Below are 57,005 nucleotides of genomic sequence, written 5' to 3' on the forward strand. Positions count from 1 at the left end.
GGTCTGTCTCCTTTAAGTGTCATTTTCTTCCATTTTTCCTGCACAGCTGGATCAGGATTATCAAAGCCTGCATCTATGGCTATCTGCATTTCTCTTCGTACTTCTTCTGGTGTTGTGTTGTACTTTTCTGCAATCTTCTCATAAATAGTTTTCTCTCTCATTCATTTTCCTCCAATATAAAAAGAATTACATCTTGTTCTATGGAACTAATTTAGCATATTTCTATCGTCATGAAAAGACACTTTTCAACTTAAAGCTGGATAAAGGGGCAAAAAAAGAAGAGCTACTTGCTCTTCCCAGTTTTGTCATATTATTCTTCCAATAATGTATGGATTACTTTGATAATTTTTTTCTGCTCTTTGATCGGAAGTTTTTCTATTTTCTCTGCCAGCTCATTGGTAACACCTGTAACTGAATGTGCCACAACATCAATCAAAAGAGTATCTGCAGAAACATCTAATGCATTTGCAATTGCAACAAAGGTATCCAATTTTGTAACTTTCAAGCCTCTCTCTATTACACTCACATGCGTCGGACTTAAATGTACTAATGCAGCCAGTTCCTCTTGCGTGAGATTTTTTGCTTCTCGTGCTGATTTGATTCGCTGTCCTACTGCTTTCAAATCCATCGTAACACCTCCTCCAGAACGAATAATCGTTCTGAATTTAGTATACTTGTGAATATCTTAAATATACAGAATCGCAAAACCAAGTTCTAATTCTATAGAACTATATTTCAAGATTTTCTTTGCATATTCGTAAAAAAGCGTTATGATAGAATCAGTTAAATCAAAGGAGGTATCAAATCATGAAATCGCATAAATACTGGTCCCTCGGAGCACTTTTCTGTATGTTGGGATGCATTTATTCTGGAATCAGAAAATCTATGACTGCACATAAATATTTTGCCTATTCTTCATTGCTTTGTATGGGCATGTCCATTTATTCCGGTCACAAACTGGTTTCTCCAAAGAAGAAAAAAATCACTGAATCAAATAATAGTGAGAATAGTTAAACAAAATCTCCTTATCATCATCACACTAACTGGCGGTCTTTCAGACCAGTTCGCTTTCCCCATGATTTTGATGGGAAGCAATTACTTACTACAACTTGCAGAAGCGGATATCCAAAAGGCATTGTGGGAGCTGCCTTTGCTGACCGGAATCCATCTTCTTATGTAAAACCTACAGGAATATAAAGGGAAAGTGACTATCCCTGCCGGTTAATAATCCAAATAATATCGTCTATACCAATCTCTCCTTATGCTGTTTTTCTCTCCATAAACCATTTATCCACTTCATAAAACAAATGGCTTTCCTGTCCCTGTATCATACAGGTATACATCATTCCTACACCGCCTGCCTTTCTGCTGGCACATCGCTCAATTTTCAAAATTCTGTCAATGTTATATTTTCTTCCATCTTCCCAGGTGAAAAATATAGGAACCAGTTTTCCGTCTTTCCGAAACTCTGCCACTACATCTACATACACTTTATTCATACCGACACCTCACTATAAGATCTCTATTGCTCTTGGCGATGCCGGAATCCTTCGGATATATCCGTTTTGTTCCAACTGCTTAATTCTGGAAAAAGCAGATGACGTTGATCTTACTCCGATCAGTTTTCCAAATTCCCGAACTGTCGGCGGATATCCATGCTCCTTCGTATAATTCAAAATGCACTGATAGCTTTCTTCCTGTTTTCTGGTTAATGTCTGTTTCAAATTTATCCCTCCCATTATCCATGAAAATAACTGTGTGGATGAACTGTATGTGTACCAGCGTCCAAGTGGGATAAGACTTTATCCTGATACATAACTGCTCTCTGTATACTGAAATAACCAAACCGTCGTCTGATCTCATCTACAGTGCGATCCATCTTTTCCAATTTTTCCTGTTTCTCTTGATTACCAAAAAGTTCCAACTGGACGGGAATATCATCCAACACAAGATCTACTGCTCGAATACCAAGGCTTCTGATTGGATGCTCCCATTTATAATAATCCTTAAACAATTGAAATGCTGCTGTAACAATCTCATCTGTTATATTTGTTGGATGATGTAATTGTTTCTGCCTCGAAAAACGAAACAAGCCATTGTCTCGGACCGTAATTTCTATCGTTTTGCATTTAAAACCATGTTTTCTTAATCTTGCTGCAACGCTTTCTGCCAGTGCCATCTGAATGATCCAGACATCCAGATCATCTTCTAAATCTCTTGGAGTTGTGGTACTATTACCAATTGACTTCACCGGAGCTGTATACCCATCTTTGCAAACTGGATCATCGTCCCAGCCATTTGCAAATGACCATAACACAATTCCCATCTTTCCAAAATGGCTTTCTAACATTGCTTCATCACTTTCTGCAAGTTCCCCAATGGTTCGAATCCCCAGCTTCTGAAGTTTCTTCCGAGTCTGTCTTCCAACATAAAGCAGATCCGATGCAGGAAGCTGCCAAATCATACTTTTATAATTCTCCCGGTTAAACTCTGTAATCGCATCTGGCTTTTTGTAATCTGAACCAAGTTTCGCATAAATCTTATTCCAGGAAATTCCAATACTTACCGTTACACCCAGTTCGTATTTAATCCGATGGCTGATTTCTCTTGCAATCGTTATTCCGCTTCCTTTCAGATTTCTACTGTCTGATACATCCAGCCAGGCTTCATCAATCCCATATGGCTCGATCTTGTCCGTATACTCCGAATAGATTTCTCTTGCCATCTGTGAAAATCTCAAATACAAGTCCATCCGTGGTGGCACAAAAATGATTTCCGGACAAATCTGTTTTGCCTGCCATAATGCCATTCCGGTCTTTACACCTTTTCGCTTTGCAATATAATTTGCTGTCAGCACAATTCCATGTCTGGCTTCCGGATCACCGCCAACTGCAAGAGGCATTCCGGCAAATTCCGGGTGATGCAGCATTTCCACACTTGCATAAAATGAATTCATGTCGCTATGAAGAATTGTCCTGTCTCCCATTAACTCCACCACCTTCTCTCTGTTTGGTTTATTGTCTTATCAATTTCTGTATGCTTAGTATATATCTCCGTATTGGAGATAGTCAAGCGACATCTTGGTCGTATTATCTCCTTTTCGGAGATTTTTCTTGATTTTTGATTTTATTCGGGTTATAATGCATATAGAAAAATCAAAAAGAAATGAGGCGAACATATGCGTGCTTTCGGAGAAGTATTAGTAGAAAACAGAAAAAGGAAAGGCTACTCCCAGGCGGATCTGGTGGACTTACTTGCTCAGGAAGGAATTGAAGTTACTACGAAAGCAGTCTCCAAATGGGAGAATCTAACAAGAGAACCCTCCTTACACACAATCCTGACAGTTTGTCAGATTTTAGATATTGAAGATATATACGAAGAATTTTTAGGTGAAAATCCATTTGATCATGTCATGGAAAATTTGAATGAAGACGGCAAAGCTAAGATTATTGAATTTGCCAATCTTCTGCGGGCGTCCAGAAAGTATCTTCCGCATAGAGCCGATATCATTCCATTTGAAAATTATCAGCCGATTGCAGTAGAGCCAGCTTCTGCCGGTACTGGAAATTATATTGAAGACAGTGTAAAAGAAAGTTACAATGTCGGTCATCTCGCACCTGAAAAGACGGATTTTGGAATCCGTATATCTGGTGACAGTATGGAACCAATGTATCATACCGGAGATGTTGCATGGGTTCATAAACAAGACAGTATCTCCAACGGTGAAATCGGTATCTTCTATCTCAATGGCAATACCTATATCAAAGAGCTACATGACGGTCCGGATGGAGTTTATCTGGTTTCATTGAATGAAAAGTATCATCCAATCCAGATTTATGAATCTGATTCTTTTAAAATCTTTGGGAAAGTAATCGGAAAATGCAAAGGAGCAGAAATCCCTGGTTTTCATTAAAGATCAACTGCAGACTTCTAGCCTGCTCTTGCTGAAAATAATAAAGGAAGTGATAAAATGGCAATTAACAACACACTTAAAGATATCCGTGAAGAACGAAATCTCGTTCAGGCAGATCTTGCAAAAGCTGTCGGTTCTTGCAGTGATACCATCGGACGCATTGAGCGTGGTGAGCGAAATGCCTCTCTCGAAATTGCAATCCGTCTGGCACATTATCTGAAAATGCCAGTAGAAGAGATTTTTCAAATTGAAGACTGAACCGCAAATATCAGAAAACCGAGGACTGTTCCCCGGTTTTTCTTTTTCGCTAAACTATTTAGAGTCCTTTTACAAACTCAACTGCATTTTTTATATCTTTTCCATCTGGATGTCCTTTTGCTATACCACCCACCAGTTTAAATGGGCCAAATGTGTCATAGCCCTTGCATCCGAATTTTCCGATTGCTGTAGAATGCTTCTTGCCCAAAATCTGCTCTATGGATTTATAATTCGCACTTCCACCATAAGTACAGATCAGAAATACCCCTTTGTCGTCCGGTAGATTCTTCTCTGCAAATCCCAATATCGACTGATGAAATTTTGAAAAATAGATTCCTGATGCAAACCCAATCGTATCATAACTGCTCAGATCTGCATCTGGCTGTTTTACAGCATCAATCAAATCAACCTGACACTCTTCTGCAATGCTCTTTACTAATTTCTCTGTGTTTCCATGATGCACAGATGAATATACGATTACCTTTCTCATCATTCTTCCTTTCCTCTATTCCCATCAATCATATCATAGCTCATATCCAAAAAATCTAATGTCTTTGCTTCACTTACTGAACCATCCAGTAAAATTGTGATCCAGTGCTGTTTGTTCATATGGTATCCTGGCAAAAATCCAAAGGTCTGAATAATCATACTTGTCATTTCCGGATCACATTTTACATCCATAATATCGACAAATTCATTTCCTTCTAATCCTAGTTTGCATTTTTCAACGCTCATGACCACAGCATACCATTTTCCATTCTTATGTCGCAACACAGCATTATCTGGTGATTGTGCCCATAAATACTCCGGCATCGTACCATACTGTTTCTTCACATATTCAAAAATTTCTTCTTTCTTCACAATCTATTCAACTCCTGATTCTCCTGATATCCTGCCCATAATCATACCATATTTTCACTTCCCGTGCTACCTGCCAAATTCTTTTGCATTTTCCCGGTTCTCCTGACTTTAACTAATAGAGGGGTAAAACAGCAAGGACAGGAAGTGAGGATACACTTCCGGGAAATCCCAATTTAGGGTACCCTGCCCTAAATTGAAAAACGTTGAAAGCAACGATACTACTGTCCTCTCAGAAAGGAGAACCCACCAATGGCTGAAAGAAAGAGAAACAAAGAAATCCATTTTTATGTCACCGAAGAAGAAAGGAAGCTTATACGCAGGAAGATGATAGAATCAAAAACCAAAAACATGGGAGCTTATCTGCGTAAGATGGCAATCGACGGTTACATCGTCAACACCGATACCACCCCACTGAAGAAACAGTATGAGGAAATGCACAAGATTGGTGTAAATATCAACCAGATTGCAAAAAAGGTAAATACCACCGGAGATCTATATCCAGAAGAAATGCAAGAATTGAAAGAGATGGTGAAAGAATTATGGCGTATCTTAAAATCTTCCCCATTAAGGTAACTGACAAGAAAGCTCTGGACTATATTACAAATCCAGATAAGACAGATGAAAAACTGTTAGTTTCCAGTTTTGGCTGTTCCCCGGAAACTGCAGATCTTGAATTTTCTATGACAAGAGAAATGGCAAAAAAGAATGGAATGGATAAAGGCGATAACCTGGCATTTCATCTGATCCAATCATTTAAACCTGGAGAAGTTGATGCCGAAAATGCCCATCGCTTAGGTCAACAATTTGCTGACGAAGTGCTGAAAGGAAAATATGAGTACGTGATCAGCACACACGTTGACAAAAATCATATTCACAATCATATCATCTTCAACGCTGCAAGCTTTGTTGATCATCACAAGTATGTTTCCAATAAGCGGAGCTACCATAAACTCTGCAGAATCAGTAATCGTATCTGCCATGAAAATGGACTTGCCACCAGCATGCCAACCGGAGAAAAAGGTAAAAGCTATAAAGAGAACATGGAATATCATCGTGGCACCAGTTGGAAAGCCAAGCTACGTGTCGCAGTTGATAAATCAATCTGGACTTCCATCAACTATGAGGAATTTCTGCAAAAGATGCAGTTAGCCGGATATGAAGTCCGGCAGGGAAAGCACCTGTCCTTCCGTGCACCGGAGCAGAAGAACTTCACTTATATGAAATCTCTCGGAAGCTATTATTCCGAAGAAAATGTTCGCATCCGTCTGGCTAAAAATCGTAACAAAGTAAAAACTCCAAGGCATCTGTCCAGAGAAGCTCGCCTGTATATCAATATTTCCACCTATGTAACAACAGGAAATCGTGAAGGATTTGAACGATGGGCAAAACTCAATAACCTGAAAGAAGCGGCTCGTACCTTCAACTATCTTTCTGAAAATAACCTGCTGAATTATGAAGATTTCCAGCAGCATGTTTCTGACATTGAAGCTTCTGTTAAAGCTGCCGATCAAAGAATAGCACAAATCAACAGTGAGCTGAGCACGCAGAAAGTCATTCAGAAACACTGCGATTCTTACCGGCTTTGTCGTAAAGTAATTGAAGATTGTAAATCTGCTAAAAATCCAAAAGCATACCGCACCAAACATCAGGCAGAATACCAGCTCCACGATTCACTAAAAAAAAAGCTTCAGGATCTCGGCGTTACCAAAATCCCAAGCTCTAATAAAGTCCAAAAGCTGATTGAAAATCTTGAATCTGAACAGGCTACTACTGTCCGGGAAAAGCAAGAATTACAGAAAAAACAAAAGACACTGGATATCATTCAGCAGAATTTCACTGCACTGCTCGATGCTCCTGAAATCAATTCAGACTTACTTCCGGCAAAACGGAAACCTGTTTCTGTCACAAGAGATAAATAAGATTGCACTGACAACTCAATTATTGTCTTCTAAATCTTCCTAGCTTCAGGACAATGGCAGCATTAAAAATGGGGAAGTATCGGCATCTACCATTAACCAACCAGTATATCAACCAGCTGGCAGTCCAGTTTAAAACATCCACAAACCCTGATATGCACCGTTATGAAAGACCTCACGTCAATGAATCTGGTGCGGAGATTCCAGTGTGGGACCTTATTTAAAAACTGACGATGGTAAGAAACACCAGGTATATATCATTACGCTGATTGATGATGCCAGCCGCCTCATTGTCGGCATTGATGTCTTTTTTCACGGTAACTTTGTAAATCTTATGTCGGTCATTAAGTCTGCCGTTGCAAAATACGGCCGCCCACAACTTTTTAACTTTGATAATGGCAGAAGCTATAAAAACAAGCAGATGGAACTGCTTGCAGCCCGGATCGGTTCTGTCATCCATTATGATCAGCCATACTCCCCGACACAGAAGGCAAAAATTGAGCGCTGGTTCCGCACCATGAAAGATCAGTGGATGGCAGGGCTTGATATCAGATAGTTTCATTCACTGGATGAACTCAGAGGAAATCTGGTTTGGCATTATAAACCGACGTCTTCTTAAAAGAAAAAGCTATCGCTCTATAGAGGAACTAAAAGCGGGTATCCTGCGCTTTGTAGAGCAATATAACGTTATGGCAAAGCCTTTTAAGTGGACTTATAAAGGTGTGCCTTTGACAGTTTGATATTACTTAATTATTAATGCAACCATGTACTAGTTAATCCAATTTCTAGCTATGAATAATGTTCTTATTTATTCTATCCATCTTAATTTATATTACTAAAAATTTCAGTATAATTAAATATGGTGACTACGCCTGCAGTACTGTAGCCGCTAGAAATTCAACTCATTCCAAGAAATTTTTTATAACCTCAAATGTAGCATCTTCAGCAATTTCTTTTCCATTAATTTTTTTTCTTGTCGGATAATGCCCTGCATCATTTTTCAACCAGAACAGTACTTTTCTATTGATTATTTTGCTTCTATTCGAATACAATGACTGCTTTAACGTTACCATATCATCTCTTTCATTTTGCATAACAAGAATCTCACCTTGAAAATGGTTAATTCCGTCCACCCCCGTGTATTTTGCTATTTCCCCATATTTTACAATTCCCATTATGTATATCCACACTTGAACCAAATAAGATAGTCCTTTTATTGTCTTTTGTAAGCATGAACTGACATATGAACTGGGATGATTAAATCCAGATATAATAATCGACTTACTTACACCTAAATTATCAAAATTTAGCAGCGCAGCCACCGCATATGCGCCTGTACTATGACCAACCAACTCAATTTCCATATTGAGATTCATACTCTCTACATATTTTATTGCACTTTGAGCATCTAGCAAAAATTGTGAAAATCCGCCTATTTTCTTTCCCTGGCTCATACCACAGCCAGTCATGTCATAAGCAAAAACTGAATACTTTCTTTTTACGAATTCTTCTATTTCTATTTCATAATCTTTATATGTTACTCCATATCCATGAACTAATACTATTATTTTTTCAGATAATTTATTATCTTTAGCATTCCAAAAGATATAGCCTTTAAGCTTATTTTTACCAGACACAAATTCAACTTCTTTTTGATGAATCCAATCTGGGATTACCATCTTTGGTCCTTTTTGTTCAATTCTTTTTCCAAATTGAATTTCTATTCCCACGCACGCTATTACAAAACTAATAAATACTAAAAATCCAAAAACACCTATAACAATATAGGAAATCTTCATAATTAAAACTCTTCCTCCATCGCTGTGACGGCGCAAAAAACACTGATAATGTTTCATTCTGTTACATTTAATTTAACAAGAACCCTATTCTTTTGCTAATTACACTTTAGAATCAATTGCGCCGTCAATTTACACTAAATTCTTTTCCACATATCTCTATTCTGCATTTATATTGAACAACAAATTAAATTCTTATTCCCGCACACACATAGCTTTAAGATACATTTTTTTGTTCAGCATCCCACATAGCTGCATACTTCCCGTTCTTTTTTAACAATTCTTTGTGTGTACCAGCTTCGGTAATCCGGCCATCGGAAACCACCAAAATTTGATCTGCATTTTTTACGATGGACAGGGTATGTGCAACCATTACCACTGTTTTTTTCTCTTTCAGCAGATTTGCAATCGCCTGCTTTACTGCCAGCTCGTTCTCAATGTCCAGGGAGGCCGTTGCCTCATCAAGCAGCAGGATTGGGCTGTTTTTCAAAATGGCGCGTGCTATGGAAAGGCGCTGACGTTCACCGCCAGACAGGAGATTACCATTTTCCCCAATCGGCATATCATAACCTTTCTCCATCTTGCGGATAAAGCCGTCACAGTTAGCCTCCCGGCAGGCCACTTCAATTTCTGCGTCCGTAGCATCCGGGCGGGCATAGCGGATATTCTCCCGCACCGTATCATCAAACAGGAACACATCCTGATCCACCATAGAAATCTGGTCTAATACCCGTTCCGCAGCTACATGATTGATCGGTCTGCCCCCTATGGAAATCGTGCCGCCAGATACTTCATAGTATTTTGCAATCAGGTTCAGGATGGTAGACTTGCCGGAGCCGGAATCCCCCACAATGGCGGTCAGCTTCTGATCCGGCACAGTAAAGGAAGCCTGTTTTAACACCGGTTCCCCGGGAACATAAGAAAAGTCCACATGGTCAAATACAATCTCATGGGAGGCTGCCTGTAACGGCTCCATGCTGCCGGTTTCTTCCGGTTCCTTCATCACAGCCATGATTTTATTTTTCGAGATCATCAGATTCTTATAGCTGGTGAGGTCTACAAAAATGGAATTTGCCAGCTTTGCACAGAATAAAGGCAGCATACAAATCAAAAGATAGGACACGGTATCTAAAGTTCCAGCTGCCCAGGGGCCATAGGCCGTCCAGATCACAACCGGACAGGACAGCCAGCTCAAAATACCAAATCCCGCACCAATCGGGAGAACCTTTGCTTCATACACAAAGCTGATCCTGCTAAACTCCTGCATGGCATGGATCACCGTTTTGTTTTTCAGACCGCCAACGCCATAGGCCCGGAAAGTCTGGATACCGGATACATACTCCACAATGCTGCTGACATTCTCCGCACAAATATCGTTCTTCTCTTTTCCATATTTCGCTACCTGCCGGAAGGAAAGCCATAATCCTGGAAACAAAAGCAAGTCAGCAGTCAGTAGAATCAATCCGGCAGGAAAGTAAATCGTCATCACAAAAACGATCAGCATCAGCGACAAGGCAAAATTCTTTGCAATGTCCCCAATCTTATGCGTCAGAATTTTTTCATAATTATTTACATCACTGGTAATTGTATTGATATAATCGCCAGTCTGCCCCCTCGTAAACCGGGAGATCGGGATACGTTTGAGATGGTCGCCCATAAACAGGCGGATATTTTTACTGACTCTGGCACCGCCGATCTGTGCTTTGGTATAGCCATAGCTGTATATCAAAATGCGGAACAGGAAGATGACAGCGATAACAGCTGTCAGTACCAGCACACGGTTCATATCAAACTGACCGTCCCATAAAAACCGCATGACGGAATACAGCAGCATAAACAGGCTTCCAGAGAGCAATCCTTCCAGAACAGTCCCGGCAACACCAATATAAAACTCCCGGTTCTTCTTCCATACGTTATTCGGATTCATTCTGCCCGCCTCCTTCCAGTTGATAAGTAATTCCCCTCGCTGTTTCGTAGTCCTCCCATGCTTTTTGATAGTAAGCGTTCTCTTTCCGTACTTCCTCATGGGTGCCGACATTGGTAATTGTATGGTTCTCTACCACAGCCACACGGTCGCACATTTTCAGGGCGCTCAGCCTGTGTGCTACCACAATGACCGTCCTGCCTTTACAGAGGTTCTGGATGGCCTTATCAATTTCCATCTGATTTTCCGGGTCAGAAGCGCTTGTCGCTTCGTCCAGGATCAGAATGGGGGCATTTTTCAGGATTGCCCTTGCAATGGCGATCCGCTGTTTTTCTCCACCAGAGAAACGGGAGCCGAAACTGCCTACCTTTGTGTCATAACCATCTGGCAGTGACATGATGAAGTCATCAATCTGCGCCTCCCTGGCGGCAGCTCGTACTTTCTCCAGACTGGCGTCCGAGCCCATACGGATATTTTCCAGGACACTGTCACGGGTAAGAAATGTCTTTTGGAATACAATGGCAATATTCTTCAGGATGGTATCGTAGTTCAGTTCATTCACGTTGACCCCGCCGATCAGCACCTCCCCCTCCTGCACATCATAAAACCGGGAGATCAGTTCGATTACGGTACTCTTACCCGCACCGGACTGTCCCACAAGTGCCATGCGTTCCCCATCTTTGATTGTGAGGTTGACTCCCTGCAATACATCCGTTTTTCCATCATAGGAAAAACGTACATTTTTAAGTTCAATCTCATGGTTTTTCGGGAAGTCCTTTCCGCCTTCATAAACAGGAACATCCAATATTTCTTTTGTTTTGGTAATGGCACCCAGGACATTCGCAAAGTTTGTCCCCAATTCCTGCAAAGGCCGGATCTCTGTCAGATACATGGAGCCGACATAGACGAACAGCAAAAAAGCGCTGGCCGCCAGGGAGCCCTTCAGGAAGAACATTCCGCCCAGGGGAACCATTAGCAGCATCCCACATTCGATCAGAACCACAAAGGTTGCGTAAGGAGGTCCCATTCTCCGGGATGTTTCATTCCACATGGCATTCTCTTCCTGAATTGCACCTGAAAATTTCTGGAACGACTTGCTCCCCATGTTGTACGCTTTAATCAGCTTCATGCCGCTGATATATTCGATCATCACAGAATTGAGCGTTGTAATGGATCGGTTCGCCCGGTCCATCAGGTCATCTGTATTTCGGAACATAACCCCCATTACCACAACAGCCAGAATCAACGGCACCAGGGAAACCAGTGCCAATGGGATATTTACTGTCATCAAATAGATAAAAATAGCTACCGGCCCTACCATATAGCACACAAGGTCTGGAAGGTTATGAGCCAGGAACAACTCTAATTTTTCAATGTCTTCATTCAGTACTGTTTTGATATCCCCGATCCGCCTCTCATTCATCGTACCAAGAGGAACTTTTGCCAGATGCTCCGCTACCATGCAGCGCACCTTGAACAAAGCGCCGTAAGCACCTTTATGGGCAGCCACACCGGAACACCCAAATAAAACAAAACGCAGGACCACAGAAACGGCAATCATCATAATCGTCTGGACGACAAACTCGTTTGTGCAGTTATGCTGGAAAACGGCATCCATCACACGGTAAATCCCGATATACGGTACAATGATGCATAGGCCGCTTGCCATAGCTAGCAGAATTGCCAGTAGCAGCCAGATTTTCTGCTCACCGGCCCATTGAAGTAGCAATGCAATCCTGTTTTTCTTTTTCTGTTTCATCACTTCACATCTCCTTTCCCCCTGAAACAGAGAACAGTTCCCGGATCTTTGGGAGGAAATCCATCACAACAGGGATGTCATCCGGCATTTCCCCTTCATCAAAATGCAAGACACGTGAGCAGGTACGGCAGACAAATTCAAAATCATGGGTGACAATAAAAATGATTTTTCCCTGTTCGGATAACCGTTTGATCAATCCCGCCACCTGCGCCATGCTGTCAAAGTCCAGTCCGCTGGTGGGCTCGTCGAACACCAGCAAATCTTTTCCACAGATCATGCTGACTGCCACAGCCACCCGCTGCTTCTGTCCACCGGAAAGCGTGTTGGGATGGCGTTCCCGGTAGGTTGTAAGCCCCAGTTCCGCCATGGTTGTTTCTACTAAATCCTGATCCGGGTTTCGAATTCCGAAGGAACATTCTGCCTCCACACTTTCTGCAAACAATTCATAGTTCACATCCTGCATCACCATATAAGAGCGTTTCAGCCTCAACTTGTGTTCTAGCGGCTGACCATTCCAAAGGAACTCACCTTCACAGTCTTTATGAAGCCCGCACAGAGCGCGGGAAAACGTGGTTTTTCCGGCTCCATTATGACCGACAACCCCAATGACTTCTCCCCTTGCGACAGAAAGAGCAATTTGGTGTAGAATCGTCCTCTTTTTATAACGCAGCGTAATATCACGGATTGCTAATGTAGGAGGAAGAACCGTAGGATGGATGGCTGGAGGAAGAACCCTTGTCAGGTCAACTGCCCGCAGCCCCATGTGTTCCCGTTCGGTTTCCGTCAGCCGGAGAAATTCCTCTGACGTAAAAATCCTTGCTATTTCCCCATCTTCCAGATAAACAATGCGGTCTGCCAGCTCCATCAGATAATAGAGCCTGTGTTCCGCAATCAAAATGGTTTTGCCCTGGCTCTTTATCAGCCGCAGATGTTCTTTCAATTCCTGGATGGAAGCCATGTCTAGATTTGAGGATGGTTCGTCCAGCAGATAGATTTCCGGGTTCATTGCATAGACCGACGCAAACGCGATTTTCTGTTTTTCTCCGCCCGACAGTTCAAAAATATTTCGGTTTCGTAGCTTTTCAATATGCAAATCTTTTGTTGTCTGTTCTACCCGTTCCTCCAGTTCCCTTACCGGCCTGGCCTCATTTTCAATTCCAAAGGCAATCTCACTGTCCGTATCCACATTGAAAAACTGTGTCCGGGGATTTTGAAACACAGACCCCACCTTTGCAGCGATCTGATACATGGGCAGGTCACTGATTTCCTGTTCGTCCACTAGCACGCGCCCCTGAAGTTCTCCCTGGTAAAATTGTGGGATCAAGCCATTTACCAGCCTTGTGACCGTTGTTTTTCCGCACCCGCTGCGGCCACAGAACAAGACACATTCCCCGTCTGCAATTTTCAGGCTGATTCCATGCAGACTGTCATGCTCCTGTCCCTCATAAGAAAATGATACATTTTTAAACTCAATCACCCGATCACACCTCCCCGCTTACATAATTCAAAAATAAAGAAAGCAACCGCAAATAACATCGCCGTCCAATCTGCAATCCCGCATTTTATCTGGACAAGACAGGTCCGGGGATTGGGATTCTCGATCCCGCGGGTAACAGAAGCGATAGAAAGCTCGTCCGCTGCCTTGGAGGCCATCATCATCAGCGGAACATAGATACACTCTACTGTCATTCCCGGATGGGAAAGGAATCCGCCCAGGGAGGGCGATACGTCCCGCATACGCATGGCGTCCTTGATAAAATGCCAGTCCTCCTGGACGGTTGGAATATAGCGCAGCATGACCGCAAATGTGATGACAAATTTTTTCGGGGCATGGATTCGGTTCATGGCGGATAAAAATTCGCTGACCTTTGTTGTAAACAAGACTATCCCTGCCAGCATCCCGCAGGCGTAAACCTTGTGAAATAGCCCAAGGAACGCAACAAACATGGTCCGCAGCGTCCCCGTCATAGCCGCCATAATCCAGACTGTCAGTGCACAGACTAATGCATAAAAGCATACCCCTTTTACGGCATATTTCCACTTTCCACAAAGCACTCCTAATACGGCAATCAGCAGGACAAGCGCAAACTGATAGGTAAGAGAAGGCGCGAACATGGAACTCAGTACACACATCAAAATAAGAAAGAGCTTGGCCCGCGGGTCAAGCCAAAGCCCTTTCTGGACGGTGTTACCCATCATGCTGTAATACCCGCTTTTTCGAACTGCTTCTTCAACATTTTGCAGCCCACAAATGCACTGATAGAAGCTGTTACAAGGAGAGTGGCAAACATGGCGATAAAGATTCCCGCATTTGCGGTCGTCTGCATGGTATCGATATAGCTTTGCTCGGTTCCATTTCCCAACATGGTCTGCGCCCACCCCTGGGGATCAGCGAAGAAAACAAGGTACGACCCTGTTCCGCCCAGAGAGAAAAGGATATAGGACAGACTGTTGATCTTCTTGCTCTTGTACTGCTTTGTACCGGCAACAAAATCAGCTACGACAGCCATAATGAGATAGCCCAACGCAAACGCCCAGTGCATACCAGTGACAAACCAGATGATGGCCATGATAACGCCCATGATCGTGACGCTCCAGCGTTTATGTACTTTTGCGATCATCAGCAGATAAATTGGTCCGGCAAGCAAAGCACTCCCGGCAGGCATGAAAAAAGTCAGCACCGGGTTGGTAGCAAAAAAGACGCCTCCTACCATGATGAATACGAACAGAAGCGCAGTAAAAATTCCCGTTGTTACTAAGTCCTTGACAGACAATCCTGCCTTTGCATTTACTTGATTACTCATATTTTTTCCTCCTGCTTTCAAGAACGGTTGACCTACCGTCTGAAATCTGTTATATTATGATTAGATGCTACTAACCACGGTCTATATCATACTAACTTTATGGGCGGGCTGCAATACATTACAGGCACATTCGTCTTTTCGTTGCAAAGCTCCGTCCAATCGTTGCAAAGGAGGCCGTCATTTGAACAATAACATTATTGCGGATTACTATGAGCCGCTTTTAACAGATAACCATTTTATCCCGGTAGATAGCAATAACCACTTCAATTCTGCCGGACAATGCTGGCAGTTATCGCCTGAATTTGGAGAAGGCTTTTACTGGGTCTATGCGAAGAAAGACCTGTACGACATTAAAATCCATGATTTTTATTTCCATGAGGATTTCTTCATGGAATTTCATTTGCCGGAAGCTCTGAGTATTACTCAGTATGAATCCATCTCTGGCGAAGAATTAAATCCCTACCGGCGGATGTCTGCCGAATGTATCAAAGCCTTTATTGGCGGCTATAAGCCATACAAGGCAATCATCCATAAAAAAATCCCCATCCGGTCTATTGGTATCGAAGTCATGCCTGCATACTATGAGGGTTATTTGCAAAAACAATATCCGGGGGACTATATCAGCCCACTTGCAGCTTTCCGGCAGGTTGATCAGACCACAGACTTCCCGGCTATGGCAAAGCTGCTCCATGAGGTAAAGGTCTACCGTGGGGATGGGATTGCCGCAGGACTATTTTATGAAGCGAAAGTGGCCGAGGCCGTATCCCTTGTGGTGGAAGAACAGAAAAAAATTCTCTCCCGCAAGGAGAAACATCTATCCGACCAGGATATAGCACAATTGGAAAATGTGACTGCTTATCTCAATGACCACTATGCGTTTGATATCCCATTGGATCGGCTTGCAAAAATCGCCTGTATGGGAACCACCAAGCTGAAAACATCTTTTAAGCAGTTGCAGGGCTGCACAATCACAGAGTATATTCAACAGCGCCGCATGAGCCAGGCAGAGCATTTGCTGATTGATACGGATTTCACGATAGGACAGATTGCGGAAATGATTGGCTACTCTACTTCTAGCCGGTTTGCGGAATTGTTTCGTAAGAGTACGGGACTCCTGCCCATTGAGTATCGAAAAATGTCTCATCGATAACAGTACAGATATAATTTCATTTCCATCTCATAACCATTGTATTATCTCTGTCGTTATGCACCATAATAATGAAGTCCCCTCAAATCCGTTTAACACTTTTGAGGGGACTTCTTGATTCATAAATATCATTACATCTGAATTATTTATTTTACAATCTCCGATATTTTAATAGGTTTGGTCGTGTATGCATGTATAATATTAGCAGATCCTATACTGTTTCCCAAATCTTTCCATGCCTGACAAACAGATATCAAAAATTGGGCATTGCTGTCCATTTTTTTTCCAAGATAGAAGTCTCTATAAAAATCTTCCAAAAATAGTTTTATACTATCAGGCCATGTATCACTGAACATTTCCCTAAAACATTTTCCTTCGTCATTGTGCATTTCTTCATATACTGGGAGATCTAAATATTCATCGTCTGCTTCTAAATGAAACCCACCATCTGCAGCAATATATTTTCGTATACGTGGTTCCCACATAATATCACTATTCGTTCCAATCATAGTTAAATTTCCACATTCCGTGTATAACGATATTTTATGAAATAAAAGTACGCTGTTTTCCGGATCACTTGGATCCATTTGATTTTGAACATTTATACAGATTGGTATATTATATATCGAACCATATATTATACAAAATGGGGAATTCTTGTACGTTTCTTCTACTCTCTCAAATTTCCATGGTCTTACCCCGCCTATCGCTCTTCCCAAAATATCTATAAGCGGGAAAAGCACATGCACACTACATTCCGCATTAATATATTGCACGTCGTTTTTTTCCCTCAATTTTCCTGCAAGAAAAATAAATTGTTTTACATTGGAAAGTTGCGGATAAAAAGTATTTAGTCTATACATGCAGCAGTTCTTCTGAGCAATCTTAATACACATTATGTAATCATCTATATCAATTGGATGTTCCTGTATCACATTTATACCTTTCTCAAGTAATGAATGCACTATTGTGCTTCCTTCTCCATTTACTACAGTTGATTTTATCACAACGCAGACTACATCCACATTTTCTTTCGTAATCTCATCAATATCTGTATATAGAATTACTCCATATTTTTTTGTCCATTGTTTCGACCATTCGCTTCCTCTCGATAGAATCCCTACAAGTTTATATTTACATTTTATTTTATCTATTGCTCTAATATAGAATTGTCCGAATCCAACCCCACAAACAATTATCCGAAGCATTGTCATTCCTGCCAGCAAGCCAGATACTACTTTTCTAAAATTACCTTTTTTCTTCATGTTAAGGTCCTCTCTTTCATAATATTTGTATTAAAACAGACAGTCCTTAGACTGCCTGCCATACACTACTTATCGTTGTGGAAAAATAAGATTGAACTGTACATTTCCCTCTCCGGAATCGACCATCTCCACAGTTGCTTCATACTGTCTCCCTGTTTTTCTTGATACCAGATCCTTATAATGGATTTTTCCTTTAGACAGAAATTTTTTTGCTGTCGTCTTATCCATCTTTTTCCCTTGGCTTGCAAGGAATTTATCATTCTTCCATAAGGTAAAAGCACAGTTCCGGTCAGAACAGTAAAAGTTTACTTTCCCTTCCCTGACATCTGCTCCACAGCGGGGACATTTGCCAATGACTTCTCCTTTTGCCTTTCCCTGAAACTGATTTTTCTTCTCTTCTGAAATCCCCTGATACCTGGCAACCAGTTCCTGCATCAGCTCTGTAATCCCATTTAGGAATTCATCTGCTGTCTCTGTATTCTGGGCAATATGATTCAATGCCATTTCCCACTCTGCGGTCATCTTCGGAGATTTAATCTCATCCGGCAGAACCGTAATCAGCACATTTCCATCATCTGACGGCACCAGATTTTTCTTTTCCCTTTTCACAAAGCCAGACTGAATCAGTTTTTCAATGATTGCTGCCCTTGTTGCAGGAGTACCAAGTCCTTTCTTTTCTGTATCTTCGGTCAGCTCTTCATTCCCTGCACGTTCCATCGCAGAAAGCAGGGTATCTTCTGTGTACTGTTTCGGTGGCTGTGTGAAATGCTCCGATACAAAAGAATCACAGGGACCATAATGCTTGCCTGCCCAGATATCCAACTCCGGCTCTTCTTTCTCAATCTTTACGCCAAAGAACTGTTTCAATTTATTTTCGATTGCCTTGAATCCTTCCTGCTTTGTTTTCTTTGCCGTGAGATAAAACGTATGATAATTACAGGTAATCTGGCATTTATGGCTTTCATAAATATAAGGATCTGCGGTTGCTGTCAGTACCCTGGCACTGATCAGATACAAAATCTTGCAGTTTCGTTCTTTCAGTTTACCTATATCTGCCTTTGCTACTTCCATGGTCGGGATAATTGCATGGTGATCAGATACTTTCTTTGAATTTAATACCTTACTCACGTCTGGGTGATATTCCAGCCCTTCGGCATAGGGCATTTTCCCAAGCAACATCTGAATCAGAGTTTCTGTGCTTTCTCCCATCTCATCTGTCAGATACTGGCTGTCTGTTCTCGGATAAGTAACAAGCTTCTGCTCATACATCTCCTGCACGGCATCCAGCGTCTGCTGTGCGGTATAACCAAACATTCGATTGGCTTCCCTCTGTAAGGTTGTCAGATCATAGAGCTTCGGTGGACGAACTGTTTTCTCTTTCACATCATCCTTTTCCACTTCGCACATACGCTCCAGGCAGTCCGCAGCCACTTTATCTGCATCTTCTTTTTTCTGAAAATGCTCTGTTACCGCATCCATATCGTCAAACTTGATATGAGCCATATAATATTTTTCTTTGGTAAATTCCTTGATCTTCTGATTTCGATCCACGATCATGGCAAGTGTTGGTGTCTGCACTCTTCCAACTTTCAGATTCTGGTTATACAGAACGGAAAAAAGACGGCTCGCATTGATTCCCACCAACCAGTCTGCCTTTGCCCTGCAAAGTGCTGACTGGTAGAGACTGTCATAACACGAACCGTCTTTTAATGACGCAAATCCATCTTTAATTGCCTGTTCTTCCATAGATGAGATCCAGAGCCGCTTCATCGGCTTTTTGCATCCTGCCTGCTCATACACCAAACGAAAGATTAACTCACCTTCACGTCCTGCATCAGTAGCACAGATCACCTCATCTACTTGGGAATCTCTCATCAGTTTCTTTAAGATTCCAAACTGCTTCTTTGTACCCTCCAAAATCTTGTGTTTCCAACATTCCGGCACAATCGGCAGATCTTCATATCTCCATTTTTTATATTTTTCATCGTATTCCGATGCATCGCATAATCCCACCAGATGTCCTACGCACCAGGAAACGATATAACCGTTTCCCTCCACGTAGCCATCTTTTCTTGTTCTGGCTCCAAGCACGGAAGCCAGTGCCATCGCAACCGATGGCTTTTCTGCAATCACTAATTTCATTTACTCCTGCTCCTCTTCTTCATCTTCCAGCACATTATCGTCAAAATCTTCATCTCTCAGGATTTCCGGTTCTGTACTTTCTTCCTGCTCATCCGCATCATCTACTTCCCGTTTTTCTGACTCTGAATCTTCGGATTCATCTTCATCCTCTTCCATCTCATCCTCGTCATCATATTCATGCTTTGGTTTATAGACTTTGAAGTAATATCCTCCTGTCGCAGCTCCGACTGCAACCAGTGCAATCAAAAGATACGTTCCAAATGGACTTTTATCTTCAGGCATCTGAATATCATCCTCTACCTTATCTTTCTCGGCTGACTCTGTCTTTTCCGGCTTTTCTTCCTCAGCCTGTTTCTCTGGTTCTGCATAAACAGTATCTACTTCCGGAAGTGTCACGGAATCAGAAAGTGTGAAGTTCATCAGATCTTTCTCGCTGACTTCTGTAAGGAAATACACATTATCCTGAGATTTTGAATTGTCGATGATCAGATAAAAAATCTTACCACTCTTAGTTGAAATGGTATAAAACTCTTTTGTGCCTTCCGTAGCTGTTTTGGTAACAGAATCTGCTGTCTCGCCTTCTTTATTAAGCTGTTCCTCAATACCTGTTACTGTCCGATCATCCACGGTTCCTTTTGCATCTGTCGGCTCAGAAGCCTGTGCATCCTGTGGAAGTGGTGAAGTCGTTGTTTTCTCAGTCCCAGTTGCATCTGCACTGGTCGTAGTTGCCATTGCACCATTGCTGTCACTGGAAGTTTTCTGTTTCTCTGCCTGCTTCTTTGCCCATTCATAATAAGGATTCTGCAGTACATACTTTTCCGAAGTATTTCCGGCACCGTCTGTTACCGTAATCTCAATCTGTTTTGTAGTAAAATCTTTCTGTGTCAATTGCACTCTCAGCATTCCATCCTTCAAGTCTGTATAAGTGGTGCCATTGACTGTTACTGCAGTAATCCCGGATACTGTATCATTCCCCTGAATCGTCAGCACACCATCTGTCAGGGAAGCAGAGAGTGTCGGCTTTTCCGTGTCATAACACTTAATAGAGCGATTCTGCTCATAGACCTTCCCCTCACCATCTGTCACACGCACGTACACTGTCTGGTTTCCAGTAATCGTGATACTTCCGCTTCCAGTTACATCCTGCCAGCTTCCATCTTTTCCTGCTTTTGCTTCAATTTTTGCTATCGAGAAACCTTCCGGCATATGGCTGGCATCTACCGTAACAGCAATGATTGTTTCTCCCTGTTTCCAGCCATCCGGTTTCTCAATCGTGATTGCAGGTGTGGTATTCTCAGCTGCATAAGCAGTCTGTGTCTGGAGCAAAGGTGTTGTCAGGCAAAGAAATGTCGTTGCTGCAAGCAATCCTTTTTTCACGCTATTTTTAGATTTCTTCTGTTTCATCTTCTCTAAATTCATCATCAGACCTTGTTTCCTCCTTCTGTATTTCTACCCTGCCGGGCAGTTCATTTTTCATTCTCTTTTTGAAAGCTTCCAGCTCTGGAATGCTCATATCCATCGCACGGATAATTTTTACAATTTCCAGATTTTCCGCTTCTGTTTTTGCAATCTCCGCAGCCTTGAATCGCTTTAAGTCTGCTTCATATCTGGCTTTGGATGCTTCCATTTTTTCCTTGGCTTTCTCATAATCTGCCGTTGCTTTTTCAAGACTTTTCATCTCTTCTCCTTTCCGGACGGCTGTTACACCGCCCTTTTCTTTACCATCGCCCGAATCCATAAAAATGGCTCTGCCAGTATGGAGAGTTGATGGACGTATACTGAACCGGATGCCCACAATGGATCATCTGACCATTGCCCACATAGATTCCGATATGCGTTACTGGTTCTCCTGCATCGTAGGTTCCTGTAAAGAAGATCAGATCTCCCGGCTGTGCATCTGACTGTGATACAGGTGTACAAATGTTGTACAATCCCTGTGCTGTCAACCTTCCGGTGTTTCTAACCCCAGAATGAACCAGGCAGTAACTTACAAATCCAGAACAGTCAAATCCACTAGGAGAGTATCCGCCCCATACATACGGTGTCCCAAGATATCTCGCTGCTTCATTTAACAAACGCTGTGCTGCCTCACTGGTATATTCATTGCTACCAAAGCCTGCCCCTTCTCCTGTTTCCAAATAAAAGATCGGATTTAACCGCTCTCCATTTTTCAGAAGTTCAATGTGAAGATGGCTTCCTGTAGAATTTCCAGTATTTCCTACAAGACCTATCTCATCACCTTTCGTGACGGATGCTCCTGCAGATACACTCCGGCTGCTTAAGTGTGCATACCGCAGTTCATAACCTTTACTGTCCTTGATTACAACATAATTGCCATAGCTGTCGTTATAAGCAGAAGTTGTAACTGTTCCGGTCAGCCCTGCCATTACTTTTGTCCCTTCCGGTGCTCCGATATCCATACCATTATGAAGCTGATTTGCTCCTGATAGTGGATGAATCCTGTATCCATAATAGCTGGTCACACTGGAATACCAGTTAAAATCAACCGGTGTCGTAAACATCTGTAAATTACCTTTCGTATCGTTATAGGCACTGAACAGTTCTTTCTGGAAGAATCCAAGCCTTTCCTGACAGATAGACATCAGGTTTCCACTGGTCAATGTTACATTCAGCGTGTCCACATCTCTGGTTCTGGTCACTTCTACTTCATTGCTTCCGTTATCATCTGCAAGATAACATTCCCATGTCTGATGTCCATGTGCAGATGCTGCCGCATGACTGTCATAATAGACATCAAATTGTACACCGTATCTTGCGAAAGCTCCGGTATCTTCTACCGTATATTCGACACCATTCATTACCACTTTTGTTCCCATTGGAACAAACGGATTGGAAGCATCTACTGCTAAGGTATGATTGGCAGTTGGATATGCTCCACTGGCAGTCGGTCCTCCGCTCCAAATACCACAACAGATTGGACAGTTACAATATCCACTGGTAACAACCTGTCCCAAAGATTCTCCAACTCTTACTGTTGCTGTCTCCGTTACAGTCTCATTGACTGCTTCAGTAGTCAGATGATATTGCTCTGCAAACAAGGCATCCAGCTCCGGCTTGACCTGTTCAAAGGTAAATTCTTCATACTTTGCTGACAGATAACTGATCAGGATAAAGGGATCATGCTCAATAGGTCCGATGTTATATCGGTATTCCTCATGTCCCGGTTCTTCAGATTCCATGTTGTTGATCCGCTCCTGCAGATTAGCTTCCAGCTGTGTGTAATACAGTTCCGCTTCCCGGATTGCCTGATCCGATGACAGATAACTGGTTCCGGTATAAGTGATCACATTTTGTAAAAACACTGCAGAGCAAGACGTGACATTCGTTATAAGCAGAAACATCAATCCGATCAGAACTGCTACACTGATATACACCTTCCGGTTTTCTTTAAAGAAGTTGGTGACCTTACCGCCAATCTTCTTAATATAATCAATCGTACCTTTTGCAGCTGTTCCTACTGTCTGTTCACTTCGCTTCGCTTTGGCATAATCCCGTTTGATCTGTTGCTTCTGAATCTGTTTTTTCAGTTTCTTCTGCTCCTGACGGCCTGCAGCCTGTGTCTGTTTCTCTTCCTGTCTTTCAAGTCTGCTTCTTTTTCTTGATGCCCTCTGTTTCCTGCGTCTGGCACTTCTCTGTTCCAGCCGGTAAACACCTTCGCCGCTTTCTTCTAACTTATGGGCACCTTCTACCGCCGCATTATCGTCTTCATTTTTGCTGATCTCACGGTGCAATGCTGCGGAAGTTGCACTTCCTGCTTTCTTGACAACAGAAGCTTTTTCTGTTTTCACAGATTCCCCTTCACCAAACTTCAAACGGGATTTTTTCTTTCCAGAAGATTCTCCTTCATTTGCCTGATAGACCTGTGCTTTCTTGGAATGCTGCTTTGCTTCCTTTTTCTTTTTTGCTTCCTCATAAGAAAACTTTTTGGCTTTTTCCTTCTGTTTTTGATGGCGGAAATTGACTCCATCCGTATCCATCTGGTTCAATTTCTCCATATCTTTGTCATTTTTCACAGAAGCACCAGTTTCCTCATAAGCAAATTTCAAACGCTGTTTTTGTTTTGGCTTTTTGCTGCCGCCGGTCTGATTTCTCCGGCTGTCTCCTCTGTTTTCTGATAGATCAGCACGTTTTTCTTTCAGTCTCCCTGACTGTCCGGCTTCAGATTTTTCTGCAAGTCTGGATTCTTTTCCGACTTCAGCACGAATCCTTTTCCGGTTTTGCTGCTTTCTATTTTGTCCAAAATCCTCACTTTGCTTCTCTGTCCGTATCAGTTCCGGTGCATCTCTGGATTTTTGCACAGAGGGACGAATATTTTTCCCACTCCGTTCAGACTGGCGGTGAGACTTATCCACAAGGTTTTCTTCTTTTTCCCCCTGTTTTATTCCCATCTGTACATCACTGGCACGGTTACTGACACAAACAGAAGATTTATCTGTCAGGTTTTCTTCCACCAGACCATCCTTGGTCATCTTTTGGACTTTTTTATCCCTGACTTTCATTCTCTGTTCTGCCAATGCTTACTCCTCCTTTTTTGGATACCCTTTCCCTGCCTGTAATAAACAGAGAAAAGCGATGCCAAATACAGCACCGCCACTAAAAGTTAATACATATGAAATTGCTCGTAACATTGTTTTCTCCTTTGATTTAACCTGCTTCGGAAGTCTCCTCTAAGCGGGTTGTCATGATTTTATAGAGAGAATTCTTCGGAAATCTGTCTACGAACGGGATAATGACATTTCCATAGAACAGAAGTCCTTCCCCCTCATTACTGTTGGTTACATAGGACAGCTGGGTTGGTGAGATATTCAGCTGTTTTGCAAGAATCTGCCTGTCTCCGGAAGCCTGGTTGAGCATATAAATGAAGTCTGAGTTTTCAAAAATGTTCTCAATTTCCCTGGAAGACAGCAAATCCTTAATATTCTGGGTGATGCCAGTTGGAATACCACCCCATTTACGGAATCGCTTCCATATCTCCACACTATAAGCTGCGGTCTGCTCTTCCTTCAAAAGAAATCTCGATAGGTCAGACGCTTTCACGCCTTTCGCCCCGAGCCACACCGTGCAAGCAACTTTCATTGCACACAGCGTTCCATGGGATAAGTCTTTATTGCTAATACAGTTACTTCAAAGTCTGGTTAATTGTTATAAGGTTAATTGCTTCCAATCCTGCTTTAGCTCTCCATTTGTTGAGCTTTGCAACCTTGGCAGGTGCCCTACAATCGAATAAATCGATGAGGGACTTGATGATTTTCACGTCATTAGAATAGATAAGGCTCTTAATATCTTTGTGTACGATTCTGAGGTTTGCATAATCATCCGTACCACCTTGGCTTGGTGGATTAAGATATATGCATTCCACATCTTCAAACGCAAGAGACACCTTTGAGAGTTCACACTTACCCTTTGATGCCACAAATCTTGATAGGCGGTTGTCACAGAATTCGATACTATGATTCGTGTCGTTATCTCTACTCAACTTCAACAGCGTTTCTCCATATTCAGATTTAGCAAGCATGCGGTGAATACGTTCACGTCCCTGTGGGGTGTAACGATTGGTGTCCACTCGGTAGAACATTGGATTTTGCGTCCTACAGTATGCTACAGGAACGACAATCATACCATTGATATATCTAACCTGTTTGGACTCCCCATATCTCTGATAGAAATATTCGTCCATCGCACCTTTCAATGTCGGCGGTTTTTCCTTGGAGAGGTCAGCCCGACTATTCAGTCTCGTCTTCATGGTTATGTCAATCGACGGGAACAGTCTGTGAACATCTGAATTTATCATAGTAGCCATGTTATAGTACTGATGCATACCAATGACTGCTTGGTTGTATCTGATGAGGTCATCGTGCTGTGATTGTTCACTCTCATGAGATTTACAGGCCTGCGCCATGGCATTTTTCAGCTTCACTCGTTGAGAATTGATGGCTTTGTCAGTCATATGAGACTTGATAGACCATTTCTTTCCCTTCTTGTAAAGTTTAAATTTTATGCCTAAAAAGTCGCTATAGCCTTTGGTAAGATTCGTAATTCGTGACTTATCTGGAGATGTTTCCAGCTTTAGTCTGTCCATTAGCCATTGCTCGACCGCATGCTTTAGCTTGGAAGCATCAGAATACGACCTGCAAAATATCTTAAAATCATCCGCATATCTCACTATGTGGCACTCTTTCAATCGGGACTGTCGCAACTTCTTGTACAGATTCCCTTTATTCGGGGTACCATTTTTATTCATATAAATATCGCTTTTCAGAGGATGCTTTGCAGGCATTTCCTCCCATTGACTGGCTATCCACCAATCAAGCTCATTCAGCACAATATTTGCCAGTAAGGGACTAAGTACACCGCCCTGAGGCGTGCCTTTGTCGGGTACCGTTCTAACCCCATTTTCTTCAATTGGAGCTTTTAGCATTTTTCCAATTAAGGAAATCAGCCTTTTATCACGTATTCCCATCGTCCATATCTGTTTTAGTAGCTTTCCATGGTCGACATTATCAAAAAATCCCTTGATATCTACATCAACTACATAGTGGAATCCGTCCACCTGCGCCAGTTTGTAACACACGGCAACGGCATTCTTAGTGCTACGATTCGGTCTGAAACCATAACTGTGCCGATAAAACTTGGCTTCGCATATAGGCTCCATGACCTGCAACACGCTTTGTTGTACAATCCTATCTAATACCGTAGGAATTCCTAATGGTCGCATTTTCCCATTTGGCTTTGGGATATATACCCTTCTCACCGCTTTAGGCTGGTAGTTAAGAATTTTGTCCCTAACACATTGAACCAATGCTTCCTCTGACATCTCAGCTAAGTCCTTAAAGGTCTTACCGTCGACACCAGGTGTGCTGCTTCCTTTGTTTGATTTGAGATTACGGTATGCCATTTTGATATTGGCATCTGAACCGATAATACTTATCAGATTCGTGAAAATCTTTTCGCTCGCACTATCCGCATATAATGCGTCCTGTACTTCGACCATGCCGTAGTACTCAGCATATCGGATAGCACTTTTCTTTAACAATTCCTTTCTTTGCATAGTCAACATCACCTCACTCTCGCAAGACTTGTTTCTCTTAGTCATACTCGAACCTATGAATGTTAACTGCATTACTTTATTACACTTGTTTTGTCGACTGGCAGACTGACCAGTCGTCCCACTAGAGGCTGTTGCTCCACTCCCATTACAGAAGCTTCATCGCTCGTGCCTCCGCTCTCACAACGATAAGCCCCTTTTGCCGGAGATAGGACAGGGCTTCGCTGACTGCCTTTAAGTCCTGTGAAGTTCCCCGGTTCTGTCCAGCCCTTGTCCAGTCCTTCCGTTCTTCCTTTCGTATCTCCATATACTTCATCAGCAGATTGGGAAGAAGTGTCGCTTCCTCCGCCGCCTTTTGTGCAAGCAGCTCCTTCCGTTTTTCTCCCAGCTCGGTAATCCAGCCTTTGAGGTTTTGGATAAGCTGCCGGATGGACTTCATCAGGCGGTTGGCGGCTCTGATTTCCCGGTTCAGGTTGCCGATATTCGTCTGGATACCTCGCTTTTCCATCTGCCGGACAGCAGTCCCCTCATGGACAGTGGGGACTATATCAAGCCCCTGTCTGGCATAGGAACGCAAGTCCACACGCTCCGGGCGGTCATTGGCGTCCAGATAGCGGTTCTGGATAACCTCCCATTCATGCCGCCAGATTTCACAATACTTCTGGTCGTTCCAGTCCACCGTATCCTCCTTGTGGCTTTTCCACCTGCCGGACGGCAGCTTTATCCGTTCCCCATTCTCGTCAAGGTCATAAACCTTGCGGCTCTTGGGAAGCCATTTTCCATGTTCATCCATTGCCCGCATGGTCAGCAGGACATGGGCGTGGGGATTGTGTCCCGGCGGATGGGGGTCATGGATGGCAAAATCAGCAATCATGCCTTTGGAAACAAACTGCTGTTCACAAAACTCCCGTACAAGGACAGCGTACTGGTCGGGCGGTATCTCTCTGGGAATGGTAAGCACCCACCGCCTTGCAAGCTGGGAGTTCCATTGCTTTTCCACCGCTTCGGCGGCATTCCATAAAGTATTGCGGTCTGCATATTCCTGTGGAGCATTTGCCGGGAGCAGGATTTCATTGTGGACGATACCACGCTTTTCCGGGTAGTGCTTTACTTGCTGGTCGTATTCACAGAACAGCTTTTCGCCGCTTTGGTAAGCAGCGGCGGCAACCGCAGACTGCCGCTGGCTGCGCTGAACAATCGTGATTTCGTTGTGTGGACAAGGCATTTCGTGTCCCTCCTTTCGCTAATTGGTGGATGGGGTGGCGTTTTACCACCTCATTTTGGGCAGAAAAAAAGCAGGAGACCTTTTTCAGATTTCCTGCTCGGTGTGCCACTGTGTGAGCGGCGGGTATTTAGTTGTAAAAGTTCGGGACAAGTTGACCCGATGTAAAGCTAACAAACTGGAATTGCACCAAAACAATCTAAGACAACAACGCTGCCCTACTTGCGATTTTTTCTTGTACTGCGGAAACAGTTTCTTGAATGGAATAAGTGGTCGTATCTATAACATTCGATTCATATATTCCCAGATTGCAAAATTGCTCCCACATGGTTTCTACCAATTCGATATTTGTCTTTCGGTCTAACTTTGAGCGTTCAACAGCTCGCTTCAAGGTTTCTTCCTTACTTGCCCTTAAAATAATATAATGCACCTCATAATGTTCCCGAACAAGACTTTGCCACGGCTTTAAAAACCACGGTCCGATAATACCGTCAACAATTACATCATATCCACCACGAGCATATCGCTTCGCAGCTTCTAAAAACGCTTCAATGACAATCAAATTTTGCTCATTTGATTCTGGCAAATGCGGTGGTATTGCCCCTTTACTCAAATAATGATAAAAGTCATCTGTGTGCATATGCACAGACTTTTCCAAATCTGATTCTTTTGCAACAGCAGATGCCGTTGTAGTTTTTCCTGTCCCCGGCGCACCTGTGATTACAATAATTCTACCTTGATTCATCTATATTTTACCTCCACAAATTCCGATTGAGATTTCACCTGTTTTAAGAAATTTAATAACTGTTATATTTTATTATTAAATTCTTCGCAACCCCTTGAAAACACTGGATTTGTCGCAGGTGAGCTTTCCCTTATTATTTCCCTTGTGTTATATCGTCCCATCAGTGTTTATGCACTCTGATAAGGGCAAATACAAGGGCAAGAAAAATCTATAAGACAGTATAACACAAAATAAAAGTGACATGGTGAACTGATTGAAATGCTTCTTAATTTTTGCTACTACTGATTGATTAAATGATAAGGAGATGGGATACGATGAGAACAATATTTGCAGAATACAATCCACAGTGCAACAGCATTGATGTATATACTAATACGGGCTATATACTCCGTATTGATTGTTGGGAAGCAGAAAAAAATTTAAGAACCACACCTGGATCTGATTGTGCTTTGACATCGCTTGCAATCGATGAGCCATTAGAATATGCAAGGTTATATCTTGATGGGAATTTACAGATGTGGGTAGATGCTGAAGATTCATTAGAGTTATGATTATTCCAATCAAAATCTACTAGAATTTATTAAAAATTAGCTTCATAATTTTAAAAGGACAGCCCTATTGCTATGAGGCTGTCCTTAAAAATACAATAGATAAACCTAGATTATTCTTGCTACTATCTGATTGTTAAATTTTCTGTATTCCATATTGCAAATCTCCCTTTTCGCAATATTTTATTAGTATGAATGCCAGAATCGCTGAAAAAACACGTGCCAATACCGTACTCCACCATATCATAATCTGTCCACCAAATAAAGGTGGTAAAACAAGCATAAATATCAGCATCAATACTGGTTCAATGAATGTAAGAATGTATGACAATCCACTTTTTTCAGTAGCATAAAATCCAGCTGTCGCTATTCTGGTAATCGCAACAAATGGTAATGACACTAAAAATATAGGTACAATTTTAGAAATCTCAATACTTACTTCATAAGAAGCTCCGAAAACCCCTCCAATATTTGCTCTGTTTACATACATGATAATTCCACCACAAACAGCAAGAATTATTGCAAAAATGTATGCCATTCTCTGAACTCCTCTCAGGCTTTCTTGATCCTTCTCACCATAAAAACGGCTCATTAAAGGTTGACTTCCATCACCTACGCCCTGCAATATGAGATATATGATACAGATAATATAGGATACACATGCATAAGTTGCAATAGCTTTTTCTCCCCCATAAGAAGCGGAGAATCGGTTTATAAACACCAATGAAATATTAGGAGTCAATGCTAGCCCAAATGGTGCAAGACCTACTCTGAATATAGCGCCACACATTTCTTTTACATTTTTTAAGGATACATACACATAAAACTTTTTATTATATAATGCGTATATGATTGCAATTGCTGCAGTCACACCCTGTCCGGCTATTGTAGCTGTGGCTGCACCTTTCATGCCCATTTCATATATCCATACAAAGATAAAATCCAGAACAATATTGGTTATGAATCCACCAACCATCGCAAACATTGACCAGAAAGAGTTTCCATAATTTCTAATGAATGGCATCATTCCAGTTCCAAGAATCTGCAATATTGCTCCAAGTGCTATAATTTTGATATAATCTGTCGCATTTGTTAATATAATTCCATCTGCTCCAAGCAATCCTAAAATTTTAGACGAAAAGGAGTAAATAATTATGGTACTGATAACACTTACTATTACAAGAAGCCACCAGCTTGTAGCAATAAATTCTTCTGCCCGTTTTCCTTTCTTTTCTGCTGCATTAATTGAGTAATAAACAGCTCCTCCCATACCAATTCCTGTTCCAAGAGCCTGAATCAAAGCCACAATCGGATATGCAATATTAATAGCCGAAAGTCCAGCATCTCCTATGGTATTGCCTACAAAATATCCATCCACTATCGCATATATTCCTGATAATGCAAATGCTATAATAGATGGAATAACATATTTAAAAAATAATGATTTATGATTCATTTTTCTTACAATCTCCTTCCTTGAAAAGTCTGATAAACAGCTCTGTATTATCATTAAGACTTTCTATATTCTCTAATCCCATTTTTTCGATTACATATATTTCTTTTGAGTGCAGTTTTTCTATGATATCTTTCGTATATTCCATTCCTGATTCTGTGAGGCATATCAGCTTATTTCTCTTGTCTGAATCATCAGATACCATATTGATGTATCCTTTTTTCTGAAAATCTTTTAGTATCGTATTTACCGTTTGCTTAGGTATATTCCATTTTTCACTTATCATTTTCTGCGTGCATCTTCCATTACTTTCATAAAATGAATACAAAGCAAAAACTCCATTTGAAGACAGTCCCTGATCCTTTGACCATTCCTCATACATTGCTGTACATTCTTTCCATAAAGCATAATATCGTTGCAACTGTATTATCATATTATTATCTTTTCTCATCTTTTTCCTCCTTAAATTAGTACGAATCCGGACTTTTGTATTATAGTCCGAGTTCGTACTAATTGTCAAGATTTATTTATATACTTTTTCTTTATATAAACAATCAATAGTCCCTTACTAAGGACAGGAAGATTATGAAATTTCCCTGTCCTCTTTTAATAATATCCTCGTTCTTCCATCCAGTCTTTCACATAACATCTGATTCCAATATAAATAATATGCGACAGTAATAGCAATACAATAAGATTTATCGGATTAGCGTTTTTAATCCATTCTCCAAAGTAAATTACAACAGCTGTACTCGTTATCGCTACCACGATACTGATGATATCCCAACAATATTTCCGGTAGATTTTTCCTACCTGATAACCAATCCCGATTATCAGCCACCCGGTTATTACGAATAAAATTGCCATGACAGTACCGGCAATCAGCCAGTACACAATCCCGGAAAGAATACTGTTAGGTATTCCACTGCTTAACTGTCCGAAAGAGTCTGCACCTGTCACAAACTCCCGAAATAAACTTCCCATTCCTTTTCCTAACGCACCGAAAAAGACGATACAGTCGTTAAGGAAAACCGGCGAAAGAATCGCAGTAAACAGTGTTGTTGTTATGCTGTACCATGCCAGTAGAAACAAGATACTTTCATAACCAATCGTCATATTTTTATATTTCTTTTCTAACTGGCTTTTACGGCTATCGCATTTTTCTTTTGCTTTCCGGTAAGCAGTACGGTCACATTTTTCACATTTCTCATAAGGCACTTTTTTCTCAACAGCTACCTCTACCGTCTTTTGGTGTGTCTGTGCATAAAGTTTTTCCTGCTCTGCTTTTTCATACTTAAATTTCCATGCCACGGCTTCTGCGTCGGCTCTTTTCCTGCTGTCTGTCTCGCTGGTCAATCGTTCCTCTGTTTGCCTTAATCTTGTCCGCAATGCTTCGATATTCTCGGCTCTGTTTTCGCTGTTCAATTTCTCGTTCAAGGTCAGCGATTCGCTTAGCTGCCTGTTTAGTTCCTGGATTGTCTGGTCTTTCTGATCCAGTTCGTCCTGCATCTGTTCGGTCATCAGCAGAAGTTCTTCCACCTGCCCGACGTTCTCTAAGTTTCTGCATTCGCTCATCGATCTCCCTCGCTTTCTCTATCTGCTGTTTAAGGTCAGCAATTCGCTGTTCTGTTTCTGCAATAAGCTGTTCTCGTTGTTCAGCTTCTGCGTTAATTCCTGCCATTGCTGATTCTCGTTTTCCAACTGTTCGATTCTGGTTTTCTGTTGCTCGATCTGTGAGAGCAGTTCTTCTGTATCTGGCAAAAGATTTAGCAGCCTGGATAATTCGCTGTTTAAGCTTTTTAAACTCTGGTTCTGCTCCTGAAAAGACAGGAGCTGCCTGTCCCGTTCCTGCAATTCCTGTACCATCTCTGCCATAAGATTCTGCTGTTCCTCGATCTGGTTTATCATTGTCTCCATCATGGGAATGACTTCCCGGCTTTCTTCTAATGTCACGCAATCGCTCCTTCCATTGTGTTAATGCACTGGATACTTTTCCAAAAGAAATCTGTATTTTATCCAGCAGTGCATTTTGTCTTTTTATGATCTGGTTTTCCTCTACTTTCCATGAAGTAGAGGATGTCTGTCCGTTTTGAAATTTCTCGTCAATTTTTCTGGCATCTGCGCCCTCATGGATCGTCGGTATCTCTAATTTTCCCTGCCTTGCATAAGAACGATGGTCAATGTGATTTTCCGTTTTCAAATGTGCATTACAGACGTTTGCCCATTCGCTCCGCCATAGCTCACAATTTTTCGGATTGTTCCACCCGGTAGCATCGGTTAATACACGTTTCCACTGTTTGCGGTTCCTTGTCCCGACTTTCTGGACTCCATTTTCATCAAGTACGGGGATTCGGATTCCATGACGGTCAGGGTTCTTTTTATCCTGCCACCAGTCCGGATGGGATTCATCCACCACAATATTTCCATTTTCATCTCTGACAAACTCCCAATCCTTGATTTCTTTGTTACCCCATGAGTGGTCTGAATTGAATGGTCGCAACGTCACCAATAAATGCACATGGGGATTACCATCTCCTTTATCGTGGATACTCCAATCCGCACACATTCCCTTATCTACAAAGGTCTTTTGAATATATTCAGTTGTATAATCAATCTGTTCCTGTCGGCTCCATTCTTTCGGAAGTGAGAACTCAAATGACCTGCCGAGTTGTGCATCTGAACTTTTTTCTATCCTCAAGACTTCATTCCATAAACGCTGCTTCTGAAAAGTAAGTTTGAATTTTTCCAGTGCAGCATTTTGGTTATCTGCCCTTTTATATCGGACAGATTTCTGGAACCGTCTGATATTTTCAGCAGGTACATTCTGCCATTCCTGTGGTGCATTTTCACACATCAGCAGGCTGGTATAAACGACTTCTTTTTTTGAAGTATAGTAGCTGATCCTGCCTGTTTCTTCATTTTTCATCACATCGCCATTGAGATAAGCAGACGCCGATATGATGGATTTTCCTTTGCTGCGTCCAACAATCTTTACTGTATAATGAAAAATCGCCATGCTCCGTTTCCCCCATTCTGCCGTATCCGGCTTTGATTTCCGGCAGGTAACGTTTTTCCTAAAAGAAAATGGTATCTGCCGGAGCACCCTCTGCGTAAGAGTGCCCTGTGCATAACAGCCTGCATGGAATGTGCCCCTCTGGCGAAGAGTGCCTCCTGCGGCATGAGCAGGTCTGGCTGAAAGCCCCGCCGACGGAACGAGCCCGGCAAGCGTAAGCGCAGACCGGTTGCCACCTGTGGCAAACTTATACGGACGACCTCTGGTTGTCCATAAGTGCGCCCTTCATAAAAAAGCAATGAAGGGAATGGAAACTCCACTCCCTCCGGCATTACACTTCCTCCGTATTTGCAACTGGCTCTTTCTGCATTGCCTTTGAGAAGAATTTCCCATTTGCTTCCTGCCTTTTTAAGAAGCCGATCAGCTTTGGGATATCATCTTCCTCAATCGCAGAACCCAGTACCGATTCCACTGCACCGCCAATCTGGCAGAGCCTGTGTGTCCGTTTTTTGGTTTCCACATCTTTCTGACGTTTCTTCAGTTCCCGTTTCTGTGCTGCATACTGTTTTGCTTTCTCAAGGCTTTCCTGTTCTTTCTTTTCCAACTGGAGCATACGCTCCTCATAACTCTTTGTTGATCTTGCCATAAATATCATCGTCCTTTCTTTTTTTCCAAACATAAGTTTCCTGTTGTCTGTCAGACGAAGTACATGGTATAATCTGCTTGCGTGTAGGTATATCATGACTCCGGTCTGATAGAACCTTTGGCGGTTTCTTCGGGAACCGCTTTTTTAAGTTGAACCGTTTCTTGTGACTGCTTTCACATTTCCCTTATCCCTCAAGTCCCTGCCCTCGTTGGCTTCCATAAAAAGTTCCAGCATATCCGTTTTGATCAGGACTTTTCTCCCAACCTTCAATACCGGAAGTTTCTTCCACTCTACCAACTTTCGCAGGGTGTTCCTGCCAATTCCCGTATAATCAGCAGCTTCCTCAATAGATAAGGCAATCTTTCTTTGCGTCATATGACCACCTCCTTTCGAATTGCATTATGCAATTTCATTTGTGCTGTCAGTATAGCGTGTTTATATTGCTTTGTCAAGCATTATGAAATTTTTCTGCTTTTCTTAAAATTGCATATTGCAATATATTTTGTTGCGTGGTATAGTAATGACATACCGAAAAAGGAGGCACATCAGCATGAAAGATAAAGAACTACGCAAGCTGATTGGCAGCAGGGCAAAACAGCGCCGTCTGGAATTAAATCTGACACAGCCTTATGTCGCAGAGAAGATGGGAGTTACCGCTTCCACAATCCTGCGTTATGAGAATGGTTCGATTGACAATACCAAAAAGATGGTACTGGAAGGTCTTTCGGAAGCACTTCATGTATCGATTGAATGGCTCAAAGGGGAAACCGATGAATATGAAACTGATATTACGGATAAGAAAGAATTGCAGATTCGTGATGCGATGGGCGACATTCTCAAACAGTTTCCTCTTGACCTCAATAAAACAGAAGACGCTTTTTCTAAAGACTTACTGCTGTTAATGTTAAAGCAATATGAACTGTTTCTGGATTCGTTTCAGTTCGCCTGTAAAAATTACAAAGGCAGTACCAAAGATGCGGACATTGCCAAAGTAATGGGATTTGAATCGAAAGATGAATATAATGAGATTATGTTTCTCAGGGAGATCACACATACTGTCAACGCATTTAATGATATGGCAGATGTTGTAAGGCTCTATTCAAAGAAACCGGAAGCGGCAGAACAAAGGCTTGCAAATCTTTTATCCGAAGTTATGTATGACGATTCTGAATCGGTATAGTAAGATAATCGGAGTTATGATACAATGAGCGCAAGCGAGTCAAGCTGTTTACAGATTTGACGAGCGGCGAATTGGCTTATGGACTTGTCCATAAGATGCCTACACGCAAGAAGCATTTCAGCAGTTCCGATTGTCTGATATCGAAAGGAGACATACGATTATGGCAAAAGGATCTGTTAGAAAAAAAGGAAAAAAATGGTACTATCGTTTCTATGTAGAAGATGCAAGCGGTAAAATGGTTCAGAAAGAATACGCCGGAACCGAAAGTAAAAGTGAGACGGAAAAGCTTCTCCGCAAGGCACTGGAAGACTACGAAGATAAGAAGTTTGTTGCAAAGGCAGATAATCTTACCGTAGGGGAACTTCTGGATATGTGGGCAGAAGAAGAACTGAAAACTGGGACACTCAGCAACGGTACAGTGGAAAATTATCTTGGTGCAATCCGATGTATCAAAAAACACCCGATTGCAGACCGCAAACTGAAAACAGTTACTGCCGAACATTTACAGGCATTTCTTGATCTGCTTACATTCGGTGGTGAGTTTCCAGACGGGAAAGTAAAAAAGGGATACAGCAAAGATTATATCCATTCTTTTTCCGCAGTGTTACAGCAGTCATTCCGTTTTGCAGTATTTCCAAAACAGTTAATCAGTTTCAATCCGATGCAGTATATTAAGCTGAAAAAGCAGGCAGAGGAAGTTGACCTCTTTTCCGATGATGAAGTGGAAGAAGGTACACAGCCGATTTCACATGAGGATTATGAACGGCTTATCCAATATCTGGAAAAGAAAAATCCACCTGCTATTCTTCCGATTCAAATTGCGTATTATGCCGGGCTCCGTATCGGGGAAACCTGTGGTCTTACATGGCAGGACATTAACCTTGAGGAACAATGCCTGACCATAAAACGCAGTATCCGCTACGACGGCATGAAACACAAAAATATTATCGGACCAACGAAACGGAAAAAAGTAAGGATTGTTGATTTTGGAGATACGCTGACTGAAATACTGAAAGCTGCCAGAAAAGAACAGCTCAAAAACCGGATGCAGTATGGCGAATTATATCACCGCAATTACTACAAAGAAGTGCATGTGAAAAACAGGGTATATTATGAATACTATCATCTTGACGGAACACAGGAAGTCCCGACAGATTACAAAGAAATCTCCTTTGTCTGCCTGCGACCAGATGGCTCTTTGGAACTGCCGAGTACACTCAGCATTGTATGCAGATCAGTGGCAAAGAAGCTGGAAGGATTTGAAGATTTCCATTTTCACCAGTTGCGTCACACTTATACCAGCAATCTGCTTTCCAATGGAGCTGCACCGAAAGATGTACAGGAACTGTTAGGACACTCTGATGTCAGTACCACAATGAATATTTACGCTCACTCAACAAGAAAAGCAAAACGGGATTCCGCAAGACTTCTTGATAAAGTAGCGAGCAATGCTTAACTAAAAATTTCCCTTATTTCCCTTGCGGATTCCGCATAAGGGCAAAAATAAGGGAAAATACATATCATTTCACTATTTAATGGGCTGAAAAGCCTGTAAAATAAGGAAAGTTCAGGAAATCTCTCCACAAATTACGATTTTCTTAATTCTACAAACTGGAATTTGAGTCTCTGTAAAGCTGGAATTAACCCATACAATTATTTTAATTTAGAGGTTCTTACGCAATTATCCGTATTTTGTAATTTTTCAATACTGGAATGCCAGTGTAAATCAGCATTCTCCATTTTTATTAAAGCGAAAAACGTAAAATTGCGGAAGAACCAATTTAGATATTCACAATTTTACTTGCCACAGTATCTCGAAAAACACTGTCATGTTCTACCAGGAGCATGGTCGGGGCAAACTCCGTTATGAGTTGTTCAATCTGCATACGTGAGTACACATCAATAAAGTTGAGCGGTTCATCCCATACATACAAGTGTGCCTTTTCACAAAGGCTTTTCGCAATTAGGACTTTCTTCTTTTGCCCGCCAGAAAAGTCTTTAATATCCTTTTCAAACTGTACACGCTCAAAGTCCATTTTCCTAAGAATTGCCTTGAACAAACTTTCATCAAGGTTGTTTTCTTCTGCAAACTCGGAAAGGGTTCCACATAAATACGATGTATCCTGTGGCACATAAGAAATTACAAGCCCAGAGCCAAGTGTTACTGTACCCGTATAATCTATGGACTGCCCGACTACCAACTTTAACAGGCTACTTTTGCCACTGCCGTTCTTTCCATCAAGCACAATGCGTTCTCCCTGTCTTATTTCAAACGAAACGGGTTCACAAACTGAAATGCCATCATAATAAACTACTACATTCGATAATGATGCAAGCAAATCTGTATGGTAATTAAGCGGTTGTATCTTGAGGGCTTCTGCGGTTTCCATATTTTTCAGCAATGCTGATTTTTGTTCGATTGTCTGTTGTTGTCTCGCTTCTATAGATTTTGAACGCTTCATCATTTTGGCGGCTTTATGACCGACATAACCTTTATCTGCTGCCCCAATTTTGGAAGCTTCTACACGTTCAGACCATACTGCAGCGCGTTTTGCCGACTGCTGTAATCGTCTGATGTCCTTTTGCAAACGTTCGTTCTGAGCCAGTTCAAATTCTTGCTGTCGCTCAAAATTTGACATCCATGATGAAAAGTTTCCTCTTTGCACTTCGATATTCGCTCGGTTAATCGATAGAATATAGTCAACACAATCGTCAAGAAAGCGACGATCGTGAGAAACTAAGATGAATCCCTTTTTCTTTTTCAGATATGCCGCCACACTTTTTCTCGCTTTGGCATCCAAATGGTTGGTAGGTTCATCAATCAGTAGGAAATGCCCTTCATTAAGAAAAAGAGCGGCAATCAAAACCTTTGTCTGCTCTCCGTTGGAAAGTGTTTCAAAAGGTCGCCAAAGCACATCGACATCAACATCAAGATAAGAAAGTTCTCGCATAAGTTCCCATTCTTCCGCAAGTGGGCAAATCTCCTGCAATATATCCTCTGTAATACGATTCTTATCTGAAACGGGATAAGGAAAATAATCAAACTGTACGGATGATAGGATTTTTCCACTATACTCATATTTCCCAAGCAGAAGATTCAGAAAGGTTGTTTTACCTCGTCCGTTTCTGCCCACAAAACCAAGCTTCCAATCGGTATCAACCTGGAAACTGACATTTTCAAAAACATTATCATAACTTGTCGGATATGAAAACGTAAGGTTTTCAATTTTAATCATTGACATAAATATTATCCTCCTTTGCATGTCATACGATACAAAGTCGGTTCGGTGAATGTTTACTACGTATAGATTTCACCAAAAGGAACCGACACTATACGGAGTGAATCATGTGTAACTATCTGTTCTGCACTATTCATAAAGCACCTCCAAAACAAAATAAGAGCCACAAGAAAGTTTATCCTTGCAGCTCGTCATAGCATAAAATAACACCACTAAGCAAAAGTGGCAACAGCACTATATTGAGTAAGATAGACATATAACTTTCTTGCAATAGACACAATAATGCCAAAGTATAGCACTACCGCATATTTTGATTTTATTTGCAAGAAAAGTTAATCATCTTCCCACCTCTTTCTAAATTTCAAAATATTATACCATAAATCGCAGGCAAATACAAGTGGTTATAAAAATTTAACAAATCGCTTATAATACAATCATATAACTTTACGCATTCCTTACTGACCGTAAAATTCCGATTTATTGCTGACTTTATTATACTTTATTGCCTATCGAAAAGATAGCATATTTTATGAAACTTGTCGGCTGGGAACAGCTTGCAACGCAAGGTGTCCCCAGATGACAAGTCCACAAAAGGGTAGCTGGCGGTAGCCAGCGCAGGGGAAGCGTAGCGTCCCCTGTATGATTTGGAGCAGACCATGACTGCGAAAAATCACAGCCCTCCGGCAAGGAGCCTTCGGAGAACGCAATGCACCAACCTTTGGGTGGTGTATAATTGCGCCCTTAGTAAACTAAGGGGTTTCCGGCTTCTCACGTTCCAGCAGTTTCTTCAATAGTTCCTGCGTGTCCTGCCTGTGAAAAATGAGTGTCAACAACAGCATGACATCATCATCTGTCAGGCGTTCCGGCTCTTGCAGAAAACTTTCCAGCATACCGCCACGAGTACAGAGCCGGTGTGTCCGTTCTTTTCGGGTAAGCTGCTTTAGCTGGTGCTGCAATGCCTTTTCATCATTGATGGCTTTCCGCAGTTTCTTTTCACTCTTTTCCAACTCTCGGTTGAGCTTTTCCAGCTTTGAGGTATCAGGCAAGGGCAGCGTCCTCCTTTCCCGGTATCAGCACATAAATCCTGTTTGGTTCTCCAACGCCCTGACGCACTCGCATGATCAGTCCGGCGGTTTCCAGTTCATTCAGAGAACGCTTGACCGTCATGGGGCTGCGGGACAGGACTGCGGCAATGGCTGTGACAGGGAAGCAGATAAACAGGATTCCGTTCTCGTCCTCCTGTCCGTTGGATAGCATAGCGTCCAACATCCGGCAGTACATGACCTTTGCGGTGCTGCTGACTGGAAATCCTGTCAACGCTCTGGGAAAGGGCATACAGGGCGGCAACGGTGTGCCTATCGTCATAAATTCAAAATTCATTCGGTGTGTTCCTCCTTTTTCTTTGCTCTTTTGGATAAATAACGGGGGCAGTCAACCACAACCGCCCGGAAGCTCTGCTTGCACCCATGCTTGCATTTCCGGCATAATTCGTTGTAAGTGACACGCCCCCGGTCATTGAGGTAAAAAGAAAGCTCATGCTTCCTCTTTTTGCTCATTCTCGGCATATTGCGTTTCCTCCCGTTTTAGTGTATAGTTTCGGGGCGATTTTCGGCAAAATTACGGTCATAGAGCCGTCTAAAATCTCCAGAAGTATCAGCAATAGGGTAGACTATCCCCCTATCAGATTGTCGTGTTTCGGTATCATTTCGGTATCAGTTCGCCAGTTCTCCCCGGTGTCGTTCCTCCCCTGAATCTCACAGCGGCGTATTGCTCCCTTTGGTACGCTCGTTTCGGTCAGGGTTCCTCCATATCCCTGCCAAAAGTCATGGCGCTACATCGCCGGGGAAGCATATCCCACACAGGCTGGTCATTCGATTGGAATAATCCATCGATGAACTACCTGTATCATAGAACATTTTTGTGCCCTGTGCCGTATGTCCACAAAGTAGGAATTAAGGGTAAAAATCAGAAATTTCCACGATTGCGGAAAGTATGATATAATCCAGTTAAGCGGCAGTAATGAAACCGCCGGAAAGGAGCGTGCGCCCATGAAAGGAGCGACAAGCATACAGGAACGCCTTTGGGAACTCCGCAAGGACAAAGGCTTAAATCTGGAAGAATTATCAGAGCTGACGGGCATTTCCAAATCAGCTCTTGGCAGTTATGAAAAAGAGGATTATAAGGAAATCAATCATGGCAACCTTATCACGCTGGCAGACTTCTATGGGGTTTCCGTTGATTATCTGCTGTGCCGGACAGAGAACCGGGAGCAGATCAACACGCCACTAACAGAGCTGCATTTGAATGATGAGATGGTGGCACTTCTGAAAGGCGGTCGGATTAACAACCGTCTGCTCTGTGAGCTTGCCACTCATAAGGACTTTATCAAGTTTCTTGCGGACATTGAGATTTATGTAGATGGGATTGCCACCATGCAGATTCAAAACCTCAACGCCCTTGTCGATACTGTCCGGCATGAAATCATTGAACGGTATCGCCCCGGCGAAGACGACCCGCATTTGAAAGTGCTGCAAGCCGCCCATATCAGCGATGATGAATATTTCAGCCACATGGTTCTTGATGACCTCAATCTCATTATCCGGGATATTCGGGAAGCCCACAAAAAGGACAGCGAGAGTGCGCCCCAGACCACCGTTGCCGATGAATTGAAAGAAAATTTGGAAGCGGTTGAAAATTTCAAGGGCAGTCGGGATGAAAAGCTGGTTGTCCTTTACTGCAAGCAGCTCGGCATCAACTATAAAAATCTGTCAGACGAAGAATTTCGCTGGCTCATTCGGATTCTACAAAAATCAAAGAAAACAGGAACTCCTATCAGTCAAAGGAAAAAACGGTAAAGAAAAACCGCTGTTGCATGGTTGTGTTTGCTTCCATGTAGCAGCGGTTGGTGCTATACTTATTCAGTTAAAATTTCAAAGCGATAAAGTGGAATTTATCTTAGAAATTACAGCAATGTTATTTTGATAAACTTTCAAGAATTGAAATATCATGCTTATCTTTATCTCTTAATTCATAACCTGAATGGAAAACTCTTTGGCCTTTTAAGGATATACAAGGAATTGTTTTTCCTTCAAAAAAAGCACTACCAAAGTAATCTTTTTCAAACTCATACCAGCCACCCTCTAAATCAGCTTGTTTTGAAGTTCCGTCCTCACTTAAAACGAACGGGTGAATGTCTAAGTAACCAAGTTCATCACTATATAACTCTATTCTAACCGGTTTCCAGTCTGTATCAATTTTATAGCCCAGATTCAAAAGCACATTTAACAATTTTTCCGTATGTTGAGCATCAAAATTTATATCTATATCTCTATGAATTCTTGTTTGTTTACCAGCTAAAATATCTACACCCCATCCGCCATCCAACCAGTATGTAATTCCAGTATTTTCGAATAATTCTATTACTTTCATTAAATCTTCTTTTGTTGTTATTTCTTTTCTACCCATACAAAGTCTCCTTTACAACTTCTAATTTGTAATAATCATTCTACCATACCGTTATGAATAAATCATCTCATGTAAAACAATTTCTTCTGCCCGGTTGTGAATGTTATTGCAACGCTGCACCCATTCCATTTGACGGGTACGCTTCAATTCCTCGGTCACGCCCTCGGCAGCTTTCATCTGCTCCATGATGGTGTCTAACCGTTTCTGTGCCTGTTCGTTCAGGTCTGCAAGATATGTCCACAATTCCCCGGTCAGGGTCAATGTGTGTAATCTGGCTGGGCAGACTTCTCTTAAATATTCCCGGTGCATCCGTCCGTACTTTCCGATGGGGCGGTGTTCCTCCGGCAACTTCAAGTCCGGGATGTAGTAATCTCCAACAAGGATATAATCAATTCCGTTTTCTTTTATTCTTGGTTTCAATTCGCTCATGTTCCTTACCTCCTGTGGAAGCAGGCTCGTCTGGTACTAACTCAATCACATCGGTAATCTCACAATTCAGCGTTTCGCAGATACGGGCTAATGTATCCATGCTGATGTGCTTTCCCTCTTTGCTCATGTTGGCAATCATATTTGTTGTCATACCAGCGGCAAGCCTTAAATCCTCTTTTCTCATATCACGCTCTAACAGTGTGTGCCAGAGTGGTTTATAGCTGATGTGCATATTGTTTTCCTGCCTTTCTATCCATACCACCGGAGCGGCTGCCCCGGCAGGAACTTTTCTCTTATTATAGCACCAATCTTGTGAAATCACAATTTATTCTTGTAGCCTGCCGCTGATACCGTCTGGATTGGCTTTTCCTTTCTTTTTGTTCCCTTTAATTAGCCATGAACTGTTTGATGCCCTGGCTCTTAGCACCGGGATTGTCATTTCCATATCCTTCCAGAAGGTTTACGACACCCCACACGCCAAGACCTGCGCCGATTGCGACTACAAGAGTTTTTAAAGTTGTAATTGCACTGCTAAAAAATGCCATATACATTCACCAAAACTGACTTCTTTCAGGTGTTTACGGGAATGAAAAACACCGACTAAAAAGCCGGCGCACCTAATGTCAGTTATTCCTTTCCTCATTATTTTCGTTCATTCCCAAGGTTACTCCGACAGATCTACATGAATTACTTCCACCTCTTCTTCAGATTTCGGTGTGTACTGCGGATTTAACTCTTTCTCAACTTTGTATCGGTTCTTCTCGTTTTCATCTGCGAGAAGCCGATAGTTTTTGTGTTTCGTGATATCATATTTGTCCGAGAAAAATGGTCTGGCACCACGGATCTGCAGGATACATTTCCCTCCATCCATAACTGCGATTTCATCTTCTGTCATCAACTGTTTGCCTGTTTTCTGGTAATTCAGTCCAAAGGATTTCTGATTACTCCTTGTCTCCGAAGTGTTATACAGGTCAATAGTTTCCTTACCCAGAAGCTCGCTCATTTCCTTTAAGGTGGTTTTCTCTTTGCCACCAAGGAAAAGTGTAGTATCACAGTTGCCCAGAATGGTATCTGCACTATCCTTGTACATTGCCTTTAACTGGCTCTGTGACTGCAAAATAATAGAAGCAGAGATTTCCCTGCTTCGGATAGTTGCAATCAGCTTGTCAAACTGTGGAATCTGCCCGATGTTGGCAAACTCATCAGCGATGACACGCACATGAACTGGCAGTCTTCCACCATACTCATCATCTGCCTTGTCGCAAAGCAGATTGAAAAGCTGTGACTGTAACATGGCAATCACAAAATTAAAGGTTGTATCTGTATCGGACATAATCAAAAACAAGGCTGTCTTCCTGTCCCCGATCTTATCCAGTTCCATTTCATCATAAGACATGATCTCACGAAGTTCTGCGATATCAAATGGTGCCAGCCTCGCACCACAGGAAATAAGAATACTTTTGGCAGTTTTGCCAGCCGCCATTTTGTATTTTTTATACTGTCTGACTGCAAAGTGCTGCGGATCTCTTTCTTCCAGTTCCTGGAACATCATATCCACTGGATTCTGGTAAGTTTCATCCTCTTCACGGGTTTCGCTTTCATTCAAAAGATCCAGAAGGGTATTCAGATTCTTTTCCTCTTCATCTCCTTCATACCAGATAAAAGCAATCAATGCCGTGTACAACAGCTTCTCTGCTTTCACCCAAAAATCTTCGGAAGCTTTTTCCCCTTCGCCTTTGGTATTCACAATGATTGTTGTAACCAGCTTCAGGATATCTTTTTCAGACCGTATATAAGCAAATGGATTGTAATGAAGCGATTTGGAAAAGTTGATAGTATTCAGAACCTTAATCACATATGGTTCGTGTACCACTTTTCCTGATTTATCTTTCATAATACTTCCATTCTTATCTTTCTTAGGTGGTCCCTTTGCTAACATCTTCCCGCACTCCTCGATCAGAGTGCCTTTCGGATCTGTAATGACCATGGAACAGTTCATCTGCATGACTGACGGCTTAACGAAAAATCGAGTTTTTCCGGAACCACTGCCGCCAATGACCACTATATTTTTATTTCTTGCATACTTTGGCTGTTTAGGTCTACTTTCCATAGTCAATGCTTCTGTTGCTGTCAATGGAATATTCATCCAGGGATCTTCCGACATATAAGGCTTGATATCCTCTGCGGTTCCCCATCTGGCTGAACCATACTCGATGCCTTTCCGTAATTTCTTTGCGTCTGCCTGTTTCTGCCAGACCAACACTTTCAGAACGGCTGCAACAACAATACCTGCTAGCAGATCTTTCCAGTTATTGCTTAACACAAAACCAGCAAAAATCCGGTCTGCGTGTTCCATTGCATATAATAGTTTGTTCCCCATATCTCCTCCCGGACTGTTCCGGTAAAGAAAAAATGCCCGGTCAGCATAGAAAGCAGCCAGAGCATAAGGGATATTTGTAAGAACCAGTTTCTTTTTATCCAGGGCGGACAGCTTACCCCCGATTTTATTCTTCCACTTCTGCATCAGAGTTTTACCGCTTTTCTTTTTCATCGGCTCTGCTCCTGATGCCGGTTCTTTACTTTGTCCTTCGTCTTCTTTGGCATCATTGCCCGGTAAGCTGCAAGACGCTTATGAATGGAAGGCTTATTCGCTTTTTGAATCTGTTTCTGGGAAAACTCACGGAAAGCAGCATTTAGGGCATCCTGATCACGTCCCTTGAAAAATACCAGATAAACCGGAGGCTCTTTGCTCTTGTCTTTTTTCAGAGCATAATTGATCCCGTATTTTCTGGCATACCGTTCAAAGGACTTGATATTTTTGTCCGTGATCTCGATATTGACCATCCCGGCATTCTGTTTTGCCAGCTCTTTTACCGTGACCTTTCCCTGTTTCGGCTGATTTTTCTGTGCTTTCTTCTCTACTGATTTCTGCTTTTGATGACGCAGATACGCAGCAAGAACCTTTTTCAACAGGTCTGCCGTAATTTTAGTAGCCCGAATACAGAACGTGACCGTTTTCTGAGTTACCTCTTCCTGCATGACTTTTCCCTCCTTTCAGCGATTTAACTGCTGTCCAGATCTGTAATCATGGCAATCCCCCCCTTCAATGAAAAAGGACAGATTAACCGGTAATCAGGTACTGCACCTGTACGAGTTTTTCTGTCCCTTCTTCTTTTCTCTTGTCTTCCCCACCACAATAGATTGGAACACACATTTCAAGTATTCTGCTGTAAATGCGCTGATGGGCAGTATCCAAATCTGTAGATTTCATTTCATTCAGTCCCAGATTCGTTGTTACGATCAGCGGAAGCATTTTACAATAACGGCTGTCTATCACATTATAGACCTGCTCCAAAGCAAACTCAGAATTTCGTTCTATTCCTAAATCATCAATAATCAGCAATGGATAATCCACAAGATTTTGTATGATCTGGTTCTTATTTGCCTGATAGCTGGTCATTTCATTTAAGATCCTGGAAAAATTTGTCATCATGACACGTTCTCCCTGTTCCAAAAGTGCATTTGCTATACAGCCTGCAAAAAAACTCTTCCCGGTTCCAACTGGTCCCATCAGAAGCAGTCCTACATTTTTTCTCTTCATATCTGTCCAGTTTTCTACATACTGCCTGGCGATTAGTATCTTCTGGTTGCTTCCATTGTCATTTTCAAATTTCCATTCCCAGAATCTTCTTTCCCGAAGTCCGATGGATTTTCTCTGATAAAGCTGCCGCTGTGCTTCTTCCCGCTGCATCTTCTCATCAAGTTCCTGCCTGGCTTTTACCTCGCATTCACACAAACAGGACACTACATGCTCAAATCCCATCAGACTGACTTTCATCTGTTTTCTTTTTCCACAGATGCCACAATGAAGACATCCCTCTTCATCCAGATAATCTGCTGTTACTTTATTTTCCATCACAGGCTTTCTCCTTCCTGAAATTCATATTTGTCAATTCCTGCCCTGGCGCCATCCCGTTCTGCCCAAAGACAGATTGTTGCAAAATGATTCTGATACTCTTTTCCACTGGATTTCATATAAACAGAAAGATGATCAATCCGTTTCTGATAATCCCATGGAAATATTGTCATCAACTCCTGCAGTTCAGCTTCCGACAGAACAACATTTTTAAATCTACCATACTGACTGAATTTTTCTTCCAGAGCGGGAGTATTGCCCTTACTCTTATCAGTATGATTCTTTTCAGTCTTATTTATCTTAGTATTACTTACATCCAGATTCTTGCGTTCCGGACTTCTATTTTTTTGCGTTCCGGACTTCCAGTTTCTTGCAATCCGGATTTCCAATTCCTTGCAGTCCGGATTTCCAGTTTCTGGCGTTCCAGAAGCAAAGTATCTTACGGGCTTTCCTCTAATCCGTTTCACAAAATTTTTCACGTATATGACAGAGGGACGATTATTCCCCTGCCGATACCGTTCAATCAATCCAATCCCATGCACACTGTCAAGCTCATAAAGAAGCTTTGTCACTGTCGTATGCGACATTCGCAATAGTTCCTGCAATTCTGCGATCGTGTAAATGATATAGACATAACCATCACTATCAATCCATCCATTTTTCTTGGATAGGCTGATTCGATCAAGCAGAATTCCGTAAAGGAGCTTTGCGTCTGTAGACAGGCTTGCAAACTCTTTTTCTGTGAACAGAGCTTTTGGTATCCGAAAGAAAGAAAACTGGTCAGATTCTTCTGCTCTGAAATATTCAAAATCTGCCATAATATTTTCCTACTCTTCTACATCAAAATCACAATTTGCAGCACTGCCTGTACCATGACACATCTCATCAAATACAAAATTGAATGATTGAATCATTTCGTCCAAATAATAATTTCTGGCCTTCTTGTTACAAGCATACATATCACCAATAAAGCCTTCATCATTCCCCATCGCATGAACAAGGGTTTCCAGTACCTTCATAAACTTCTTTTTTGAACAGCTTTCATACTGTCTGTTCACATATTTCTGGATATCTAACACACGAGCAGGATTATTTTCATTTTCCTCCAGAATTCCAAATGCAAGATCCATACCAAACTCATATCCATCAGCCTTAATTTGATCAATATCCATCTCTCCAAGCTCATCCTGGTATCCTCGCTTTTCCATTGCAGTTAAAGACGTTTCATATTGATCAATATATCCCATATCCGCAATAGTTTCAAAAATATCTCTGGATGCTTTCACCATCTTATCCATAATAATTTCTCTTTCAGCCAGCGGCATATTTGCCATGATAGTATCTAATGTCATCATTGATTCTTCCTCCATCTCATTTTCATAAATACCATTGATATAAAAGTGGTTCGCCTTTCCATTGTTTGGAATGATACGCACCAGTTTACCAACCTGAACCAGTTCCTGTACTGCCTGATCTACTCCATACCGAGTCGTATTCAGGTCTTTCTTTATTTCACTTTTGGGATAGATAACAAACAGATTCCCGTTATGATCTACCCAGCCATTTTGCACCGCAAATTTCAAACGATCCAGAAATAAGCTGTATAGAATCTTTGCTGTATTTGACAGATTTTTGTATTTTTCCATCTGAAACAGCACCTTTGGCACCTGCAGACAATCTACCGGCATATACTCCATCTTACTCATTGATTGTTTCCTCCTTCTGTTTGTACAGCACTTCGGCTGAATTAATATTGATTTCCAGCATCCCTACAAACGCCTGATAGTACAGCAGGCATATCTGTTCATCCTCTCTTGCCAGATACAATCCTTCCAGTTCATTGGACGGATGTTTCATTCCGTATACTGCCTGACAGATATCATGGATTTTCTCACATTCCACACTTCTAAGATGCATCTCCAAGGTGTGATTAAATCTCTGCCAGTCCTCCAGTTTCTGATTTACTGCCATCATGCACTGGAACAGTTCCGCTGCTTCACATGCTGCTGACAGCACTACATTTTTGTTGTTGATACTTCCATCGGCATTTTTCATATGCCCTACCATATACGCCTGATCTACTGAAACCATCTTTTATCCTCCTCTATCTAAACGGCATTTCTTCTTCCATACCCTCTGGGATCTCTAAGAACCCTTCCGCATCTTCTGGAAACGGTGGTCTGTCAACCATTTTTGCACCTGCGAATTCAATCCGGTTTGCATACACTTCGGTGGTATAGATCTTTTTCCCAGTATCCTTATCTTCATAATTACCTGTGACAATCTCGCCTTCCACCATGACCTTCGTTCCCTGCATCAGATAATCTCTGGCAAATTCTGCTTTCTTTGCAAAAGCCTTTACCGGAATGAAACTGACTTCATCGGAATAATTTCTTCTGACTGCCAGAACAAACTTGGCAATCTTATGAAGTCCTTTTTCATTCTCCACTTCGTTGTATCCGGGATTTCTTACTAATCGCCCGGAAATAACTGTTGTATTCATTGGCTTACCCCTCCTATGCTTTCATTGATTTGTAACAGATACCGATACATGGTCCACATTTTCCATAGGCACATCCGTAACATTCATCTTTTTCCAACTCTTCTTGCTTCATTTCATCGGCAAACATTCCTAACAGTGTTGTGTAAATCTTTTTCATTGCCAGGAATTTTTCTTCTGCTTTTTCCATCTTCTCTTTGTAAAATGGGATCAGTTCACGAAGAACTGGATGGAAACGTTCATTTTCATCATCCCAGGCACAGGTTTTCATCATACAGCGTGGCTGTTTCTCATAATTGCCCAGATAATATGGACAGAACGTACAGCCTCTTTCTTTAACAATTGCCACCGGAATCACTGGCATCTGACTTTTGATTTCCTTTGTTACATGCTTACTTTCAATTCGCTCTCTCATCTTAAAAATCCTCCAAGAATATATATATTTGCAAAAGGGAATTCCCCTGAATTGCCTGTTTTTAAGCACAAAAAAAGAGGCAGACTTACGATTTTTATTTTCGCAAGCCTGCCTCTTATCAATCTAATATTCTATTTTCCAATGACATACCGTATAAACACGTATATCGCTCTGATCACATACACTGGAATCATGATGCTTCCAATCAATGCTCCAATAATGACACTTAATGCAGCCATCCCAAGTGTTGCTGTGGTATCCATTCCTCTCGGAATTAGAATCAACCGCATTTTATGTATTCCAAATGGAAGTCCGGCAATAAATACCCACCAGAACCAATCCGTCTGCCCACTGACCTTCATAATTGTTTTTGTCATCCAAAACCAGAATACCATAAATGCCAGTGGCAGAATTGATTTTTTAATTACATCTCCAATCGTCATTTCTTTCGTCCTCTTATCTAATCTGTTTATCTTCTGTACTTTAGAAAGATATGCCTGATATCTTTGCATCTGTCTATCATTATATCTTATTTGCTTTTCATATTCCACTTTATCATCCCCTTTGCTCTGTTTGTGCTTTCCACGAATCTAATAACTGGAAAATTATTTTTTCGATTTGCTCTTTCTTGTAATCTGGTGGAAAATATTTTTGCAGTTGCTTTTCTGAAAAACTGATTTTCTGATAATTCACTTTTGCTTCTCCTCTAAGAATTTTCTCTATATCTTCTCCAGTCAATTCTTTTTGCTGGCTAAGTTCTTTCAGTTTTTTTGCCTGAGATCCATTTGGCATTTTCTTTGTTGTTCCTATAAACGCCAGTAACAATGACTGCTCATTACTTTTCAAATAAGATAAATCAACTGCAACAGTAAATGGCAATTCATTTTTATCTACAAACTCCAGCAAGTAATTCGACAAGTAGGTCAAGCGTATATATCGTTTGATCGTACTCATTGTCTCTCCGACTTCTGTGCCAACCATCTCAGCTGCCCATCTTTTTTTCAACTTTGGTTCAACTTGGACCAAAGTTAAATCAGTCCGTCTACCCTGACGTTTCAATGCTTCATACTTCATGCGGTATGCAAATGCCTTCTCACTATATAGCAGATTTTCTCTTTGAATGTTGGAATCGACCATAACCACAGTTGCTTCATCATCAGACATATCTCTGATAATGACCGGCATTGTTTTCAGTCCTAATTCCCTGCAAGCATATTTTCTTCTGTGTCCCACAACTAATTCATAATCCTTTTCCCCTGAATTTGAAGGTCTTGCAATTCCTGGCACAAGAACTCCATATTCTGAAATACTTTCAATCATTTCCTCCATTTTATCATCCCTAAACACTTTAAACGGATGATTCTTGAATGTATCCAACTCGTCCAGCGGAATTTCTCGCACACACTCCTGCTCCTCTGACAATCCGAATAATGCATCTACCCCTTTGAATTTTATCTTTGAAGCACTACTTTCTTTCACTGCCATCACCAATCACCTCCTCTACCAGTTTTTTATAAGCTTCGGCAACACGACCTTTCGGATCGTGTTTATAAATACTTACTCCCTCAGCACTCGTCTCTGCTGCCCTTATCGAAAACGGGATTGCAGTCTTGAAAATATTGATATATTCGCTATAATTATCATGAAGCAACTCTATAATCTCTTTTGAAAAATTCGTTCTTCGATCTACCATGGTAAGTAAGATTCCGTCAATCTGAAGCTTTCGATTTATCTGCTTTCTAACTTTATATATGGTCTGCATCAACTGTTCCAATCCTTTAACAGGAAGATAATGTGCCATAACCGGAATGATAACCGAATCAGCTGCTGCAAGAGCATTTACAGTAAGCATTCCTAGCGATGGCATATTATCAATCAGGATATAATCATATTCTGGCGAAATTGTCTTGATAAACTGTTTTAACACATATTCTCTGCTCATAACATTTACCAGACTAACTTCTACCCCAGACAGTTCAATATTTGCCGGAAGAATGTCCATTCCCTCTTCATGGTGAAGAATTCCATATCCTTCTGGTAATTCAAGACCATTCATTTCACAATGAAGAATTGTCGCTACTGTTATTTCTAATTCATCTGGATTCTGATATCCAAGACTTTCTGTTAAACTTCCCTGTGGATCAAAATCTATTGCCAGAACTTTATATCCTTTTTTTACCAATCCGATTCCTAAATTCACACAGGAAGTTGACTTTGCGACACCACCTTTTTGATTGACTATTGCTATAACTTTTGCCATCTCTATTTCCTCCCGATTCGTAATGTATGTTTTGAAACTGCTTTTTCTGCCTTTTTCTGATTTTCAGCCTGCAATGTTAAATCATGCGTCTTTATCAGCAATGCCTCAAATCTTTCTTTTTCTTCCTGCTGTTCGTGTGCTGTCAAATCCGTTTCCAAATTCGTTTTTTGTGAAACGCTCAACTTATTTCTAATATTATATGTGTCATATCTTCTTCTAATGCAATTCGCTTCTACACCGGACAGTGTAACCAACTCTGACCAGGAAGACACTTTACATCTTCTTGCAATCGTTCCCCATGATGGTGTTTCTGGATTTCTACAAGCATCATATATTTTTGACGTTGCCGGTTGTATCCGTTCAAATTCGTTTTTAAATATTTCCAAAAAATCATATTGATCATCCACACACCTTGTTCCATGACGTCCAATCCTTACGTATTCCATCTCACCATAATAATCATTTAGAAATTCTCTGGCTGTTTTTCCAAAAAGCTTTTCAAAGACCATATGGCTTGGTAGCTCTTTATGGCTGTCACACTCTTTTATTCTCGGTGGTATACCATTATGAGATTCTGTCCATTCATCTAATGCTTCATATACACTGGCTGCATCCCATCTATCCAATGGCGTGGAAGAATATTTTTTTAGTGCCTGTATCACTTCCACAACTTCCTCCGTCTGTGGCAGACATTGCAGTAATTCGATTGCCTTAGGTATGGCTTTTCTTCTTGTCATAATTCTTGCCATAAAAAAACCTCCTTTGAATGGTCATCATCTCATTCAAGAAGGTTCCTATCAGAAACAATTCCGAATTATTTTCAATATCTTATCTATACTGTTATTTCAACATAAGATATCGAAATGTACATCTGACAGCACTGTTTTTTTATCCAATGCCTTTATCAGAAATCCCTTATTTTAAGGCTTTTCCGGTCATTTCCTTTATCGTACTCTATTGGCACGGCATATGTGGAAAATTTCACATCATAAGATGTATCAAATTTGTCCACTGCTTTCAGGAGTCCTATACTTCCAATCTGAAAGAGATCTTCCATATCCACACCACGTCCCACAAAGCGCTTGGCTGCACAGTAGATCAGTCCTGTATTTTCATGAAACAGGCGGTCTCTCGCCTCTTTATCCCCCTGGTGCGCACGCCTAATCAGGGCAAGAGTGTCCTCCGACATTTATCCCTGCCTGCCAATGGTCTTCTTCATATGAACAGTAGTCCCCTTGCCTGGCTGTGATTCTACACGTATCTCATCCATAAATGCCTCCATAAAGGTAAATCCCATCCCTGAACGCTCATGATCCGGCTTCGAGGTATACATCGGTTCCATTGCCTTCTCAATGTCCGCGATTCCGATTCCATAATCTGTAATATGCACATACAGTTCATTTCCATGATATTGTAATTTCATTTCGATCTTATTGATTTTGCCTTCATATCCATGAATGATACAGTTGGTCACAGCCTCCGAGACTGCGGTCTTCAGATCTGCCACTTCTTCCAGCGTCGGATTAAGCTGCGTACAGAAAGAAGCCGCGGTCACCCTTGCCAGTCCTTCATTTGCCGGAATGCTGTCAAATACCAGAATCATTTCGTTTGTATTTTCCTTCATGCTTCTTCCTCCTCTGCTGTCTGAATTTCTATATAGCGATGCAATCCGGACAAATGTAAAAGCCGGTCTATGTGGCGGCTTACACCAGCTGCCCGTATGCTCTCTTTGCGCATTCCCATTGCCCGGTATCGTCCCATCAGAAGCCCCACCCCGGAACTGTCCATAAATTCCGTATGTGTAAAATCAAAAATAATTGTGCGTATATAATTCTGATTTATAATATGATCCGTCTCCCGGCGTACGAGGTCCGTTACCGGATGATCCACATCCTGCGGAAGAACCACAGTAAGTACTGTCCCCTCAAGTTTATACATTTCCTGCATTTTCACTCCCCCTAACCTGTTTTAAAAAAGAATCCACAGACACACCACCGGCATCTCCCACTATCGCATCCTCGCGGAGCGTTTTTATGTAATAGGAACATTACGGAGTAATTTCCTATTACATAAATACAAAAAGGAGACATGCCATATGGCACATCCCCTTATCTGAGGTTCTTCTTATTGTCAAATTTTATTCGTAATATTCGTCTCCGTAATCTCCGCTGTCATCACTGTAGTCGCTTCCGTCGTCCGAGCTGTAATCACTTCCGTCATCATAACTTGTATTATCATAACTTCCGGCATCACTACTTCCATCCCCGCTGTCAGAAGATGTCTGTGCCGGTTCTGTGTCACCAACACCGGCCACACCGGTTGCATTCTTGATTGTTGTATAAATCGACTTCTGAGCATCTGTAAGGACATCTACATGTACCTTCTGTATCTCTACAGCTGCATCATCGATATCCTGCTGCTGATAATAGCTGAGTGCCATCAGAAGTGCCTGATAGCTCTCGCTCTTTGCCTGCTCAGTTGTCAGCTCCTGTGTCACTGATTCTACCGTATCGCCGGATTCCTTCGCTTCGCCCTGTGCTTTATTGAGCTCTGCGCCCTGACTTGCAAGAGATTCACTGTACTGCACGATCTGCTGATTAGCCTCCTGATAGATTCCCTGACGTATCGCCGGAACCGCAAGGAGCCAGAATGCCGCAGCACCTGCAAGAATCCCTGTAACCAGTATAAAAAACGCTGAAATACGTGAATGTTCTTTGTATATCGTCTGTGGAGCCATACGATCCACATTTAAAAGATCTGTATCTTCATCTGCCTTTATCTTGCCGGAACGGAATAAACCTTTTTTATTTTTCTTCTCGAGTTTTGTGGTCACTCCGGTCTGCTCGTCTACTTCACGTAAGAATCGAAGTGTTGTTGTATTTGTCTTATCGATTCTGGCAGCTTTTTTGAGGATTCTTCGCGCGCGGTTCCATTCTTCGTTTTTGATCTGGATAAGTGCCAGAAGATGATATCCCTTGATCAGCTTTGAGTTCTGTGCAAGGATCTTACGCAGCTGGATCGCAGCCATATCCTCATGCCCTTCCCTGCACAGAAGCAGTGCATGATTGTATTTCTTGATCGTTTCATTGATCGCTGCAAGCTTATTCGGGTTTGCCTGCAGTTTATTAATATACTCGGATGCCTGATTTCTTGTCGGCTGAAGGTTTTTGCTGATCACCCATTCGCTGAGCGCAGAAACTACCTCTCCCGTCTCAAAATAAACCAGTCCCAGAAGATTACGCGCCTGGATATTTCGTTTGTCATACATAAGGCTCTGTTTCAGACAGGCGATCGCACCGGAAAGGTCACGAATACTTGCCTTTTCCAGCCCCTGATTATAGAAAACTTTGGACAGGTAATCTACTTTTTTCTGAATCAGTACATTATATCCACAGTTCGGGCAGTAATCGAGATCCCGGTCTGTGAGAAATGCACCGCAGTTCATACAGTTCATGTAGTTCTCCTTATATTTACTTTATCCGTCGGTTACTCTTGGCTTCTCTTAAGACTTCCTGAAGTACATCCAGAATATCTGTCAGCTCTCTGTCATAAATCGCACCTTCAGCGTCTGTAACATCCAGACATGGTTCAAATTTTTTCAGTTCTTCTTCGTAATCGATCATATCGTTCTCCTTTATTTTCCGATTCCCTTCAGGATAGCCGTCTTGATCTCGCCTACCAGATAAAGAGAACCAACACAGAACAGCATTCCATCCTCGCCTTTCTGCTCAAGTGCCTTCTTAAATGCCATCTCCACATTTTCACACGCTTCTGCGCTCGGACATCCCTGCTCTTTAAATATCTCTGCAAGGTGTTCTGCCGGAACCTTACGGTATCCGCCCACCTGCGTTACGATCACATGACGGAAACTGATCTTGTCAAGAATCGTCCGGATCATATCTGTATAATCCTTATCATCCACTGCTGAAAAAAGAAGTGTCAGCGGATAGTCTTTCTGAAAATAAGCGGCAGTTTCAACAAATTTTTCGACACCGTCCTCATTGTGTGCTCCGTCCACGATCACACCCGGAAGAACAGTTTCCATCCGTCCCTGCCAGCGTGTCTCACGGATGCCACGGCGTACCGCATCTTCAGATGCAGCAATATGATTCTTCATAACCTCGATTGTTTTCAGCGCAAGCATACTGTTCATAACCTGATACTTTGCTATAAACGGTATGGAAAATGCTGTATTTCCATAATACTCATTCTTAAACAAAAAATCAATGCCCGACATTGTGTTTCGGAGGATCTTCGCATCCTCTCTCTTCACTTCATAGCACGGACTGCCAAGTTCCTCTGCTCTCTCACTGATGACTTGTGCTGCCTCCGGATCGTTGCCGTCATAGATTACCGGTACTCCCGGCACAATGATGCCAGCCTTTTCGCCTGCAATCGCAGTAATCGTGTTTCCCAGATACTGCATATGGTCAAAACTGATCGATGTGATCACACATGCCAGCGGATGTTCTACCGCAGTCGTTGCGTCCAGTTTTCCACCGAGTCCTGTCTCAAGGACCACGTAATCCACACCTGCGTCGGCAAATATCACCATTCCCATCAGAAACAGGAATTCAAAATACGTCGGATGATAACTGCCCTCTGCAACAAGTTCATCTGCGAGCTTTTTTACTTTTTCAAAGGCATGCAGAAAAGTATCATCTTCAATATTTTTTTCATTGATCTGAAATCGCTCATTGATCGTAACAAGATGCGGAGAAGTAAATAACCCGCAGGAATATCCTGCCTCACGAAGGATTGATGTCAGAAACGCACAGGTACTGCCTTTTCCGTTTGTTCCGGCTACGTGAATAACATTAAAACGCTCCTCGGGACTGCCGAGACGTCTCAGGCATTCTTTTGTATGCTCCAGTTTGTTTTTGGTTGTAAATTTCGGAGTTTCTTCAATATAAGCAACAGCTTCTTCGTAATTCATAAAAAAATTCACCACTTTATCTAATGTATTCGCAGCGTTCCGGTCTAAAAAAATCAGAACGCTACGATATCATTATATATGAGTGGTGAAAGATGTCCAGTACTAATCGTAATCTTTTATTCGTCAGGATTCATTTTCTTCCGTCAGAAGTTTCCATTTATTTTCAGAATACAGCATATATGCCGAT

General features: G+C 41.9%; 63 protein-coding genes and 3 pseudogenes (2 of these 66 running past the window's edge). 11 read left to right on the plus strand and 55 right to left on the minus strand.

The window, feature by feature from the left end; all coding sequences use genetic code 11:
* On the minus strand, positions 1-161 hold the 5' portion of the coding sequence (locus DWW86_RS09665; protein ID WP_054335624.1) for a sporulation initiation factor Spo0A C-terminal domain-containing protein. Its footprint begins 52 nt before the window's first position; 161 of the gene's 213 nt are visible here — the first part of the coding sequence; it begins with the start codon at positions 159-161; its stop codon lies beyond the left edge, outside the window.
* A gap of 149 nt (positions 162-310) precedes the next feature.
* On the minus strand, positions 311-628 hold the full coding sequence (locus DWW86_RS09670) for a helix-turn-helix domain-containing protein (protein ID WP_054335623.1): 318 nt from the start codon (positions 626-628) through the stop codon (positions 311-313).
* 179 nt (positions 629-807) lie between these two features.
* On the opposite strand from DWW86_RS09670, the gene DWW86_RS09675 reads away from it, so the two are divergent.
* Positions 808-1,014 (plus strand): DUF6219 family protein, encoded by a 207-nt coding sequence (locus DWW86_RS09675; RefSeq protein WP_054752894.1) that lies wholly within the window; start codon positions 808-810, stop codon positions 1,012-1,014.
* Between the two features lie 245 nt (positions 1,015-1,259).
* Here DWW86_RS09675 and DWW86_RS09685 read toward each other — a convergent pair whose 3' ends face one another.
* Genes DWW86_RS09685 through dinB form a run of 3 tightly spaced genes read right to left on the minus strand, consistent with a single transcriptional unit; the run spans position 1,260 to position 2,986 of the window.
* Positions 1,260-1,499 (minus strand): hypothetical protein, encoded by a 240-nt coding sequence (locus tag DWW86_RS09685; RefSeq protein WP_054335621.1) that lies wholly within the window; start codon positions 1,497-1,499, stop codon positions 1,260-1,262.
* Positions 1,500-1,511: 12 nt separating this feature from the next.
* A complete protein-coding gene (locus tag DWW86_RS09690; protein ID WP_117457280.1) occupies positions 1,512-1,724 on the minus strand; it encodes a LexA family protein in 213 nt (70 codons plus the stop codon).
* 14 nt (positions 1,725-1,738) lie between these two features.
* Entirely contained in the window at positions 1,739-2,986 is a 1,248-nt protein-coding gene (dinB, locus tag DWW86_RS09695; RefSeq protein ID WP_117942940.1) for a DNA polymerase IV, read from the minus strand.
* 192 nt (positions 2,987-3,178) lie between these two features.
* Here dinB and DWW86_RS09700 point away from each other — a divergent pair, with 192 nt between their 5' ends.
* Together DWW86_RS09700 and DWW86_RS09705 are read left to right on the plus strand one after the other, a co-directional pair.
* Entirely contained in the window at positions 3,179-3,913 is a 735-nt protein-coding gene (locus DWW86_RS09700) for an XRE family transcriptional regulator (protein WP_117457278.1), read from the plus strand.
* Between the two features lie 57 nt (positions 3,914-3,970).
* Positions 3,971-4,171, plus strand: coding sequence for a helix-turn-helix transcriptional regulator (locus DWW86_RS09705; RefSeq protein WP_054335619.1), 201 nt, complete (start codon positions 3,971-3,973; stop codon positions 4,169-4,171).
* 58 nt (positions 4,172-4,229) lie between these two features.
* Here the strand turns inward: DWW86_RS09705 and DWW86_RS09710 are convergent, their stop codons facing one another.
* Positions 4,230-4,664 carry a flavodoxin family protein gene (locus DWW86_RS09710; RefSeq protein ID WP_217256255.1) on the minus strand — a complete coding sequence of 145 codons (435 nt, stop codon included), beginning with the start codon at positions 4,662-4,664 and terminating at the stop codon, positions 4,230-4,232.
* Entirely contained in the window at positions 4,661-5,032 is a 372-nt protein-coding gene (locus tag DWW86_RS09715) for an MmcQ/YjbR family DNA-binding protein (protein WP_054335618.1), read from the minus strand. The genes DWW86_RS09710 and DWW86_RS09715 overlap by 4 nt, the downstream gene beginning before the upstream one ends.
* 249 nt (positions 5,033-5,281) lie before the next feature.
* On the opposite strand from DWW86_RS09715, the gene DWW86_RS09720 reads away from it, so the two are divergent.
* The 3 genes from DWW86_RS09720 (at position 5,282) to DWW86_RS09730 (ending at position 7,504) form a co-directional block, all read left to right on the plus strand.
* Positions 5,282-5,605, plus strand: coding sequence for a MobC family plasmid mobilization relaxosome protein (locus tag DWW86_RS09720; protein WP_015528451.1), 324 nt, complete (start codon positions 5,282-5,284; stop codon positions 5,603-5,605).
* Complete coding sequence (locus DWW86_RS09725) at positions 5,572-6,951, plus strand: relaxase/mobilization nuclease domain-containing protein (protein ID WP_117942941.1); 1,380 nt, start codon at positions 5,572-5,574, stop codon at positions 6,949-6,951. The genes DWW86_RS09720 and DWW86_RS09725 overlap by 34 nt, the downstream gene beginning before the upstream one ends.
* Positions 6,952-7,135: 184 nt before the next feature.
* Positions 7,136-7,504, plus strand: coding sequence for a TnsB C-terminal domain-containing protein (locus DWW86_RS09730; protein ID WP_270618022.1), 369 nt, complete (start codon positions 7,136-7,138; stop codon positions 7,502-7,504).
* Positions 7,505-7,850: 346 nt separating this feature from the next.
* Here the strand turns inward: DWW86_RS09730 and DWW86_RS09740 are convergent, their stop codons facing one another.
* The 6 genes from DWW86_RS09740 to DWW86_RS09765 form a co-directional block, all read right to left on the minus strand.
* Positions 7,851-8,747: an alpha/beta hydrolase family protein gene (locus DWW86_RS09740; RefSeq protein WP_117942942.1), complete on the minus strand. Its 897-nt coding sequence runs from the start codon at positions 8,745-8,747 to the stop codon at positions 7,851-7,853.
* A 214-nt stretch (positions 8,748-8,961) separates the two neighbouring features.
* Positions 8,962-10,671, minus strand: coding sequence for an ABC transporter ATP-binding protein (locus DWW86_RS09745; RefSeq protein ID WP_117942943.1), 1,710 nt, complete (start codon positions 10,669-10,671; stop codon positions 8,962-8,964).
* Complete coding sequence (locus DWW86_RS09750; protein WP_117942944.1) at positions 10,658-12,427, minus strand: ABC transporter ATP-binding protein; 1,770 nt, start codon at positions 12,425-12,427, stop codon at positions 10,658-10,660. Before DWW86_RS09750 ends, DWW86_RS09745 begins: the two co-directional genes overlap by 14 nt.
* A gap of 4 nt (positions 12,428-12,431) precedes the next feature.
* The gene (locus DWW86_RS09755) at positions 12,432-13,904 is read right to left on the minus strand and encodes an ABC transporter ATP-binding protein (RefSeq protein ID WP_117942945.1); all 1,473 of its coding nucleotides are present in this window, start codon (positions 13,902-13,904) and stop codon (positions 12,432-12,434) included.
* Positions 13,901-14,626, minus strand: a complete 726-nt coding sequence (locus DWW86_RS09760; RefSeq protein ID WP_008688120.1) for an energy-coupling factor transporter transmembrane component T — start codon at positions 14,624-14,626, stop codon at positions 13,901-13,903. The genes DWW86_RS09755 and DWW86_RS09760 overlap by 4 nt, the downstream gene beginning before the upstream one ends.
* Positions 14,623-15,231 carry an MptD family putative ECF transporter S component gene (locus DWW86_RS09765; protein WP_117942946.1) on the minus strand — a complete coding sequence of 203 codons (609 nt, stop codon included), beginning with the start codon at positions 15,229-15,231 and terminating at the stop codon, positions 14,623-14,625. Before DWW86_RS09765 ends, DWW86_RS09760 begins: the two co-directional genes overlap by 4 nt.
* A gap of 181 nt (positions 15,232-15,412) precedes the next feature.
* Between DWW86_RS09765 and DWW86_RS09770 the strand changes: the two genes are divergently transcribed.
* Entirely contained in the window at positions 15,413-16,381 is a 969-nt protein-coding gene (locus DWW86_RS09770; protein ID WP_117942947.1) for a helix-turn-helix transcriptional regulator, read from the plus strand.
* A gap of 143 nt (positions 16,382-16,524) precedes the next feature.
* Here the strand turns inward: DWW86_RS09770 and DWW86_RS09775 are convergent, their stop codons facing one another.
* The 9 genes and pseudogenes from DWW86_RS09775 to DWW86_RS09820 all read right to left on the minus strand — a co-directional run bounded on the left by DWW86_RS09775 (position 16,525) and on the right by DWW86_RS09820 (position 28,818).
* Positions 16,525-17,643 (minus strand): Gfo/Idh/MocA family oxidoreductase, encoded by a 1,119-nt coding sequence (locus DWW86_RS09775; protein WP_286187696.1) that lies wholly within the window; start codon positions 17,641-17,643, stop codon positions 16,525-16,527.
* A gap of 69 nt (positions 17,644-17,712) precedes the next feature.
* The gene (locus tag DWW86_RS09780; RefSeq protein ID WP_117942948.1) at positions 17,713-19,785 is read right to left on the minus strand and encodes a DNA topoisomerase 3; all 2,073 of its coding nucleotides are present in this window, start codon (positions 19,783-19,785) and stop codon (positions 17,713-17,715) included.
* Entirely contained in the window at positions 19,786-21,207 is a 1,422-nt protein-coding gene (locus tag DWW86_RS09785) for a CD1107 family mobile element protein (protein ID WP_353652690.1), read from the minus strand.
* Positions 21,170-21,523, minus strand: coding sequence for a DUF4315 family protein (locus DWW86_RS09790; RefSeq protein WP_243865930.1), 354 nt, complete (start codon positions 21,521-21,523; stop codon positions 21,170-21,172). The genes DWW86_RS09785 and DWW86_RS09790 overlap by 38 nt, the downstream gene beginning before the upstream one ends.
* Complete coding sequence (locus tag DWW86_RS09795; RefSeq protein WP_353652692.1) at positions 21,504-24,275, minus strand: CD1108 family mobile element protein; 2,772 nt, start codon at positions 24,273-24,275, stop codon at positions 21,504-21,506. Before DWW86_RS09795 ends, DWW86_RS09790 begins: the two co-directional genes overlap by 20 nt.
* Positions 24,276-24,450: 175 nt before the next feature.
* Positions 24,451-24,831 (minus strand): annotated as a pseudogene (locus tag DWW86_RS09805) (VirB4-like conjugal transfer ATPase, CD1110 family); the annotation flags it as partial.
* Between the two features lie 94 nt (positions 24,832-24,925).
* Positions 24,926-26,854, minus strand: a complete 1,929-nt coding sequence (ltrA, locus tag DWW86_RS09810) for a group II intron reverse transcriptase/maturase (RefSeq protein WP_286187697.1) — start codon at positions 26,852-26,854, stop codon at positions 24,926-24,928.
* A gap of 178 nt (positions 26,855-27,032) precedes the next feature.
* Positions 27,033-28,076: pseudogene (gene mobQ / locus DWW86_RS09815) on the minus strand (MobQ family relaxase); the annotation flags it as partial.
* A 196-nt stretch (positions 28,077-28,272) separates the two neighbouring features.
* The gene (locus tag DWW86_RS09820) at positions 28,273-28,818 is read right to left on the minus strand and encodes a P-loop nucleotide/nucleoside kinase family protein (RefSeq protein WP_002584326.1); all 546 of its coding nucleotides are present in this window, start codon (positions 28,816-28,818) and stop codon (positions 28,273-28,275) included.
* Positions 28,819-29,111: 293 nt separating this feature from the next.
* Here DWW86_RS09820 and DWW86_RS09825 point away from each other — a divergent pair, with 293 nt between their 5' ends.
* Positions 29,112-29,369: a DUF6061 family protein gene (locus DWW86_RS09825; RefSeq protein WP_009321643.1), complete on the plus strand. Its 258-nt coding sequence runs from the start codon at positions 29,112-29,114 to the stop codon at positions 29,367-29,369.
* A 133-nt stretch (positions 29,370-29,502) separates the two neighbouring features.
* Here the strand turns inward: DWW86_RS09825 and DWW86_RS09830 are convergent, their stop codons facing one another.
* From DWW86_RS09830 to DWW86_RS09860, 6 genes are all read right to left on the minus strand, one after another.
* Complete coding sequence (locus DWW86_RS09830) at positions 29,503-30,822, minus strand: MATE family efflux transporter (protein WP_109214827.1); 1,320 nt, start codon at positions 30,820-30,822, stop codon at positions 29,503-29,505.
* Complete coding sequence (locus tag DWW86_RS09835) at positions 30,812-31,270, minus strand: MarR family transcriptional regulator (RefSeq protein WP_108817235.1); 459 nt, start codon at positions 31,268-31,270, stop codon at positions 30,812-30,814. The genes DWW86_RS09830 and DWW86_RS09835 overlap by 11 nt, the downstream gene beginning before the upstream one ends.
* 155 nt (positions 31,271-31,425) lie before the next feature.
* The gene (locus DWW86_RS09840) at positions 31,426-32,175 is read right to left on the minus strand and encodes a DUF6040 family protein (protein ID WP_009243742.1); all 750 of its coding nucleotides are present in this window, start codon (positions 32,173-32,175) and stop codon (positions 31,426-31,428) included.
* Complete coding sequence (locus DWW86_RS09845; RefSeq protein ID WP_109214826.1) at positions 32,114-33,835, minus strand: MobA/MobL family protein; 1,722 nt, start codon at positions 33,833-33,835, stop codon at positions 32,114-32,116. The genes DWW86_RS09840 and DWW86_RS09845 overlap by 62 nt, the downstream gene beginning before the upstream one ends.
* Positions 33,836-34,163: 328 nt before the next feature.
* Positions 34,164-34,478 (minus strand): DUF3847 domain-containing protein, encoded by a 315-nt coding sequence (locus DWW86_RS09855; RefSeq protein ID WP_002578306.1) that lies wholly within the window; start codon positions 34,476-34,478, stop codon positions 34,164-34,166.
* Positions 34,479-34,622: 144 nt separating this feature from the next.
* Positions 34,623-34,853 (minus strand): helix-turn-helix domain-containing protein, encoded by a 231-nt coding sequence (locus tag DWW86_RS09860; RefSeq protein WP_002578307.1) that lies wholly within the window; start codon positions 34,851-34,853, stop codon positions 34,623-34,625.
* A 175-nt stretch (positions 34,854-35,028) separates the two neighbouring features.
* Between DWW86_RS09860 and DWW86_RS09865 the strand changes: the two genes are divergently transcribed.
* Together DWW86_RS09865 and DWW86_RS09870 are read left to right on the plus strand one after the other, a co-directional pair.
* Entirely contained in the window at positions 35,029-35,658 is a 630-nt protein-coding gene (locus DWW86_RS09865) for a helix-turn-helix domain-containing protein (protein WP_009243739.1), read from the plus strand.
* A gap of 160 nt (positions 35,659-35,818) precedes the next feature.
* Positions 35,819-37,114 carry a tyrosine-type recombinase/integrase gene (locus tag DWW86_RS09870; protein ID WP_009321335.1) on the plus strand — a complete coding sequence of 432 codons (1,296 nt, stop codon included), beginning with the start codon at positions 35,819-35,821 and terminating at the stop codon, positions 37,112-37,114.
* 325 nt (positions 37,115-37,439) lie between these two features.
* Here DWW86_RS09870 and DWW86_RS09875 read toward each other — a convergent pair whose 3' ends face one another.
* From DWW86_RS09875 to DWW86_RS09890, 4 genes are all read right to left on the minus strand, one after another.
* Positions 37,440-38,900 (minus strand): Lsa family ABC-F type ribosomal protection protein, encoded by a 1,461-nt coding sequence (locus tag DWW86_RS09875; protein WP_002584327.1) that lies wholly within the window; start codon positions 38,898-38,900, stop codon positions 37,440-37,442.
* A 746-nt stretch (positions 38,901-39,646) separates the two neighbouring features.
* Entirely contained in the window at positions 39,647-39,943 is a 297-nt protein-coding gene (locus DWW86_RS09880) for a DUF3847 domain-containing protein (RefSeq protein WP_002584328.1), read from the minus strand.
* Positions 39,936-40,277 carry a replication initiator protein A gene (locus DWW86_RS09885; protein ID WP_002584329.1) on the minus strand — a complete coding sequence of 114 codons (342 nt, stop codon included), beginning with the start codon at positions 40,275-40,277 and terminating at the stop codon, positions 39,936-39,938. Before DWW86_RS09885 ends, DWW86_RS09880 begins: the two co-directional genes overlap by 8 nt.
* The gene (locus DWW86_RS09890; protein ID WP_002584330.1) at positions 40,274-40,462 is read right to left on the minus strand and encodes a hypothetical protein; all 189 of its coding nucleotides are present in this window, start codon (positions 40,460-40,462) and stop codon (positions 40,274-40,276) included. The genes DWW86_RS09885 and DWW86_RS09890 overlap by 4 nt, the downstream gene beginning before the upstream one ends.
* A 483-nt stretch (positions 40,463-40,945) precedes the next feature.
* Between DWW86_RS09890 and DWW86_RS09900 the strand changes: the two genes are divergently transcribed.
* Complete coding sequence (locus tag DWW86_RS09900) at positions 40,946-41,752, plus strand: helix-turn-helix domain-containing protein (protein WP_002584331.1); 807 nt, start codon at positions 40,946-40,948, stop codon at positions 41,750-41,752.
* Between the two features lie 118 nt (positions 41,753-41,870).
* Here the strand turns inward: DWW86_RS09900 and DWW86_RS09905 are convergent, their stop codons facing one another.
* From DWW86_RS09905 to DWW86_RS10010, 23 genes and pseudogenes are all read right to left on the minus strand, one after another.
* A complete protein-coding gene (locus tag DWW86_RS09905) occupies positions 41,871-42,362 on the minus strand; it encodes a nucleotidyltransferase domain-containing protein (protein WP_002584332.1) in 492 nt (163 codons plus the stop codon).
* A 51-nt stretch (positions 42,363-42,413) separates the two neighbouring features.
* A complete protein-coding gene (locus DWW86_RS09910) occupies positions 42,414-42,791 on the minus strand; it encodes a TnpV protein (RefSeq protein ID WP_002584333.1) in 378 nt (125 codons plus the stop codon).
* The gene (locus DWW86_RS09915) at positions 42,751-43,113 is read right to left on the minus strand and encodes a helix-turn-helix domain-containing protein (protein WP_007887891.1); all 363 of its coding nucleotides are present in this window, start codon (positions 43,111-43,113) and stop codon (positions 42,751-42,753) included. Before DWW86_RS09915 ends, DWW86_RS09910 begins: the two co-directional genes overlap by 41 nt.
* Before the next feature lie 70 nt (positions 43,114-43,183).
* A pseudogene (locus tag DWW86_RS09920) lies at positions 43,184-43,336 on the minus strand (Maff2 family mobile element protein); the annotation flags it as partial.
* A gap of 119 nt (positions 43,337-43,455) precedes the next feature.
* The gene (locus tag DWW86_RS09925) at positions 43,456-45,315 is read right to left on the minus strand and encodes a VirD4-like conjugal transfer protein, CD1115 family (protein ID WP_353652693.1); all 1,860 of its coding nucleotides are present in this window, start codon (positions 45,313-45,315) and stop codon (positions 43,456-43,458) included.
* A 23-nt stretch (positions 45,316-45,338) separates the two neighbouring features.
* Positions 45,339-45,830, minus strand: a complete 492-nt coding sequence (locus DWW86_RS09930) for a PcfB family protein (RefSeq protein ID WP_117579922.1) — start codon at positions 45,828-45,830, stop codon at positions 45,339-45,341.
* A gap of 82 nt (positions 45,831-45,912) precedes the next feature.
* Positions 45,913-46,707 (minus strand): ATP-binding protein, encoded by a 795-nt coding sequence (locus tag DWW86_RS09935; protein ID WP_117579924.1) that lies wholly within the window; start codon positions 46,705-46,707, stop codon positions 45,913-45,915.
* The gene (locus DWW86_RS09940; protein ID WP_117942950.1) at positions 46,707-47,525 is read right to left on the minus strand and encodes a replication initiator protein A; all 819 of its coding nucleotides are present in this window, start codon (positions 47,523-47,525) and stop codon (positions 46,707-46,709) included. The genes DWW86_RS09935 and DWW86_RS09940 overlap by 1 nt, the downstream gene beginning before the upstream one ends.
* Before the next feature lie 9 nt (positions 47,526-47,534).
* The gene (locus DWW86_RS09945) at positions 47,535-48,413 is read right to left on the minus strand and encodes a replication initiator protein A (protein ID WP_024728267.1); all 879 of its coding nucleotides are present in this window, start codon (positions 48,411-48,413) and stop codon (positions 47,535-47,537) included.
* Positions 48,406-48,798, minus strand: a complete 393-nt coding sequence (locus DWW86_RS09950; RefSeq protein WP_117942951.1) for a hypothetical protein — start codon at positions 48,796-48,798, stop codon at positions 48,406-48,408. Before DWW86_RS09950 ends, DWW86_RS09945 begins: the two co-directional genes overlap by 8 nt.
* A gap of 13 nt (positions 48,799-48,811) precedes the next feature.
* The gene (locus tag DWW86_RS09955; protein WP_005344165.1) at positions 48,812-49,210 is read right to left on the minus strand and encodes a single-stranded DNA-binding protein; all 399 of its coding nucleotides are present in this window, start codon (positions 49,208-49,210) and stop codon (positions 48,812-48,814) included.
* 13 nt (positions 49,211-49,223) lie between these two features.
* Positions 49,224-49,622, minus strand: a complete 399-nt coding sequence (locus DWW86_RS09960; protein ID WP_008688044.1) for a hypothetical protein — start codon at positions 49,620-49,622, stop codon at positions 49,224-49,226.
* 131 nt (positions 49,623-49,753) lie between these two features.
* Positions 49,754-50,065, minus strand: coding sequence for a DUF6050 family protein (locus DWW86_RS09965; RefSeq protein ID WP_008688043.1), 312 nt, complete (start codon positions 50,063-50,065; stop codon positions 49,754-49,756).
* 112 nt (positions 50,066-50,177) lie between these two features.
* Positions 50,178-51,107 (minus strand): ParB/RepB/Spo0J family partition protein, encoded by a 930-nt coding sequence (locus tag DWW86_RS09970; protein WP_008688042.1) that lies wholly within the window; start codon positions 51,105-51,107, stop codon positions 50,178-50,180.
* Positions 51,088-51,882, minus strand: coding sequence for a ParA family protein (locus tag DWW86_RS09975; protein WP_117942952.1), 795 nt, complete (start codon positions 51,880-51,882; stop codon positions 51,088-51,090). Before DWW86_RS09975 ends, DWW86_RS09970 begins: the two co-directional genes overlap by 20 nt.
* A 2-nt stretch (positions 51,883-51,884) precedes the next feature.
* Positions 51,885-52,631: a hypothetical protein gene (locus DWW86_RS09980; protein ID WP_008688040.1), complete on the minus strand. Its 747-nt coding sequence runs from the start codon at positions 52,629-52,631 to the stop codon at positions 51,885-51,887.
* 155 nt (positions 52,632-52,786) lie between these two features.
* Entirely contained in the window at positions 52,787-53,071 is a 285-nt protein-coding gene (locus DWW86_RS09985) for a sigma-70 family RNA polymerase sigma factor (protein WP_117942953.1), read from the minus strand.
* Entirely contained in the window at positions 53,072-53,506 is a 435-nt protein-coding gene (gene spoIIAB, locus DWW86_RS09990; protein WP_072521765.1) for an anti-sigma F factor, read from the minus strand.
* On the minus strand, positions 53,503-53,829 hold the full coding sequence (locus tag DWW86_RS09995) for an anti-sigma factor antagonist (RefSeq protein ID WP_072521766.1): 327 nt from the start codon (positions 53,827-53,829) through the stop codon (positions 53,503-53,505). Before DWW86_RS09995 ends, spoIIAB begins: the two co-directional genes overlap by 4 nt.
* Positions 53,830-54,019: 190 nt before the next feature.
* Positions 54,020-55,336, minus strand: coding sequence for a tetratricopeptide repeat protein (locus DWW86_RS10000; protein WP_117942954.1), 1,317 nt, complete (start codon positions 55,334-55,336; stop codon positions 54,020-54,022).
* Positions 55,337-55,352: 16 nt separating this feature from the next.
* A complete protein-coding gene (locus DWW86_RS17140) occupies positions 55,353-55,505 on the minus strand; it encodes a hypothetical protein (protein WP_015542233.1) in 153 nt (50 codons plus the stop codon).
* Positions 55,506-55,516: 11 nt separating this feature from the next.
* Complete coding sequence (locus DWW86_RS10005; RefSeq protein ID WP_072521768.1) at positions 55,517-56,818, minus strand: bifunctional folylpolyglutamate synthase/dihydrofolate synthase; 1,302 nt, start codon at positions 56,816-56,818, stop codon at positions 55,517-55,519.
* Between the two features lie 123 nt (positions 56,819-56,941).
* Positions 56,942-57,005 carry the final stretch of a sulfatase-like hydrolase/transferase gene (locus DWW86_RS10010; RefSeq protein ID WP_072521769.1) on the minus strand. It continues 1,964 nt past the right edge of the window, so 64 of the gene's 2,028 nt are visible here — the last part of the coding sequence; its start codon lies off the right edge, out of view — the gene reads right to left on this strand; the stop codon is at positions 56,942-56,944.

The organism is Ruminococcus sp. AF17-22AC, from assembly GCF_003460065.1.
Classification (GTDB): domain Bacteria; phylum Bacillota; class Clostridia; order Lachnospirales; family Lachnospiraceae; genus Blautia_A.

Excerpts from the sequence above, each read along its gene's own strand:
- DWW86_RS09950 (WP_117942951.1), bottom strand. The coding sequence starts at position 48,798 with ATGGTTTCAGTAGATCAGGCGTATATGGTAGGGCATATGAAAAATGCC.
- DWW86_RS09710 (WP_217256255.1), bottom strand. The coding sequence starts at position 4,664 with ATGATGAGAAAGGTAATCGTATATTCATCTGTGCATCATGGAAACACA.
- DWW86_RS09670 (WP_054335623.1), bottom strand. The coding sequence starts at position 628 with ATGGATTTGAAAGCAGTAGGACAGCGAATCAAATCAGCACGAGAAGCA.
- DWW86_RS09975 (WP_117942952.1), bottom strand. The coding sequence starts at position 51,882 with ATGGCAAAAGTTATAGCAATAGTCAATCAAAAAGGTGGTGTCGCAAAG.
- DWW86_RS09885 (WP_002584329.1), bottom strand. The coding sequence starts at position 40,277 with ATGAATTTTGAATTTATGACGATAGGCACACCGTTGCCGCCCTGTATG.
- DWW86_RS09825 (WP_009321643.1), top strand. The coding sequence starts at position 29,112 with ATGATAAGGAGATGGGATACGATGAGAACAATATTTGCAGAATACAAT.
- DWW86_RS09910 (WP_002584333.1), bottom strand. The coding sequence starts at position 42,791 with ATGAGCGAATTGAAACCAAGAATAAAAGAAAACGGAATTGATTATATC.
- DWW86_RS09725 (WP_117942941.1), top strand. The coding sequence starts at position 5,572 with ATGGCGTATCTTAAAATCTTCCCCATTAAGGTAACTGACAAGAAAGCT.
- DWW86_RS09685 (WP_054335621.1), bottom strand. The coding sequence starts at position 1,499 with ATGAATAAAGTGTATGTAGATGTAGTGGCAGAGTTTCGGAAAGACGGA.
- DWW86_RS09980 (WP_008688040.1), bottom strand. The coding sequence starts at position 52,631 with ATGGCAAGAATTATGACAAGAAGAAAAGCCATACCTAAGGCAATCGAA.
- DWW86_RS09955 (WP_005344165.1), bottom strand. The coding sequence starts at position 49,210 with ATGAATACAACAGTTATTTCCGGGCGATTAGTAAGAAATCCCGGATAC.
- DWW86_RS09700 (WP_117457278.1), top strand. The coding sequence starts at position 3,179 with ATGCGTGCTTTCGGAGAAGTATTAGTAGAAAACAGAAAAAGGAAAGGC.
- DWW86_RS09835 (WP_108817235.1), bottom strand. The coding sequence starts at position 31,270 with ATGAGAAAAGATAATAATATGATAATACAGTTGCAACGATATTATGCT.
- DWW86_RS09875 (WP_002584327.1), bottom strand. The coding sequence starts at position 38,900 with ATGTCAATGATTAAAATTGAAAACCTTACGTTTTCATATCCGACAAGT.
- DWW86_RS09855 (WP_002578306.1), bottom strand. The coding sequence starts at position 34,478 with ATGGCAAGATCAACAAAGAGTTATGAGGAGCGTATGCTCCAGTTGGAA.
- DWW86_RS10000 (WP_117942954.1), bottom strand. The coding sequence starts at position 55,336 with ATGAACTGTATGAACTGCGGTGCATTTCTCACAGACCGGGATCTCGAT.
- DWW86_RS09930 (WP_117579922.1), bottom strand. The coding sequence starts at position 45,830 with ATGCAGGAAGAGGTAACTCAGAAAACGGTCACGTTCTGTATTCGGGCT.
- DWW86_RS09790 (WP_243865930.1), bottom strand. The coding sequence starts at position 21,523 with ATGGATTCGGGCGATGGTAAAGAAAAGGGCGGTGTAACAGCCGTCCGG.
- DWW86_RS09870 (WP_009321335.1), top strand. The coding sequence starts at position 35,819 with ATGGCAAAAGGATCTGTTAGAAAAAAAGGAAAAAAATGGTACTATCGT.
- DWW86_RS09865 (WP_009243739.1), top strand. The coding sequence starts at position 35,029 with ATGAAAGATAAAGAACTACGCAAGCTGATTGGCAGCAGGGCAAAACAG.
- DWW86_RS09860 (WP_002578307.1), bottom strand. The coding sequence starts at position 34,853 with ATGACGCAAAGAAAGATTGCCTTATCTATTGAGGAAGCTGCTGATTAT.
- DWW86_RS10005 (WP_072521768.1), bottom strand. The coding sequence starts at position 56,818 with ATGAATTACGAAGAAGCTGTTGCTTATATTGAAGAAACTCCGAAATTT.
- DWW86_RS09905 (WP_002584332.1), bottom strand. The coding sequence starts at position 42,362 with ATGGGTAGAAAAGAAATAACAACAAAAGAAGATTTAATGAAAGTAATA.
- DWW86_RS09995 (WP_072521766.1), bottom strand. The coding sequence starts at position 53,829 with ATGCAGGAAATGTATAAACTTGAGGGGACAGTACTTACTGTGGTTCTT.
- DWW86_RS09900 (WP_002584331.1), top strand. The coding sequence starts at position 40,946 with ATGAAAGGAGCGACAAGCATACAGGAACGCCTTTGGGAACTCCGCAAG.
- spoIIAB (WP_072521765.1), bottom strand. The coding sequence starts at position 53,506 with ATGAAGGAAAATACAAACGAAATGATTCTGGTATTTGACAGCATTCCG.
- DWW86_RS09830 (WP_109214827.1), bottom strand. The coding sequence starts at position 30,822 with ATGAATCATAAATCATTATTTTTTAAATATGTTATTCCATCTATTATA.
- DWW86_RS09720 (WP_015528451.1), top strand. The coding sequence starts at position 5,282 with ATGGCTGAAAGAAAGAGAAACAAAGAAATCCATTTTTATGTCACCGAA.
- dinB (WP_117942940.1), bottom strand. The coding sequence starts at position 2,986 with ATGGGAGACAGGACAATTCTTCATAGCGACATGAATTCATTTTATGCA.
- DWW86_RS09775 (WP_286187696.1), bottom strand. The coding sequence starts at position 17,643 with ATGAAGAAAAAAGGTAATTTTAGAAAAGTAGTATCTGGCTTGCTGGCA.
- DWW86_RS09740 (WP_117942942.1), bottom strand. The coding sequence starts at position 8,747 with ATGAAGATTTCCTATATTGTTATAGGTGTTTTTGGATTTTTAGTATTT.
- DWW86_RS09750 (WP_117942944.1), bottom strand. The coding sequence starts at position 12,427 with ATGAAACAGAAAAAGAAAAACAGGATTGCATTGCTACTTCAATGGGCC.
- DWW86_RS09935 (WP_117579924.1), bottom strand. The coding sequence starts at position 46,707 with ATGGAAAATAAAGTAACAGCAGATTATCTGGATGAAGAGGGATGTCTT.
- DWW86_RS09945 (WP_024728267.1), bottom strand. The coding sequence starts at position 48,413 with ATGAGTAAGATGGAGTATATGCCGGTAGATTGTCTGCAGGTGCCAAAG.
- DWW86_RS09780 (WP_117942948.1), bottom strand. The coding sequence starts at position 19,785 with ATGAAATTAGTGATTGCAGAAAAGCCATCGGTTGCGATGGCACTGGCT.
- DWW86_RS09785 (WP_353652690.1), bottom strand. The coding sequence starts at position 21,207 with ATGATGAATTTAGAGAAGATGAAACAGAAGAAATCTAAAAATAGCGTG.
- DWW86_RS09985 (WP_117942953.1), bottom strand. The coding sequence starts at position 53,071 with ATGTCGGAGGACACTCTTGCCCTGATTAGGCGTGCGCACCAGGGGGAT.
- DWW86_RS09760 (WP_008688120.1), bottom strand. The coding sequence starts at position 14,626 with ATGATGGGTAACACCGTCCAGAAAGGGCTTTGGCTTGACCCGCGGGCC.
- DWW86_RS09820 (WP_002584326.1), bottom strand. The coding sequence starts at position 28,818 with ATGAATCAAGGTAGAATTATTGTAATCACAGGTGCGCCGGGGACAGGA.
- DWW86_RS09890 (WP_002584330.1), bottom strand. The coding sequence starts at position 40,462 with ATGCCGAGAATGAGCAAAAAGAGGAAGCATGAGCTTTCTTTTTACCTC.
- DWW86_RS09965 (WP_008688043.1), bottom strand. The coding sequence starts at position 50,065 with ATGACGATTGGAGATGTAATTAAAAAATCAATTCTGCCACTGGCATTT.
- DWW86_RS09845 (WP_109214826.1), bottom strand. The coding sequence starts at position 33,835 with ATGGCGATTTTTCATTATACAGTAAAGATTGTTGGACGCAGCAAAGGA.
- DWW86_RS09940 (WP_117942950.1), bottom strand. The coding sequence starts at position 47,525 with ATGGCAGATTTTGAATATTTCAGAGCAGAAGAATCTGACCAGTTTTCT.
- ltrA (WP_286187697.1), bottom strand. The coding sequence starts at position 26,854 with ATGCAAAGAAAGGAATTGTTAAAGAAAAGTGCTATCCGATATGCTGAG.
- DWW86_RS17140 (WP_015542233.1), bottom strand. The coding sequence starts at position 55,505 with ATGATCGATTACGAAGAAGAACTGAAAAAATTTGAACCATGTCTGGAT.
- DWW86_RS09960 (WP_008688044.1), bottom strand. The coding sequence starts at position 49,622 with ATGAGAGAGCGAATTGAAAGTAAGCATGTAACAAAGGAAATCAAAAGT.
- DWW86_RS09795 (WP_353652692.1), bottom strand. The coding sequence starts at position 24,275 with ATGACCAAGGATGGTCTGGTGGAAGAAAACCTGACAGATAAATCTTCT.
- DWW86_RS09970 (WP_008688042.1), bottom strand. The coding sequence starts at position 51,107 with ATGGCAGTGAAAGAAAGTAGTGCTTCAAAGATAAAATTCAAAGGGGTA.
- DWW86_RS09675 (WP_054752894.1), top strand. The coding sequence starts at position 808 with ATGAAATCGCATAAATACTGGTCCCTCGGAGCACTTTTCTGTATGTTG.
- DWW86_RS09705 (WP_054335619.1), top strand. The coding sequence starts at position 3,971 with ATGGCAATTAACAACACACTTAAAGATATCCGTGAAGAACGAAATCTC.
- DWW86_RS09925 (WP_353652693.1), bottom strand. The coding sequence starts at position 45,315 with ATGCAGAAGTGGAAGAATAAAATCGGGGGTAAGCTGTCCGCCCTGGAT.
- DWW86_RS09765 (WP_117942946.1), bottom strand. The coding sequence starts at position 15,231 with ATGAGTAATCAAGTAAATGCAAAGGCAGGATTGTCTGTCAAGGACTTA.
- DWW86_RS09745 (WP_117942943.1), bottom strand. The coding sequence starts at position 10,671 with ATGAATCCGAATAACGTATGGAAGAAGAACCGGGAGTTTTATATTGGT.